At 71.9% G+C, this 55,079-nt stretch carries 55 protein-coding genes and 1 rRNA gene (1 of these 56 running past the window's edge); 24 read left to right on the forward strand and 32 right to left on the reverse strand.

Annotated features, from left to right (window positions below):
• Together PV682_RS26125 and PV682_RS26130 are read right to left on the reverse strand one after the other, a co-directional pair.
• A 16S ribosomal RNA gene (locus PV682_RS26125) occupies positions 1–97 on the reverse strand; the annotation flags it as partial.
• Positions 98–607: 510 nt separating this feature from the next.
• Positions 608–1,249: a DNA-3-methyladenine glycosylase gene (locus tag PV682_RS26130; RefSeq protein ID WP_319733964.1), complete on the reverse strand. Its 642-nt coding sequence runs from the start codon at positions 1,247–1,249 to the stop codon at positions 608–610.
• 150 nt (positions 1,250–1,399) lie between these two features.
• Here PV682_RS26130 and PV682_RS26135 point away from each other — a divergent pair, with 150 nt between their 5' ends.
• From PV682_RS26135 to PV682_RS26145, 3 genes are all read left to right on the forward strand, one after another.
• Positions 1,400–2,182 carry a sporulation protein gene (locus tag PV682_RS26135; RefSeq protein ID WP_319733966.1) on the forward strand — a complete coding sequence of 261 codons (783 nt, stop codon included), beginning with the start codon at positions 1,400–1,402 and terminating at the stop codon, positions 2,180–2,182.
• Positions 2,183–2,234: 52 nt separating this feature from the next.
• The gene (locus PV682_RS26140; protein WP_319733968.1) at positions 2,235–2,774 is read left to right on the forward strand and encodes a YbhB/YbcL family Raf kinase inhibitor-like protein; all 540 of its coding nucleotides are present in this window, start codon (positions 2,235–2,237) and stop codon (positions 2,772–2,774) included.
• A gap of 156 nt (positions 2,775–2,930) precedes the next feature.
• Positions 2,931–3,437: an HNH endonuclease gene (locus PV682_RS26145; RefSeq protein ID WP_319733970.1), complete on the forward strand. Its 507-nt coding sequence runs from the start codon at positions 2,931–2,933 to the stop codon at positions 3,435–3,437.
• Positions 3,438–3,506: 69 nt separating this feature from the next.
• On the opposite strand, the gene PV682_RS26150 is transcribed toward PV682_RS26145, so the two are convergent.
• The 3 genes from PV682_RS26150 to PV682_RS26160 form a co-directional block, all read right to left on the reverse strand.
• Positions 3,507–4,451, reverse strand: coding sequence for an SPFH domain-containing protein (locus tag PV682_RS26150; protein WP_319733972.1), 945 nt, complete (start codon positions 4,449–4,451; stop codon positions 3,507–3,509).
• A gap of 164 nt (positions 4,452–4,615) precedes the next feature.
• Positions 4,616–5,044: an NfeD family protein gene (locus tag PV682_RS26155; RefSeq protein ID WP_055719591.1), complete on the reverse strand. Its 429-nt coding sequence runs from the start codon at positions 5,042–5,044 to the stop codon at positions 4,616–4,618.
• Between the two features lie 49 nt (positions 5,045–5,093).
• Positions 5,094–5,891 (reverse strand): ABC transporter ATP-binding protein, encoded by a 798-nt coding sequence (locus PV682_RS26160; RefSeq protein WP_055719592.1) that lies wholly within the window; start codon positions 5,889–5,891, stop codon positions 5,094–5,096.
• A 155-nt stretch (positions 5,892–6,046) separates the two neighbouring features.
• Here PV682_RS26160 and PV682_RS26165 point away from each other — a divergent pair, with 155 nt between their 5' ends.
• Positions 6,047–6,829: a hypothetical protein gene (locus PV682_RS26165; RefSeq protein WP_319733975.1), complete on the forward strand. Its 783-nt coding sequence runs from the start codon at positions 6,047–6,049 to the stop codon at positions 6,827–6,829.
• 333 nt (positions 6,830–7,162) lie between these two features.
• On the opposite strand, the gene PV682_RS26170 is transcribed toward PV682_RS26165, so the two are convergent.
• The 4 genes from PV682_RS26170 to PV682_RS26185 form a co-directional block, all read right to left on the reverse strand.
• The gene (locus PV682_RS26170; RefSeq protein ID WP_055719594.1) at positions 7,163–7,402 is read right to left on the reverse strand and encodes a chaplin; all 240 of its coding nucleotides are present in this window, start codon (positions 7,400–7,402) and stop codon (positions 7,163–7,165) included.
• A 159-nt stretch (positions 7,403–7,561) separates the two neighbouring features.
• Positions 7,562–7,816: a chaplin gene (locus tag PV682_RS26175; protein WP_055719595.1), complete on the reverse strand. Its 255-nt coding sequence runs from the start codon at positions 7,814–7,816 to the stop codon at positions 7,562–7,564.
• A gap of 173 nt (positions 7,817–7,989) precedes the next feature.
• Positions 7,990–8,631: a response regulator gene (locus PV682_RS26180; RefSeq protein ID WP_055719596.1), complete on the reverse strand. Its 642-nt coding sequence runs from the start codon at positions 8,629–8,631 to the stop codon at positions 7,990–7,992.
• Positions 8,624–9,775, reverse strand: a complete 1,152-nt coding sequence (locus tag PV682_RS26185; RefSeq protein ID WP_055719599.1) for a GAF domain-containing sensor histidine kinase — start codon at positions 9,773–9,775, stop codon at positions 8,624–8,626. Before PV682_RS26185 ends, PV682_RS26180 begins: the two co-directional genes overlap by 8 nt.
• Before the next feature lie 414 nt (positions 9,776–10,189).
• Between PV682_RS26185 and PV682_RS26190 the strand changes: the two genes are divergently transcribed.
• Positions 10,190–10,897 carry a transglycosylase SLT domain-containing protein gene (locus PV682_RS26190; protein ID WP_319733979.1) on the forward strand — a complete coding sequence of 236 codons (708 nt, stop codon included), beginning with the start codon at positions 10,190–10,192 and terminating at the stop codon, positions 10,895–10,897.
• Between the two features lie 67 nt (positions 10,898–10,964).
• On the opposite strand, the gene PV682_RS26195 is transcribed toward PV682_RS26190, so the two are convergent.
• The gene (locus tag PV682_RS26195) at positions 10,965–13,439 is read right to left on the reverse strand and encodes an ABC transporter ATP-binding protein/permease (RefSeq protein WP_319733981.1); all 2,475 of its coding nucleotides are present in this window, start codon (positions 13,437–13,439) and stop codon (positions 10,965–10,967) included.
• A gap of 268 nt (positions 13,440–13,707) precedes the next feature.
• Between PV682_RS26195 and PV682_RS26200 the strand changes: the two genes are divergently transcribed.
• The gene (locus tag PV682_RS26200; protein WP_319733983.1) at positions 13,708–15,204 is read left to right on the forward strand and encodes a streptophobe family protein; all 1,497 of its coding nucleotides are present in this window, start codon (positions 13,708–13,710) and stop codon (positions 15,202–15,204) included.
• 506 nt (positions 15,205–15,710) lie between these two features.
• Positions 15,711–16,931 (forward strand): phosphoserine phosphatase SerB, encoded by a 1,221-nt coding sequence (serB, locus tag PV682_RS26205; protein ID WP_319733985.1) that lies wholly within the window; start codon positions 15,711–15,713, stop codon positions 16,929–16,931.
• 51 nt (positions 16,932–16,982) lie between these two features.
• On the opposite strand, the gene PV682_RS26210 is transcribed toward serB, so the two are convergent.
• The 4 genes from PV682_RS26210 to PV682_RS26225 all read right to left on the reverse strand — a co-directional run bounded on the left by PV682_RS26210 (position 16,983) and on the right by PV682_RS26225 (position 19,919).
• Positions 16,983–17,501: a SixA phosphatase family protein gene (locus PV682_RS26210; RefSeq protein WP_319733986.1), complete on the reverse strand. Its 519-nt coding sequence runs from the start codon at positions 17,499–17,501 to the stop codon at positions 16,983–16,985.
• 113 nt (positions 17,502–17,614) lie between these two features.
• Complete coding sequence (locus PV682_RS26215; protein WP_319733988.1) at positions 17,615–17,821, reverse strand: hypothetical protein; 207 nt, start codon at positions 17,819–17,821, stop codon at positions 17,615–17,617.
• Positions 17,822–17,994: 173 nt separating this feature from the next.
• On the reverse strand, positions 17,995–18,111 hold the full coding sequence (locus PV682_RS26220) for an SGM_5486 family transporter-associated protein (protein WP_109362969.1): 117 nt from the start codon (positions 18,109–18,111) through the stop codon (positions 17,995–17,997).
• Positions 18,112–18,248: 137 nt separating this feature from the next.
• A complete protein-coding gene (locus PV682_RS26225; protein ID WP_319733991.1) occupies positions 18,249–19,919 on the reverse strand; it encodes a CynX/NimT family MFS transporter in 1,671 nt (556 codons plus the stop codon).
• A 93-nt stretch (positions 19,920–20,012) separates the two neighbouring features.
• Between PV682_RS26225 and PV682_RS26230 the strand changes: the two genes are divergently transcribed.
• Complete coding sequence (locus PV682_RS26230; RefSeq protein ID WP_319733994.1) at positions 20,013–20,702, forward strand: FadR/GntR family transcriptional regulator; 690 nt, start codon at positions 20,013–20,015, stop codon at positions 20,700–20,702.
• Here the strand turns inward: PV682_RS26230 and PV682_RS26235 are convergent.
• From PV682_RS26235 to fabG, 3 genes are all read right to left on the reverse strand, one after another.
• Positions 20,683–21,027, reverse strand: coding sequence for a hypothetical protein (locus PV682_RS26235; protein ID WP_319733996.1), 345 nt, complete (start codon positions 21,025–21,027; stop codon positions 20,683–20,685). The genes PV682_RS26230 and PV682_RS26235 overlap by 20 nt on opposite strands.
• Before the next feature lie 212 nt (positions 21,028–21,239).
• Entirely contained in the window at positions 21,240–22,007 is a 768-nt protein-coding gene (fabI, locus tag PV682_RS26240; RefSeq protein WP_055722719.1) for an enoyl-ACP reductase FabI, read from the reverse strand.
• A gap of 5 nt (positions 22,008–22,012) precedes the next feature.
• Positions 22,013–22,732 (reverse strand): 3-oxoacyl-[acyl-carrier-protein] reductase, encoded by a 720-nt coding sequence (gene fabG, locus PV682_RS26245; RefSeq protein ID WP_319733999.1) that lies wholly within the window; start codon positions 22,730–22,732, stop codon positions 22,013–22,015.
• Positions 22,733–22,990: 258 nt separating this feature from the next.
• On the opposite strand from fabG, the gene PV682_RS26250 reads away from it, so the two are divergent.
• From PV682_RS26250 to tyrS, 3 genes are all read left to right on the forward strand, one after another.
• Positions 22,991–24,514, forward strand: a complete 1,524-nt coding sequence (locus PV682_RS26250; RefSeq protein WP_319734001.1) for a TldD/PmbA family protein — start codon at positions 22,991–22,993, stop codon at positions 24,512–24,514.
• Positions 24,511–25,905 (forward strand): metallopeptidase TldD-related protein, encoded by a 1,395-nt coding sequence (locus PV682_RS26255; protein WP_319734003.1) that lies wholly within the window; start codon positions 24,511–24,513, stop codon positions 25,903–25,905. Before PV682_RS26250 ends, PV682_RS26255 begins: the two co-directional genes overlap by 4 nt.
• Before the next feature lie 69 nt (positions 25,906–25,974).
• Positions 25,975–27,243: a tyrosine--tRNA ligase gene (tyrS, locus tag PV682_RS26260; RefSeq protein ID WP_319734005.1), complete on the forward strand. Its 1,269-nt coding sequence runs from the start codon at positions 25,975–25,977 to the stop codon at positions 27,241–27,243.
• Positions 27,244–27,373: 130 nt separating this feature from the next.
• Here tyrS and PV682_RS26265 read toward each other — a convergent pair whose 3' ends face one another.
• Positions 27,374–27,652 carry a GlsB/YeaQ/YmgE family stress response membrane protein gene (locus PV682_RS26265; protein ID WP_319734007.1) on the reverse strand — a complete coding sequence of 93 codons (279 nt, stop codon included), beginning with the start codon at positions 27,650–27,652 and terminating at the stop codon, positions 27,374–27,376.
• Positions 27,653–27,874: 222 nt separating this feature from the next.
• Here PV682_RS26265 and PV682_RS26270 point away from each other — a divergent pair, with 222 nt between their 5' ends.
• Positions 27,875–28,258 carry a DUF3099 domain-containing protein gene (locus tag PV682_RS26270; protein ID WP_319734009.1) on the forward strand — a complete coding sequence of 128 codons (384 nt, stop codon included), beginning with the start codon at positions 27,875–27,877 and terminating at the stop codon, positions 28,256–28,258.
• Positions 28,259–28,461: 203 nt separating this feature from the next.
• A complete protein-coding gene (locus tag PV682_RS26275; RefSeq protein WP_319734010.1) occupies positions 28,462–28,680 on the forward strand; it encodes a hypothetical protein in 219 nt (72 codons plus the stop codon).
• Between the two features lie 57 nt (positions 28,681–28,737).
• On the opposite strand, the gene moaA is transcribed toward PV682_RS26275, so the two are convergent.
• From moaA to PV682_RS26290, 3 genes are all read right to left on the reverse strand, one after another.
• Positions 28,738–29,727 carry a GTP 3',8-cyclase MoaA gene (gene moaA, locus PV682_RS26280; protein ID WP_319734012.1) on the reverse strand — a complete coding sequence of 330 codons (990 nt, stop codon included), beginning with the start codon at positions 29,725–29,727 and terminating at the stop codon, positions 28,738–28,740.
• A 162-nt stretch (positions 29,728–29,889) separates the two neighbouring features.
• Entirely contained in the window at positions 29,890–31,512 is a 1,623-nt protein-coding gene (locus PV682_RS26285; RefSeq protein WP_319734013.1) for a solute symporter family protein, read from the reverse strand.
• Complete coding sequence (locus PV682_RS26290; RefSeq protein ID WP_010355616.1) at positions 31,509–31,865, reverse strand: DUF485 domain-containing protein; 357 nt, start codon at positions 31,863–31,865, stop codon at positions 31,509–31,511. The genes PV682_RS26285 and PV682_RS26290 overlap by 4 nt, the downstream gene beginning before the upstream one ends.
• Before the next feature lie 321 nt (positions 31,866–32,186).
• Here PV682_RS26290 and PV682_RS26295 point away from each other — a divergent pair, with 321 nt between their 5' ends.
• From PV682_RS26295 to PV682_RS26325, 7 genes are all read left to right on the forward strand, one after another.
• On the forward strand, positions 32,187–33,716 hold the full coding sequence (locus PV682_RS26295) for a S8 family serine peptidase (RefSeq protein ID WP_319734016.1): 1,530 nt from the start codon (positions 32,187–32,189) through the stop codon (positions 33,714–33,716).
• An 81-nt stretch (positions 33,717–33,797) separates the two neighbouring features.
• The gene (locus PV682_RS26300; RefSeq protein WP_319734018.1) at positions 33,798–35,489 is read left to right on the forward strand and encodes a CoA transferase; all 1,692 of its coding nucleotides are present in this window, start codon (positions 33,798–33,800) and stop codon (positions 35,487–35,489) included.
• A 582-nt stretch (positions 35,490–36,071) separates the two neighbouring features.
• Positions 36,072–38,654 (forward strand): MXAN_6230/SCO0854 family RING domain-containing protein, encoded by a 2,583-nt coding sequence (locus PV682_RS26305; RefSeq protein ID WP_319734020.1) that lies wholly within the window; start codon positions 36,072–36,074, stop codon positions 38,652–38,654.
• A 41-nt stretch (positions 38,655–38,695) separates the two neighbouring features.
• On the forward strand, positions 38,696–39,688 hold the full coding sequence (locus tag PV682_RS26310) for a DEDDh family exonuclease (RefSeq protein WP_319734023.1): 993 nt from the start codon (positions 38,696–38,698) through the stop codon (positions 39,686–39,688).
• 57 nt (positions 39,689–39,745) lie between these two features.
• Complete coding sequence (locus tag PV682_RS26315; RefSeq protein WP_319734025.1) at positions 39,746–40,543, forward strand: SURF1 family cytochrome oxidase biogenesis protein; 798 nt, start codon at positions 39,746–39,748, stop codon at positions 40,541–40,543.
• 55 nt (positions 40,544–40,598) lie between these two features.
• A complete protein-coding gene (locus tag PV682_RS26320; protein WP_407705743.1) occupies positions 40,599–42,380 on the forward strand; it encodes a glycoside hydrolase family 15 protein in 1,782 nt (593 codons plus the stop codon).
• Between the two features lie 5 nt (positions 42,381–42,385).
• Positions 42,386–43,141 carry an SDR family oxidoreductase gene (locus PV682_RS26325; protein WP_319734027.1) on the forward strand — a complete coding sequence of 252 codons (756 nt, stop codon included), beginning with the start codon at positions 42,386–42,388 and terminating at the stop codon, positions 43,139–43,141.
• A 4-nt stretch (positions 43,142–43,145) separates the two neighbouring features.
• Here the strand turns inward: PV682_RS26325 and amaP are convergent, their stop codons facing one another.
• Genes amaP through PV682_RS26350 form a run of 5 tightly spaced genes read right to left on the reverse strand, consistent with a single transcriptional unit; the run spans position 43,146 to position 45,403 of the window.
• Positions 43,146–43,724 (reverse strand): alkaline shock response membrane anchor protein AmaP, encoded by a 579-nt coding sequence (gene amaP / locus PV682_RS26330; protein WP_319734029.1) that lies wholly within the window; start codon positions 43,722–43,724, stop codon positions 43,146–43,148.
• A gap of 6 nt (positions 43,725–43,730) precedes the next feature.
• The gene (locus tag PV682_RS26335) at positions 43,731–44,384 is read right to left on the reverse strand and encodes a DUF6286 domain-containing protein (RefSeq protein WP_319734031.1); all 654 of its coding nucleotides are present in this window, start codon (positions 44,382–44,384) and stop codon (positions 43,731–43,733) included.
• Positions 44,381–44,725, reverse strand: coding sequence for an Asp23/Gls24 family envelope stress response protein (locus PV682_RS26340; RefSeq protein WP_055722137.1), 345 nt, complete (start codon positions 44,723–44,725; stop codon positions 44,381–44,383). Before PV682_RS26340 ends, PV682_RS26335 begins: the two co-directional genes overlap by 4 nt.
• Positions 44,722–44,907 (reverse strand): hypothetical protein, encoded by a 186-nt coding sequence (locus tag PV682_RS26345; RefSeq protein ID WP_319734034.1) that lies wholly within the window; start codon positions 44,905–44,907, stop codon positions 44,722–44,724. The genes PV682_RS26340 and PV682_RS26345 overlap by 4 nt, the downstream gene beginning before the upstream one ends.
• Positions 44,908–44,938: 31 nt before the next feature.
• Entirely contained in the window at positions 44,939–45,403 is a 465-nt protein-coding gene (locus PV682_RS26350) for an Asp23/Gls24 family envelope stress response protein (RefSeq protein WP_055722139.1), read from the reverse strand.
• A gap of 94 nt (positions 45,404–45,497) precedes the next feature.
• Between PV682_RS26350 and PV682_RS26355 the strand changes: the two genes are divergently transcribed.
• The gene (locus PV682_RS26355) at positions 45,498–46,166 is read left to right on the forward strand and encodes a nucleopolyhedrovirus P10 family protein (RefSeq protein WP_319734038.1); all 669 of its coding nucleotides are present in this window, start codon (positions 45,498–45,500) and stop codon (positions 46,164–46,166) included.
• Positions 46,167–46,323: 157 nt separating this feature from the next.
• Here the strand turns inward: PV682_RS26355 and PV682_RS26360 are convergent, their stop codons facing one another.
• The 3 genes from PV682_RS26360 to PV682_RS26370 form a co-directional block, all read right to left on the reverse strand.
• Complete coding sequence (locus PV682_RS26360) at positions 46,324–47,115, reverse strand: enoyl-CoA hydratase/isomerase family protein (RefSeq protein ID WP_319734040.1); 792 nt, start codon at positions 47,113–47,115, stop codon at positions 46,324–46,326.
• Between the two features lie 118 nt (positions 47,116–47,233).
• A complete protein-coding gene (locus PV682_RS26365) occupies positions 47,234–47,455 on the reverse strand; it encodes a helix-turn-helix domain-containing protein (protein WP_010355597.1) in 222 nt (73 codons plus the stop codon).
• 345 nt (positions 47,456–47,800) lie between these two features.
• Positions 47,801–49,399 (reverse strand): ABC-F family ATP-binding cassette domain-containing protein, encoded by a 1,599-nt coding sequence (locus tag PV682_RS26370; RefSeq protein ID WP_319734047.1) that lies wholly within the window; start codon positions 49,397–49,399, stop codon positions 47,801–47,803.
• 190 nt (positions 49,400–49,589) lie between these two features.
• On the opposite strand from PV682_RS26370, the gene ypfJ reads away from it, so the two are divergent.
• Together ypfJ and PV682_RS26380 are read left to right on the forward strand one after the other, a co-directional pair.
• On the forward strand, positions 49,590–50,480 hold the full coding sequence (gene ypfJ, locus PV682_RS26375; protein WP_319734049.1) for a KPN_02809 family neutral zinc metallopeptidase: 891 nt from the start codon (positions 49,590–49,592) through the stop codon (positions 50,478–50,480).
• Positions 50,481–50,562: 82 nt separating this feature from the next.
• On the forward strand, positions 50,563–50,976 hold the full coding sequence (locus PV682_RS26380; protein WP_319734051.1) for a VOC family protein: 414 nt from the start codon (positions 50,563–50,565) through the stop codon (positions 50,974–50,976).
• 72 nt (positions 50,977–51,048) lie between these two features.
• Here PV682_RS26380 and PV682_RS26385 read toward each other — a convergent pair whose 3' ends face one another.
• The 3 genes from PV682_RS26385 to PV682_RS26395 form a co-directional block, all read right to left on the reverse strand.
• A complete protein-coding gene (locus tag PV682_RS26385) occupies positions 51,049–52,572 on the reverse strand; it encodes a hypothetical protein (protein WP_407705744.1) in 1,524 nt (507 codons plus the stop codon).
• A gap of 331 nt (positions 52,573–52,903) precedes the next feature.
• Positions 52,904–54,031 (reverse strand): alpha/beta hydrolase, encoded by a 1,128-nt coding sequence (locus PV682_RS26390; RefSeq protein ID WP_319734054.1) that lies wholly within the window; start codon positions 54,029–54,031, stop codon positions 52,904–52,906.
• 52 nt (positions 54,032–54,083) lie between these two features.
• Positions 54,084–54,752, reverse strand: coding sequence for a class II aldolase/adducin family protein (locus PV682_RS26395; protein ID WP_107104098.1), 669 nt, complete (start codon positions 54,750–54,752; stop codon positions 54,084–54,086).
• Between the two features lie 129 nt (positions 54,753–54,881).
• Here PV682_RS26395 and PV682_RS26400 point away from each other — a divergent pair, with 129 nt between their 5' ends.
• Positions 54,882–55,079, forward strand: the 5' end (the start) of a protein-coding gene (locus tag PV682_RS26400) for an inorganic phosphate transporter (RefSeq protein ID WP_319734058.1). Its footprint extends 1,002 nt past the window's final position; the window shows 198 of its 1,200 coding nt (coding positions 1–198); it begins with the start codon at positions 54,882–54,884; the stop codon falls past the right edge of the window.

Below are 55,079 nucleotides of genomic sequence, written 5' to 3' on the forward strand. Positions count from 1 at the left end.
CGCCACTAATCCACCCCGAAGGGCTTCATCGTTCGACTTGCATGTGTTAAGCACGCCGCCAGCGTTCGTCCTGAGCCAGGATCAAACTCTCCGTGAATGCTTCTCACGGGAGCGGAACAGTCGGAGGAATGATCCGACCGTTCACAGCGTCCTCGCTGTTGTTGTTTCAAAGGAACCTCATCCTCGGCATTCACAGCCGGGGACGGGGTATCAACTAAATCTGGCGTTGATTTTTGGCACGCTGTTGAGTTCTCAAGGAACGGACACTTCCTTCGTACTCACCCTCTCGGGCTTTCCTCCGGGCTTTTCCCTTCGGTCTTGCGTTTCCGACTCTATCAGATCCTTTTCTTGATCCGATTCCCTGTCGGCGGGACGTCTTGGGCTTTCTCGCTTTCGCTCGTCGGCCTTTCGACATTCACTACGTTAGCCGATCCTCTCGGTAACTCATAATCGAGTCTCCGTGAGTTCGAATTCAGGCATGCGGACATGACGAATTCGATCCCGCTGAGGGATGTTGCTAGGTAGTGGGTTGGCCGCTCCCGGCTCTCGGCGAGTGCCGTACCGGGTCAAGCGGCTCGGGCTACGTTACGCACCTTCCAGGGGAGCGTCAACTTGAGCGGCGGCGGGGAACGTGGGCCCGATAGGGGCTCACCGTCGGGTCGCCGGAGATCCAGAACCGCCACGGGTGGACGGCGCCGTCGCCCGATACCCCGGTGCGGGGACCGCTGTTGACCTGGTCGGAGGGGACGGGCGTACCGGTGAGGGCGCGCAGCGGGGTGTCCTCGGGGGTGCACGCGTCGGTGCCGTCGAGGGACCGGTCGACGTCGAGGGCCGTCGCCAACCGGGCCGGGCCTTTGGCGAGTTCTTTGTCGTTCCGGGCCGATAGTCGACGTTTGCGGGCCAGTTCGGCGCCTTCCAGGAGCTCGCCGGCGCGCAGCAGGACGGCGCTCGCCTCGCCGTCGGGGCCGCAGACGAGGTTCATGCAGTGCCACATGCCGTAGGTGAAGTAGACGTACACATGACCGGGCGGGCCGAACATCACGCCGTTGCGGGCGGTGCGTCCGCGGAAGGCGTGGGAGCCGGGGTCGTTCTGGCCGTCGTACGCCTCCACCTCTGTGATGCGCAGGACGATCGGGCCGTCCGGGGTCGTGCGGACCAGGTGGCGGCCCAGGAGGTCGGGGGCGACCTCCAGGACGGGGCGGTCGAAGAAGGTCCTGGGGAGGGGCGTACGGTCGGGGCTCGCGATCATGGCCGTCGAGCGTAGTGCAGTCGGGGTGTGCGCCGGGGTGGTGTCCGGAAGCCCCGGTTGCCAGGGTGGGGTACGGAACCGGACGTGGCCTGAACGCGTTGGAAGAGATCAAAGGCCCGGTCAACCGGTCGTCATCAACGAGGGAGAGTCATGGCGTTCAAGAAGCTGCTCGCGAGCCTGGGTGCGGGCGGGGCGTCGGTGGAGACGGTGCTGACCGAGGTCAACGTCGTACCGGGCGGGGTCGTGCAGGGGGAGGTGCGGATCCAGGGCGGGTCCGTGAACCAGAACATCGAGGGGCTGTCGATCGGCTTGCAGGCCCAGGTCGAGGTCGAGGGGCAGGACTCGGAGTACAAGCAGAACATCGAGTTCACGAAGGTCAGCCTCGGCGGCGCCTTCGAGCTCCAGGCCGGTGCGGTGCACGCGGTGCCGTTCGGTCTCGAGATCCCGTGGGAGACGCCGGTGACGACGATCGGCGGGCAGCCGCTGCGCGGGATGCACATCGGGGTGACGACGGAGCTGGCGATCGCGCGGGCCGTCGACTCCAGCGACCTCGACCCGATCAACGTCCACCCGCTCCCGGCGCAGCAGGCGATCCTCGACGCGTTCACGCAGCTCGGTTTCCGGTTCAAGAGCGCCGACATGGAGCGCGGGCACATTCGCGGGACGCGCCAGAAGCTGCCGTTCTACCAGGAGATCGAGTTCTTCCCGCCGTCGCAGTACCACGGCCTGAACCAGGTCGAGCTGAGTTTCGTCGCCGACGAGAACGCGATGGACGTCATCCTCGAAATGGACAAGAAGCCGGGCCTGTTCAGCGAGGGCAGCGACACGTTCCGCTCGTTCCAGGTGGGGCTGCGCGACTTCCAGGGGACGGACTGGGCGGCGTACCTGAACCAGTGGCTGGCCGAGGTCGGCAGCAAGCGGAACTGGTTCTAGGCTCGGAGTTCCAGGGAACCACGTACTCAGACGTACTTCAGGAGGTACCGAGGTGTCCGAGCTCAAGCGGCGGCCTCTCCCCCACGACTTCCACCCGCCTGTCCCGGCGTTCACGGTGACGAGTGAGGACGTCGCGGAGGGTGCCACGCTCAAGGCCGACCAGGTCTACGCCGAGGGGAACGTCTCGCCGCAGCTGCGGTGGGAGGGGTTCCCGGCGGGGACGAAGAGCTTCGCGGTGACGTGCTACGACCCGGACGCGCCGACGGGCAGCGGGTTCTGGCACTGGGTGCTGTTCGACATCCCGGCGTCGGTGACGGAGCTGCCGGCCGGTGCGGGCACGGGCGAGTTCAAGGGACTGCCCGAGGGCGCCGTGCACGTCCGCAACGACTACGGGACGCGGGACTTCGGCGGTGCCGCGCCGCCCGCGGGGGACGGGCCGCACCGGTACGTCTTCACGGTGTACGCGGTGGACCAGGAGAAGCTCGGTGTCGACGGGGACGTCTCGCCCGCGTACGTCGGGTTCAATCTGCGGTTCCACGCGATCGCGCGGGCGCAGCTGATCGGTGAGTACGAGGTGCCGGCCGCGAGCTGAGGTTCACCCGACAGTTCACCCGACGTTTGTCCGCCTCTGGTCTTGGAAGTGATCAGGGGCGGGCATTTTTTATTGCGTTGTCCATCTCGGCGTGCCCGTCCAGAGTTGATCCACGCCCGCCGGGGAGCGGGCCGATGCGCACGGGAGGTGGGCTGGATGCGGGACACGCTGGTGCTGAACGCGAGCTTCGAGCCGCTGTCTACGGTGACGTTGAACCGGGCCGTCGTTCTGGTGCTCCAGGACAAGGCCGTCGTCGAGCAGGCCCACCCCGAGCTGCGTATGCGGGGCGCCGAGGTCGACATACCCGCGCCGCGGGTGATCAGGCTGTGCCGGTATGTGCGGGTGCCGTTCCGCAGACGGGCGCCCTGGTCCCGTAGGGGGGTGCTGGTGCGGGACAGGCACAGGTGCGCGTACTGCGGGCGCAGGGCGACGACCGTGGACCACGTGGTGCCGCGGGCGCAGGGTGGCCGGGACTCGTGGCTGAACACGGTGGCGTCCTGCGCGGAGGACAACCACCGCAAGGCGGACCGGACGCCGGAGCAGGCGGGGATGCCGTTGCTGCGGGAGCCGTTCGAGCCGACTCCGGCCGACGCGATGCTGCTGTCGCTGGGGGCCGAGGATTTCCGGGCGCTGCCGGAGTGGTTGAGTCTGGACGCCGCGTAGGGCTTCCGGTACGTCGATGGGGGTCCCCGACTCAGGTTGGGGACCCCCATCGACGTACCGGGGAACAGCTCAGTCGATCGGCGGCTTCTCGCGCTTCTCCAGGTTGCTGCCGCCGTTGTCCGAACCGCTTCCGCCGCCCAGGCCGCCGAGGCCGCCCACCGCGCCGGAGAGGCCCTTGAGGGCGTCGCCGATCTCGCTGGGGACGATCCAGAGCTTGTTGGCGTCGCCCGCGGCGATCTTGGGGAGCATCTGGAGGTACTGGTAGGAGAGGAGCTTCTGGTCGGCGTCGCCGGCGTGGATGGCCTCGAAGACCGTGCGGACGGCCTGGGCCTCGCCCTCGGCCTTGAGGGCGGCGGCCTTGGCCTCACCCTCGGCGCGCAGGATCTGGGACTGCTTCTCGCCCTCGGCGGTGAGGATCGCGGCCTGGCGGGTACCTTCGGCGGTGAGGATCGCGGCGCGCTTGTCGCGGTCGGCGCGCATCTGCTTCTCCATCGAGTCCTGGATGGAGGTGGGCGGCTCGATCGCCTTCAGTTCGACGCGGTTGACGCGGATGCCCCACTTGCCGGTCGCCTCGTCGAGGACGCCGCGCAGGGCCGCGTTGATCTCCTCGCGGGAGGTCAGGGTCCGCTCCAGGTCCATGCCGCCGATGATGTTGCGCAGCGTGGTGACGGTGAGCTGTTCGATGGCCTGGATGTAGGAGGCGACCTCGTACGTCGCCGCGCGTGCGTCGGTGACCTGGTAGTAGATGACCGTGTCGATGTTGACGACCAGGTTGTCCTGGGTGATCACCGGCTGCGGCGGGAACGGGACGACCTGTTCGCGCAGGTCGATGCGGTTGCGGATGGTGTCGATGAACGGGACGACGATGTTGAGGCCCGCGTTCAGTGTGCGTGTGTAGCGGCCGAAGCGCTCGACGATCGCCGCGCTCGCCTGTGGGATGACCTGGATCGTCTTGATCAGGGCGATGAAGACCAACACCACCAGGATGATCAGAACGATGATGACCGGTTCCATCGTGCTCCCCGTACCCTTCTCCGCCTCGGCGCTTTCCGACGATCTTATGGGTGCCGACTGGCTGTCGACGATCATATGGGTGCAGAAGATCTTGCCGGTCGAGTGTGGCAGACCTTCACATAACTCGCGGGTCGTTCAGTTCAGTTGGGCCCGGGCGCCGGGGTTCACAGGACGATCGCCGTAGCGCCTTCGATGTCCACGACGTCCACCTCCTGGCCGGGTTCGTAGGCGCGGTCGGTGTCCAGGGAGCGGGCGGACCAGACCTCGCCGGCGAGTTTGATGCGGCCTCCCGCGCCGTCCACGCGCTCCAGGACGACGGCCTGCCTGCCCTTGAGCGCGTCGATGCCGGTGGGCAGGTGGGGGCGGCTTCTGCTGTGCCGGTTCGCGATGGGGCGTACGACGGCGACGAGCGCCACCGAGACGATCACGAAGACCAGGACCTGGCTGACGGCGCCGAAGCCGAGCCCGGCCACGACGGAGGCGGCGATCGCGCCGACCGCGAACATGCCGAACTCGGGCATGGTCGTGATCACCAGCGGGATTCCGAGCGCCGCCGCGCCGACGAGCCACCACACCCACGCGTCGATGTTCACAAGGTCAATGGTAGGTCCGCGGGGTCGGCGCGGACAGGGTGCGTGCCGGTCAGGAGAGCGGCAGTCCCTGGGCCGTCCAGCGGTCGCCGACCTGCTCGACGACGAGGGGGAGGCCGAAGCAGAGGGAGAGGTTGCGGGAGGTGAGTTCGAGTTCGACGGGGCCCGCGGCGAGGACCTTGCCCTGGCGGATCATCAGGACGTGGGTGAAGCCGGGGGCGATCTCCTCGACGTGGTGCGTGACCATGATCATCGAGGGGGCGATGGGGTCGCGGGCGAGGCGGCCGAGGCGGCGTACGAGGTCCTCGCGGCCCCCGAGGTCGAGTCCTGCGGCCGGTTCGTCGAGGAGGAGGAGCTCGGGGTCGGTCATCAGGGCGCGGGCGATGAGGGTGCGCTTGCGTTCGCCCTCGGAGAGGGTGCCGAAGCGGCGGTCCAGGTAGTCGCTCATGCCGAGGCGGTCGAGGAAGGCGCGGGCGCGGAGTTCGTCGACGTCCTCGTACTCCTCCTGCCAGCCGGCCGTCATGCCGTAGGCGGCGGTCAGGACGGTCTGGAGGACCGTCTGGCGCTTGGGGAGCTTCTCCGCGAGCGCGATGCCGGCCATGCCGACGCGGGGGCGGAGTTCGAAGACGTCCGTGCCGGGCTTGCCGAGGGTCTCGCCGAGGACGGCGACCGTGCCGGCGCTCGGGAAGAGGTACGTGGAGGCGAGGTTGAGGAGGGTCGTCTTGCCGGCGCCGTTCGGGCCGAGGACGACCCAGCGCTCGCCCTCCTTGACCGACCAGGAGACCTGGTCCACCAGCGACCGGCCCTCGCGGACCACCGATACGTCCTGAAGCTCCAGAACATCGCTCATGAGCGCGTTGTCTCCCCTTGCAGTGTGGCCGGTCTCGGTTGTCGCGTGCGCCAAGTGGTTCGGCGGCCGTGCGCGGGTGGGCGCGGCCCCTTCGGGAAAATCTACGCCACTGGTCCGGCGGCCTGTTCCATCGGTCCGGTCCTTAGGCTGGGGGCATGCTCACGGAACCGCGCGCTGGTCGCCTCGCCGCTTGGGGAAATGCCCTGTTGGCCGGACTTGTCTCTCCGGACGACGCTGTCGTCGCCGTCGTCGGGGAGGACGCGGTGCATCGGGTGGAGGGGCTGCCCGGGGAGGCGGCGCCCGTCGGACTCACGCTGGCGCTGGGGCGGTTGAGGGCGCTCGGGGTGCGGGGGCTGCGGGTCGCGCTGCCCGCGCCGGGGCATCCGCTGGGGCTCAGCGGACCGCCGGAGTTCAACGCGCGGGCGCTGGAGGCGGAGGAGGCGGTGGTCTGCCACGGCGCCGCTCTCGGGCTGGTCCCGGAGATCTTCGAGGCGGGGCCCGCCGGGGACGTCCACGTCGAGGTGACCTGGCACTGCCTGCCGGTCCGCGAGGCGCCGCCGGCCGATGTGCCGTCACTGGGCGAGGCGGAACGGGAGTTGGCCGAGGCCCTTCGGGAAGCTACGGCCGTGCTGTCCCGGCTCGACGTCGCCGGTTCCGGTCCTGTCGCCGAGGCCGCGATCGACGCGTACCGCGCGCGTGCGGAGCGGGGGCGTGAGCTGCTGGCGCCGGGTTACCCGCCCCGTGCCGTACGGGTCCTCAAACTCGCCCAGCGGGTGGGCCTGTTGGTCTCCCTCGCCACGGAGAACGGGCACGGGGGCGCGGTGAGCGCGTCCGAGATGGCAGCGCGAGGGGCGGCCCTGCGGCCGGTGGAACGGACGGCCCGGCGGGCGCTGGTGGCGGCGTACAACGCGTATGTGGAGGAGCGGGAACGGGGCTGAGGACAGCGGGCTCTGCGGGGAGGGGGCGCCGGGATTGCTGCGGTGCTCCCCGAAGAGCGGACGGGGCCGAGGGCGGCGCCTGGGCTTCCCAGGGGAGTGGGCCGGCGACAGCCCGGGGTTCGGCAGGGAGCGGGGCCGGAGACGATCTGGGGAGCTTCCTCGGCGCGAGCGCGGTCCGGGAGTTCCGCCGGGGGTGGGAGCGGGGCTGGACGTGGCTTCGGGGGTCCGCCAGGGGCGGGAAGTGGCTCCGAGGCTTCGCCAAGTGCGGGGCGGAGACGGCTGCGGGGCCCCATCCGGGAGGTGGGGCCCCGTGCTGTGTGAAAAGAGGTGACGTCAGTCGTTGACGCCCGTGTTGCCGAACGCGGGGTTCAGCAGGCCGATGACGTTGACCGAGTCGCCGACGACGTTGACGGGGACGTGGACCGGGATCTGGCCGACGTTGCCGGAGCCGACGCCCGGGGACTTCACGGCAGCGCCCTCGGCAGACGAGTCGGCGACGGCGGCACCCGCGGAAGCACCGGCGGCGATACCGGCGACGGTGAGGGCCACGGCGGCCTTCTTGGCGATGTTCATGAGAAGCGTTCCTCCTGCGTTTGCGTATCCGACCCGGCCGCGGGTCGTGCGCTGTCCAACGCGGGAGCGGTCATGAACGGCACGGGATCCGGTCGTAAGTGCGCCCGTTCGGATCATTGGAGCGACGGGACGATCAACTGACGGACCGTTGGTAGGACTTCAGCGGTTGATGCCGAGGTTGCCGAACGCCGGGTTCAGCAGGCCGATGACGTTGACGCTGTTGCCGACGGCGTTGACCGGGACGTGCACCGGCACCTGGATGACGTTGCCGGAGACGACGCCCGGGGAGCTGTGGGCCTCGCCGAAGGCAGCCGCCCCGGAGCCGCCGTCGGTCGCGGACGCGAGACCGGCACCGGCGGCGACCAGCCCACCGGCCACCATCGTCACTGCGGCGGCCTTCTTCAGGTTCTTCACTTCGCAAGCCCTCCTGGCGATTGACCACGACGGTCGCCGTGGCACGCAGGGAGAACGGCGCACCCCCGGAAGAGGGTGCGCCATGTGGGTGACATTCCCACGACAGTATGAATCTCGGACTGGAACTGATCCCTCCGCCTACGGCTCCCGTACGCCCCCCGACCAGCCCCTTCTCACCCCGTCACGCCGTGCCGCACGGCCCACAGCGCGGCCTGCGTGCGGTCCGCCAGGTCGAGCTTCATGAGGATGTTCGAGACGTGCGTCTTGACGGTCTTCTCGGACAGCACCAGCGCCCGCGCGATCTCCCGGTTGGACCGCCCGTCGGCGATGAGGCCGAGGACCTCCCGCTCGCGCTCGGTGAGCGTCCCGCCCCTCCCCTGCCCGCCCGGCGACTCGTCCTGGGAGAGCAGCGCCCCGGCGACCTCGGGCTGGAGCAGGACGTGTCCGGCGTGCACGGAGCGGATGGCGCCGGCGAGGGCGTCGGGGTCGACGTCCTTGTAGACGTATCCGGCGGCGCCCGCGCGCAGGGCGGGGACGACCGTCCGCTGCTCGGTGAAGCTCGTGACGATCAGCACGCGCGCGGGGTTGTCGAGGTCGCGGAGCTTGCGCAGGGCCTCGACGCCGTCCATGCCGGGCATCTTGACGTCCATGAGGACGACGTCGGGGCGCAGTTCCTCGGCGCGGGCGACGCCCTCCTCGCCGTCCCCGGCCTCGCCGACGACCTCTATGTCGTCCTGCACCTCCAGGAACGTGCGCAGTCCGCGGCGGACGACCTGGTGGTCGTCGACGAGCAGCACCCTGATCGGCTCAGCCACCGGGGACCTCCATCTCGATGACGGTGCCCTGGCCGGGCGTGGATGTGACGGTGAGGCGACCGCCGACGCCGCTGGCGCGGTCGCGCATGGAGACCAGGCCCAGGTGGCGGCCGGCGCGGCGGACGACGGCGGGGTCGAAGCCCTTGCCGTCGTCCCGGATGCGCAGGACGGTGCCGCCGTGCCGTTCGTGCTTGTCCAGGCTGACGTCCACGCAGGCCGCCCCGGAGTGGCGCAGGGCGTTGTGGAGGGCTTCCTGGGCGACGCGCAGGAAGGCTTCCTCCTGGGCCGCGGGCAGGGCGCGCACGCCCCGGGCGGCGAGGGTGACGCGCGCGGTGTGGGCGCGGTCGAGGACCTGTATCTGGGTGCGCAGGGTGGCGACGAGGCCGTCCTCGTCGAGGGCGGCGGGGCGCAGCTCGACGACGGCCGCGCGCAGTTCGTCGGCGGCCTCGGCGGCGAGGGCGGCGACCTGGTGCAGCTCGCCCTTCGCGCGCGCGGGGTCGCGGTCGACGAGGGCGGCGGCGGCCTGGGCGGTGAGGCGCAGGGAGAACAGTTTCTGGCTGACCGCGTCGTGCAGCTCGTGCGCGAGGCGGGAGCGTTCCTCGGCGATGGTCAGCTCGCGGCTGCGCTCGTACAGGCGCGCGTTGGTGAGGGCTATCGCGGCGTGCTGGGCGAGGATCGCGAGGAGGTCCATGTCCTCGTCGGTGAATCCGCACTCGCCGCGGGTCCTGGGGCAGTTCTTGTTGGCGAGGAAGAGGATGCCGACGACGTCGTCGCCGTTGTGGATGGGCAGGCCCAGGAAGTCCGACATCTCGGGGTGCGCTTCGGGCCAGCCCTCGAAGCGGGGGTCCTCGCGCACGTCCGCGAGGCGCTCGGGCCTGGCCTCCTTGAGCATCGCGGCGAGGATGCCGTGCTGGCGGGGCAGGGGGCCGATGGCCTTCCACTCCTCGTCGCTCACGCCGTCGACCACGAACTGGGCGAATCCGCCGTGGTCGTCCGGGACGCCGAGGGCCGCGTACTGGGCGTCGAGCAGTTCGCGCGCGGAGGCGACGATCGTCTTGAGGACGTCTCGCACCTCCAGGTGCCTGCTCATCGCCAGCAGCGCGGCGCTCACCGCCGCCAGCCCTGACCTGGGACCTTGACTCATGTCCTCACGGTACCGGCGGGGTGTGACAGCGCGGATCGGGCCGGTGACGGGCCCTGGGGTCGGGCGGTGGTCCTAGGGCTGAGGTCGGGGGCGGTGGCGCCTGGGCGCGAAGGAGCGTCACCGTTCGCGTTGCTTCAGCAACTCCTGGTGAGACTGTTACGCGCCCGATGTGAGCCCGCGCATAGGACCCATATCACCTACGAGGGTGAATAGGAGATAAACGGGGACCGCCTGAACGGGAACGACTGGGCGCTATGGGGTGATTTGCCCACCCCGAGTCCACTACCCGGCATCGTAGGTCACACCTTTGCCCAGCCATTTTGCTGCCGCTAAGAATGGCTCCCGTCGCTCAGCCCCGCGTCCCCCGACGGACATTCCGAGCGACCTCCCCGCACATCGAAGAGGTCACCCGCCATGCCCAAGAACACGCACAAGATCGCGATAGCCGGCGCCGCCACCCTCGGCGCCGCGGCCCTCGCCTTCGCCGTCGTGCCGGCCGACGCGCAGACCACCACGAGCGAGGCCGCCCTCCCCGCGAACGTCGCCTACCGCACGGACGCGAAGACGGGCGTGACGGACCAGTTCTCCTCGGCCGGCTCGAAGATCGAGGCCATCGCCGCCCAGAAGAAGGCGCAGGAGAAGGCCCAGGCCGACGCGGTCGCCAAGGCCGCCGCGGCCAAGAAGGCCGCCGCCGAGAAGGCCGCAGCCGCGAAGAAGGCCGCCGCCGACCGCGCCGCGAAGAAGGCCGCGAGCCGCTCCGCGCAGCGCGCCGAGCTCAAGCAGACCGCCGTCAAGACGTACACGAACAACCTCGACGGCTGGATCCGCAACGCCCTCGACATCATGGACCGCAAGGGCATCCCGGGCTCCTACAACGGCCTGTACCGCAACATCATCCGGGAGTCCTCCGGCAACCCCTGGGCGATCAACAACTGGGACAGCAACGCCGCGATGGGCATCCCGTCCAAGGGCCTGCTCCAGGTGATCCAGCCGACGTTCAACGCGTACCACGTCTCCGGCACCTCGACGAACATCTACGATCCCGTAGCCAACATCACCGCCGCCGCCAACTACGCGGCGCACCGGTACGGCTCGATCGACAACGTCAACAGCGCGTACTGAGCACGCCGCGCACAGCGCGAGGGCGCCCCCTGCACACCGGGGGCGCCCTCGTCGTCGTACCCGGGAGCTACTTGCGCATGACCTCCGGCTCGTGCCTGCGCAGGAAGCGGGCGACGAAGAAGCCGCAGATCACGCCGAGGGCGATCAGGGCGGCCATGTCCATGCTCCAGGCGCCGACCGTGTGCTCCCAGAGCGGGTCGGTGCTCTCGCCCTCCTTGGGCGGGCTGATCCGGTTGAAGTCGAGGGTCGCGCCGGCGGCGGCGACGGCCCAGCGGGACGGCATCAGGTACGAGAACTCGTTGACGCCGATCGAACCGTTCAGCGTGAAGAGGCAGCCCGTGAAGACGACCTGGATGATCGCGAACATCACGAGCAGCGGCATCGTCTTCTCGGCGGTCTTCACCAGCGAGGAGATCACCAGGCCGAACATCATCGAGGTGAACCCGAGCGCCATGATCGGCACGGACAGCTCGACCAGCGTCGCGGTGCCGAGGACCAGGCCCTTCGCGGGGATCTCGCGGCTGGAGAAGCCGATCACGCCGACCAGCAGGCCCTGGAAGACGGTGATCATGCCGAGCACGAACACCTTCGACATCAGGTACGCCGAGCGGGACAGGCCCGTCGCGCGCTCCCGCTCGTAGATGACCCGCTCCTTGATCAGCTCGCGGACCGAGTTCGCCGCGCCCGCGAAGCAGGCGCCGACCGCGAGGATGAGCAGGACGGTGGTCGCGGTGCCGTTGGGAACGATGCGTCCGCTCTGCGCGTTGACCCCATTGGGAAGGAGGCCCTTGTCCGCGTCGATCAGCAGGCTGACCGCGCCGAGCACGGCGGGGAGGATCACCATGAGAGCGAGGAAGCCCTTGTCGGACATGATGACCGAGGAATAGCGGCGCACCAGCGTGCCGAACTGACTCAGCCACCCCTGTGGCTTCGGCGGTTTCATCGCCTGCATCGCCGGGACCTGTACGGCCTGCGGGGCGACGGCGTCGAGGTCCGCGGCGTACATCTGGTAGTGCTGCGAGCCCTTCCAGCGCCCGGCCCAGTCGTAGTCGCGGTAGTTCTCGAAGGCGGAGAAGACGTCGGCCCAGGTGTCGTAGCCGAAGAAGTTGAGCGCTTCCTCGGGCGGGCCGAAGTAGGCGACCGAGCCGCCCGGCGCCATCACGAGCAGCTTGTCGCAGATCGCGAGCTCGGCCACCGAGTGGGTGACGACGAGGACGGTGCGGCCGTCGTCGGCGAGGCCGCGCAGCAGTTGCATGACGTCGCGGTCCATGCCCGGGTCGAGGCCGGAGGTCGGCTCGTCCAGGAAGATCAGCGACGGCTTGGTCAGCAGCTCCAGGGCGACGGAGACGCGCTTGCGCTGGCCACCGGAGAGGGAGGTGACCTTCTTCTCCTTGTGGATGTCCAGCTTCAGCTCGCGCAGCACCTCGTCGATGCGGGACTCGCGCTCGGCGGCCGTGGTGTCGGCCGGGAAGCGGAGCTTGGCCGCGTACTTGAGGGCCTTCTTGACCGTGAGTTCCTTGTGCAGGATGTCGTCCTGCGGGACCAGGCCGATGCGCTGGCGCAGCTCCGCGAACTGCTTGTACAGGTTGCGGTTGTCGTACAGCACCTCGCCCTGGTCGGCGGGCCGGTAGCCGGTCAGCGCCTTGAGCAGCGTCGACTTGCCGGAGCCCGAGGGGCCGATGACCGCGATCAGCGACTTCTCCGGGACGCCGAAGGAGACGTCCTTCAGGATCTGCTTGCCGCCGTCGACCGTCACCGTCAGGTGCCGCGCCGAGAACGAGACCTCACCGGTGTCGACGAACTCTTCGAGGCGGTCGCCGACGATCCGGAACGTCGAGTGGCCGACGCCGACGATGTCCGCCGGGCCCAGCAGGGCCGTGCCGCCCTTCGGGATCGGCTGGCCGTTGACGTACGTGCCGTTGTGCGAGCCGAGGTCGCGGATCTCCATGCGGCCGTCGGGCGTCGAGTGGAACTCGGCGTGGTGACGGGAGACCTGGAGGTCGGAGACGACGAGTTCGTTCTCCAGGGCGCGGCCGATGCGCATGACGCGGCCGAGCGCGAGCTGGTGGAACGTGGTCGGGCTGCGGTCGCCGTAGACCGGCGGCGCCCCCGCGCCGACGCCGGGGCCCTGCTGCGGGATGTGTGCGGCGGGCTGCTGGTTCCAGCCGGCGCCCTGGGCGGCGTACGGCTGTTGCGGCTGGACCTGTTGGGCCTGGGGTGCTTGATGCGCTTGATGCGCCACCGGCACCTGGGCCGCTGTCAGGTTCAGGCGGGGGCCGTCCGTCGCGTTGCCCAGGTTGATCACGCTTCCCGGGCCCAGCTCCAGGCGCTGGATCCGCTGGCCCTGCGTGTACATGCCGTTCGTGCTGCCGTGGTCCTCGATGACCCAGCTCCGGCCGTCGAAACCGACCGTGGCGTGCCGCCAGGAGACCCTGGCGTCGTCGAACACGACGTCCCCCTGAGGGTCGCGTCCGAGTGTGTATGCCCTGGACGGATCGAGCGTCCAGGTACGTCCGTTTGCTTCTAGTACGAGTTCAGGCACTCCATGCCCCACTGAGTTGTCCCCCGATATGCCCCTCATCCAGAGGGAGTCTAGGGATGTCGAACATCGGGGGGAACTATTTCAGTAGCGGCCCCCTGACCGAAAGTCGGGCCTTGCCAGGGGTGGTCGGAGGTTGTTCGGGAGTTGTTCGAGGCTTGTGAAGGCGGCGTCCACGCGGCTTCGTCGACGCCGTTGACGGGGTGGAAACCCGCCCCGAGAGTGGTAAACGCACGCGAGGGGGACAGACGCGGCGGATCGGGGGGTCTGCATGGGTGCGGGGACGGGTGCGGGGAGCGTAGGACGAACGCCGTACAGGAGGGGTACGCCGTGGGGAGACGCCCTGTTGACCGCGGTCGCCGCGGTGAGCTGGGCGTTGATCGGGATGGCGGGGGTCGCGGCGCTCGGGCTGCATCTCCTCCAGGCCGATTCCGCCGGATCGCTCGGGCCGATGACCGCGGCCGTGGTGGCGCTCGGGGCGGGTGGGTCGGTGTCGCCCTCGGGGGACATGTCCGCGTTCGGGATGACGGGGGCGGAGGCCGCCGGGGCCATCGAAATCACGCCACTCGGGGTGGGGCTGGTCGGTGCGCTCCTTCTGTCCTGGTTCTTCCTGCGGTCCCTGCGGACGGCCGGAGTCGTCGTCCCGCTGCCCGAACTCCTCGTGCGGGCCGGGGCGGTGGCCGCGTTGTTCGTCGCCATGCTCGGGGGGCTCGCCTGGGCGGGACACGATGTGATCACGATCGACGGGGGGTCGCTCGGCGGGGGGTCCGGCACGCTGGAGCTGCCCGGGGTGGGGGATCTCGGAGGGCTGCTGCCCGATCGGGTCGGGGATCTCGTGGAGGCGAAGGCCGCGGTCGGGTTCACCGTCGACACGGGGGCCACGCTGCTCGGCGGGTTCCTCTGGTGCGCGGGCGTTCTGCTGCTGTCCCTCCTCTCCTCCCGGCGTACGCCCCTTCCGCTGCGCTGGGGGTTCGTCCACCGCGTCGTACGGCCCGCCGTGTCCGCCGTCGTGTCCGTGCTGCTCGTCGCCGTCGCGGCGGGGTGGGCCGCCGCCGTGTTCGCGTCCCTCCGGGACGATCATCCGGGGCGGATCTACGGCTCGGCGCTCCTCGGTGCGCCCAACGGGGTGTGGGTCGGGGTCGACGTCGGGTTGTTCGTGCCGCATGACGGGCGGGCGAGCGGGATCCTCACGTACGTCCTGCCGGACCCGCTGGACCGGTTGCTCGCGGCCGGGGATCCGCAGTCCGTCACACTTCCCCGGCTCGCCGAACTCGACGGGCGCGTCTGGCTGTTGGGGGTCGCCGCCGTCCTGATGATGCTGCTGGCGGGCGTGTTCGCGGCTGTCCGTACGCCCGTGGAGGGCGGGGGGCGGCGGTTCGTCGCGGGGTGCGCCGTGCGGTTGGGGGTCGTCACGGGGGTGGCGTTGGCGTTGCTCGCCCGGGTGACGGTGGTTTCCGTGGACGCGGGGTTGTCCGTGCTGGGGTTCGACGCGGTGGGGGCGGGGCTGGTGCTGCGGGGGGACGTGGTGGTCGCCGGGTTGGCGGGCGCGGGATGGGGGTTCGCGGCCGGGGCTGCGGGGGCGGCACTGGCCTGGGTGAGCGGGGCCGCGGGGAAGGGGGCTTCGCGGTCTGCGGTGGGGGGTGGGGGGTCTGGTGAAGGCGGCGGGGCTGGTGAAGGCGGCGGGGGCAGCGGGCCTTATACGCCTCGGCCGTCGTACCGGGCGCCCAACGCCGAGACGAATCCTTATCTGCGGAAGCCGGAAGGGTGAGGGGCGGGTCGGTGCGGCTGCGGTGGTGGTTCGGGTGCGGGTGGGGGGTGGCTGAGGTGGGGGCGTTGTCGCTCGCCCGCGCTTGCGGGGTGCCGCTGCGCCCACCCGTGCCGCCCCTAGCGGCACGACTGCCCGCAGCTACGGCAGGGGGGGTGGAGCGAGTGCGGGACGGTGGGGGGCACGGCTGGGCGCAGCTACGGCGAAGGGGGCGGAGCAGTGCGGGGCGGTGGGAGTGCGGCGCGACTACCCGCAGTTGGGCAAAGGGGGGGTGAAGCTAGTGCGGGGCGGCCGGGCGCAGGTGGGGCGAAGAGCGTGAAGCGGGGGCGGGGCGACTGGGCGCGGCTGGGCGAAGGGAGTGGATCGGGGGCGGGTCGGGGTGGCTGCGGTGCAGGTGGGTGATGTGTTGTTGTCTTGGGTTCGTCATGTTTCCGTTGGCCAGTGTTTTCCGTCCGGCTGTTGGACCTGGGCGGCGCGGGGGGCGAGGGGGCGGTTACGGTGTAGGGACCATGAGCGATACGCAGACGCAGGCTCCGGCCTCGGACGTTCCTACTCTTCTTGTCAAGATCTTCGGCAAGGACCGGCCCGGGATCACGGCCGGGTTGTTCGACACGCTGGCCGCTTACGCCGTCGATGTCGTTGACATCGAGCAGGTGGTGACCCGGGGGCGGATGGTGCTGTGTGCGCTGGTGACCGAGCCGCCTCGGGGGCTTGAGGGGGAGCTGCGGTCGACCGTGCACAGCTGGGCCGAGTCGATGAAGATGCAGGCGGAGATCATCTCCGGCCTCGGTGACAACCGGCCGCGTGGACTCGGGCGCTCGCTCGTGACCGTGCTCGGGCATCCGTTGACCGCCGAGGCGACGGCCGCTGTCGCCGCGCGGATCACGAAGGCCGGCGGCAACATCGACCGTATCTTCCGGCTCGCCAAGTACCCGGTGACGGCGGTGGAGTTCGCGGTGTCCGGCGTCGAGACGGAACCGCTGCGGACCGCGCTGGTGACGGACGCGGCGGCGCTCGGCGTCGACATCGCGGTCGTCGCGGCGGGCCTGCACCGGCGGGCCCAGCGGCTGATCGTCATGGACGTCGACTCGACGCTGATCCAGGACGAGGTGATCGAGCTCTTCGCGGCGCACGCCGGGTGCGAGGAGCAGGTCGCGGAGGTCACGGCCGCGGCGATGCGGGGCGAGCTGGACTTCGAGCAGTCGCTGCACGCGCGCGTGGAGCTGCTCGCGGGGCTCGACGCGTCGGTGGTGGACAAGGTCCGCGAGGAGGTGCGGCTCACGCCGGGCGCGCGGACCCTCATTCGTACGCTGAAGCGGCTCGGGTATCAGGTCGGGGTCGTATCCGGCGGGTTCACGCAGGTCACCGACGACCTCAAGGAGCGGCTCGGGCTGGACTTCGCGCAGGCGAACACGCTGGAGATCGTCGACGGGAAGCTGACCGGGCGGGTCACCGGGGAGATCGTCGACCGGGCCGGGAAGGCGCGGCTGCTGCGGCGGTTCGCGGCGGAGGCGGGCGTACCGCTCGCGCAGACCGTCGCCATCGGGGACGGCGCGAACGACCTCGACATGCTGAACGCGGCGGGTCTCGGCGTCGCGTTCAACGCGAAGCCGGTCGTCCGGGAGGCCGCGCACACCGCCGTCAACGTGCCGTTCCTCGACACGGTGCTGTATCTGCTGGGGGTTACGCGGGAAGAGGTCGAGGCGGCCGACACGCACGACGAGGACTGAGCTTCGTACGAGGGCCCGGCGCCGCCATGAGCGGTGCCGGGCCCTGTGGTGTCACGCGTGCGGGGACCAGAAGTCGGCAAGCCTGCCCACGCCGTGTTCCACGGACTTCCAGGAGCCGTCGAAGGTGAGCAGGGCGTAGGCGCCGGTCGGATAGCCGGTGCGGTTCATCCGCGCGAGCAGGTCGCCCTCGCTGTCTCCGGCGAGCGCGTCCGCGAGGGCGTGGATGCCCGGGTTGTGGCCGATGAGGATGAGGGTGCGCACCTCGTCCGAGACCTCGTTGAGCAGGGCGATCAGTTCGCCGAGGGACGCCTCGTACACCCGCTCCTCGTACACCGTCCTCGGGCGCTCGGGGAGTTCCTGGACCGCCAGTTTCCAGGTCTCGCGGGTGCGGGTCGCGGTGGAGCACAGAGCCAGGTCGAAGCTGAGTCCCGTCTGCGCCAGTTTCCGGCCGACGAGAGGGGCGTCCTTGCGGCCTCGCTCGGCGAGCGGCCTCTCGTGGTCGTCTCCGTCGTTCCAGTCGGCTTTCGCGTGGCGGAGGAGGACGATCGTGCGGGGTTCTTCAACGCTCATGCCGTCCAGCTTCGCACGAAACAGGCCACCGGGCTCGGCTAGTTGACAGGCGGGACCGGTGGGGGTGAGGGGGTTCGGGAAGTGTTCGGCCGCCGGGTGGGCGGCGGTGCGTCCTAGCTCGTCATCAGCCGCTGGAGGTGTTCCAGCAGCTGCGTCAAGGTGGGGTGCGTGGCCGCCGCCTGCGCGTCCGACGGGTTGAGGACCAGGCTGAACAGGACGAGGAACGCGAGGATCGGCAGGGCCAGGGCCCACCAGGGGATACGGATGTCCGCGCCGCCCGTGGTCGCCGGGTGGGGGCGGGTGTGGGGACGGGCCGGCATGGTTCCTCCGCAGCGCTTCGAGTGGTCCCGCGGCCGTCTCCCACGGCCACGACTCGAAGGTACGCGGCGCGCAAGGGGCGGCCCATCCGGACTTCCACCCACTTCACCCTGACCCTCACCCCCTAGGGGACGGGGGGTTAACCCCACCCCCCGGCGCCGCTGGGGCGGATGGTTCAGGGCGAGGCGATCGTGGCGATGACGGCGATCACGATGAAGATGGCGAGGAACGAGCCGAAGACGATGAGCATCTTCCGCTGGCCGTTCTGCGGATTCGGGTCGAGCAGAGGCATACGGCCAGTTTCGCACCCGGTACGAGGGGGGTGGGGGGCGGGGTGGTGAAGGGGCCGGAGCGGAGGCGGGGCGGGGATCGAAGGTGGAGCGGCGAGGAAGGCCGTGCCGGTCCTGCCGGTCTCGCCGGTCCCGCTCGTCAGGCGGTCAGTTCCTCCTCCACCGTCCGTCCGCGGCCCGCCAGGACGCCCACCGCGGTCTGGGGGACCAGGAGGAGGGCCATGAGGGTCAGGGGGACGTCCCAGTCGCCGGTGGCCTGGTAGAGGACGCCGATGAGGAGGGGGCCGGGGATGGAGATCAGGTAGCCGACGCCCTGGGCGAACCCGGAGAGCTGGGCCACGCCCGCGCCCGTGCGGGCCCGCATGCCGACCATCGTGAGGGCGAGGGGGAAGGCGCAGTTGGCGACCCCGAGGAGCAGGGCCCAGGCCCAGGCGCCGGCGGCGGGAGCGACGTACAGGCCGGTGTACCCCGCGAGGCCGCAGGCACCGAGCGCGACGACGATCGGCCCTTGGTGAGGGAGCCGGGTGGCCAGCCGGGGAATGACGAAGGCCAGGGGCACGCCGAGCACCATGGTGACGGCGAGGAGCAGCCCCGCGGTGCCCGCGGAGACCCCGGCGTCCCGGAAGATCTGCGGCATCCAGCCCATCGTCACGTACGCGCCGGTGGCCTGGAGCCCGAAGAACACGGCGAGGGCCCAGGCGGTACGGCTCCGGGTGATCCGCAGGGAGGCGGGCCGGGACGGGCGCGCGCTCGCGGGGAGTCGCGGCGGGGCCACGCGCTGCGCGCGTGCCGGCGCGTTGTCCGCGGGGCGGGCCTCGGCGTGCGCCCCGGCGCGGGTCCCGGCGTGGCTCGCCTCGGCCTCTCGGGCCGAGCCCGGCGTGTTCTCCCCCGCGCGGGCTGCGGCATCACACGCGCCCGCCTGCCGGTGCTCTGCCGTCGGGTCGGCTCCCGAGGCTGCTGCGGCCTCGTGTGTCCCTGCGGCAGCGCCGTCCCCGGGGCGGGTCCCGGCGTGGCTCGCCTCGGCTGTCGGGGCGGCTCCCGAAGCTGCTGCGGCCTTGCGTGTCCCTCCGGTCGGCCCGCCCCCTCGGCCCCGCCTCCGCCCGCTCGCCCGCGCCGGTTCGCCTGTCCCCGCGTCCGTACCGGCCCGTGCCCTCCGTGTCCCCCTCCCGAACAGCGCCCACGGCACCACCGCCACCCCCGCGAGCCCGGCCCACACCGCGAGGCCGGTTCGCCAGCCCTCCCCCAGTGTGTCCGTCAGTGGCACGGTGGCCGCGGCTGCCGCGGCTGTGCCGAGGGCCAGGCCCATGGAGTACAGGCCCGTCATGGGGCCCACGCGGTCCGGGAAGTGGCGTTTGACGATGACCGGCATGAGGACGTTGCCGACGGCGATGCCCGTGAGGGCGAGGGCGCTGGCGGTGAGGAAGCCGGGGACTCCGCCCAGGTAGGGGCGGAGGGCGAGGCCGGTGGTGAGGGCGATCAGGCCCGCGCCGACGACCCGGGTGGCGCCGAAGCGGCCCGCCAGGCGCGGGGCGGCGATGCCGAGGACCGCGAAGCAGAGAGGCGGCAGGGACGTGAGGAGTCCGGCGACGCCGCCGCTCATGCCCAGGCCGGCGCGGACGTCTTCGAGGAGCGCGCCGAGGCTGGTGATGGCGGGGCGGAGGTTGACGGCGGTGAGGACGATCGCGAGGACGAGGAGCCGTTTCGCCCGGGCGGGCGTGCGCGGGCCGGGTTCCGGTGCGGCCGGTGCGGCCGGTGCCGGGGGCGTGGGGGGTGCCGGGGCCGTCGTACGCCGTGTCGTCTTGCTCGCCATGCACCCATCATAGAATCATAGGATGATTCGCTGTCCAGCCGTGGCCGGTCGGGCCACCTCGTCCACCCCGCCCCTCCCGTGCGAAGGTGTCCCATGGCCCTGACGCACCCCCACCGCTCCGCCCTCTCCGAACAGGTCATCGCGGCGCTGCGCCAGCAGATCACCTCCGGCGAGTGGGCCGTCGGCTCCCGTATCCCCACCGAACCCGAGCTGGTCGAGCAGCTGGGCGTGGCCCGCAACACCGTCCGCGAGGCGGTCCGCGCGCTCGCGCACAACGGCCTGCTCGACATCCGGCAGGGTTCGGGGACGTACGTCGCCGCGACGAGCGAACTCGCCGGCGTCATGCAGCGCCGCTTCGCCGGCGCCGACCCCCGGCACATCGCCGAGCTGCGCGCGGCCCTGGAGTCCAGCGCGGCGCGGCTGGCCGCGGAGCGCCGTACGGACAAGGACCTGCGTCAGCTGGACGCGCTGCTGGCGCGGCGGGAGGAGGCATGGGCGTCCGGGGAGCGGGAGGCGTTCGTGGCGGCGGACGCGACGCTGCACCTGGCGGTGGTGGCGGCGTCCCACAACGACGCGATGACCGCGCTGTACGCCGATCTCGGCGAGGTGCTGCGGGACTTCCTGCGCGACGACGTGGGCCCGGAGCTGTCGCCGGGGTCGTACGTGGAACACGCGCGGCTGATCGAGGCGATCCGCGCGGGGGACGCGCAGGGGGCGGCGGCGGAGGCGGCGGGGCACGCGTTCGGGTGCCGGTTCGGGACGGTCACCCCCGCTGGTGGCTGACCCACACCGTACGGATCTCCTTCCAGCACCGGCCGGTCAGCCGTACGGTCCTGGCCGGGCCCGCGTCGACGGCGGCCGTGTCCGTGTCGATGTCCCACCAGCGCGCGCACTCCACGTGCAGGCGGACGCGGTCCGTGTCGGGGTAGGGGTTGTGGCACCAGGCGACGGCGCGGGAACCCTCCACGCCGGTACGGCACTCGGCGCCGAACGGCTGCGCGGACGGCTCCCGTTCAGGCTCGCGCGCGCGGGGCAGCGCTTCGTACGGCAGGCAGAGCAGCAGGGCGACGGCGGCTATCGCAGGGGTGACGCTGCGGGACAGGCGCACAAGGGAACCTCCTGGGAGAGACGTACTCCTACAGGCGTGCCTCCAGCCTGTCCCTCGACCGCCGCGGGGGCCCGGTCTGGAGGGCCGAACGGGTGAGGGCCCGCACCCGGGAGACAGCTCCCGGAGACGGACCCTCGGTGAAACCGGAGCCGAGCGGGCACCGGCCAGGGGCGAAGCCCGGCCTCAGTCCACGCCCGGCCTCAGCGGCAGCGTCACGCACCGATCGCGTGCAGCCCGCCGTCCACGTGGATGATCTCGCCCGTCGTCTTCGGGAACCAGTCGCTGAGCAGCGCGACGATGCCCTTGCCGGCCGGCTCGGGGTCCTTGAGGTCCCACTCCAGCGGGGAGCGGTGGTCCCAGACGGCGGCCAGGTCGCTGAAGCCGGGGATCGACTTCGCGGCCATGGAGCCGATCGGGCCGGCGGAGATGAGGTTGCAGCGGATGTTCTGCTTGCCGAGGTCGCGGGCGATGTAGCGGCTGGTCGCTTCGAGGGCGGCCTTGGCGGGGCCCATCCAGTCGTACTGCGGCCAGGCGTACTGCGCGTCGAAGGTGAGGCCGACGACGGAGCCGCCGCTCTGCATCAGCGGCAGGCAGGCCATGGTGAGCGACTTGAGGGAGTACGCCGAGACGTGCATGGCGGTGGCCACGGACTCGAACGGCGTGTTGAGGAAGTTTCCGCCGAGCGCGTCCTGCGGCGCGAAGCCGATGGAGTGGACGACGCCGTCGAGGCCGCCGAGCTCCTCGCCGACGACGTCGGCCAGCCGGCCCAGGTGCTCGTCGTTGGTGACGTCCAGCTCGATGACCTTGGTGGGCTTGGGCAGCTTCTTCGCGATGCGCTCGGTGAGCGTCGGGCGCGGGAACGCCGTGAGGATGATCTCGGCGCCCTGCTCCTGGGCCAGCTTCGCGGCGTGGAAGGCGATGGAGGACTCCATCAGCACGCCGGTGATCAGGACGCGCTTGCCGTCGAGGATTCCGCTCATGGTGATCAGTGACCCATTCCCAGTCCGCCGTCAACGGGGATGACGGCTCCAGTGATGTACGAGGCTTCGTCGGAGGCGAGGAACCGCACCGTCGCGGCGATCTCCTCCGGCTGCGCGTACCGGCCGAGCGGCACCTGGGACACGATGGCGGCGCGCTGCTCGTCGGTGAGGACCTTGGTCATGTCGGTGTCGACGAAACCGGGGGCCACGACGTTGAAGGTGAGGTTGCGGGAGCCCAGCTCGCGGGCGAGGGAGCGGGCGAAGCCGACGAGGCCGGCCTTGGAGGCGGCGTAGTTGGCCTGGCCGGGGCCGCCGTACATGCCGACGACCGAGGAGATCAGGACGACGCGGCCCTTCTTGGCGCGCAGCATGCCGCGGTTGGCGCGCTTGACGACCCGGAAGGTGCCCGTGAGGTTCGTGTCGACGACCGACGTGAAGTCGTCCTCGGACATGCGCATCAGGAGCTGGTCCTTGGTGATGCCGGCGTTGGCGACGAGCACCTCGACGTTGCCGTGCTGCTCCTCGATCTCCTTGTACGCCTGCTCGACCTGCTCGGGGTCGGTGATGTCGCACTTGACCGCGAGGCAGCCCAGTTTGGTGAGGGCCTCCGGAGGCTCACCCGAGCGGTACGTGATCGCGACCTTGTCGCCGGCGTCGGCGAATGCGCGGGCGATGGCGAGGCCGATGCCCCGGTTGCCTCCGGTGACGAGAACCGAGCGGCTCAACGGATCACCCTTTCGATAGGGGTCTGACACATCCGCCCGGCCGTTGGACCGACAGGCGGCTTCCCCGAAAACCTATCCGCCCACCCCCTTTCGCGGACATTCGGGCACCGACAGTGGGTCATGAACCTGGCTGTGGGGTTCCTACAGTCGGCGCCGGGGTCCGGACAGGGGCGGGATTTCGGGGGAACGGGCGTGGTGGGACATGATTCACTGCCTGCGACGGTCATCACAGGCGAGCGCCCCGAAGGGATCCCACCCGTGCCCCATGAGATCGATCCATCGTTTCTGGCCCTCCCGCTACGGGCCCTCGCGGATGCCGCGCTCGCGCGGGCGCGGGCGTTGGGGGCCGAGCACGCCGACTTCCGGTTCGAGCGGGTGCGCAGTGCGGCGTGGCGGCTGAGGGACGGGCGGCCGGCGGGGTCGTCGGACTCCACGGATCTCGGGTATGCCGTGCGGGTCGTGCACGGCGGGACGTGGGGGTTCGCCTCCGGCGTGGATCTGAGCATGGACGCCGCCGCGAAGGTCGCCTCGCAGGCCGTCGCCATGGCCAAGCTGTCCGCGCAGGTCATCCGGGCCGCCGGGTCCGATGAGCGGGTGGAGCTGGCGGCCGAGCCCGTGCACGCCGAGAAGACGTGGGTGTCGGCGTACGAGACCGACCCGTTCTCCGTGCCGGACGAGGAGAAGACGGGGCTGCTCGGGGAGTGGAGCGGACGGCTGCTCGCGGCGGACGGGGTCGACCACGTCGACGCCTCGCTGCTGACCGTCCACGAGAACAAGTTCTACGCGGACACGGCGGGCACGGTGACGACGCAGCAGCGCGTCCGGCTGCACCCGCAGCTCACGGCCGTCTCCGTCGACGAGTCCAGCGGCGAGTTCGACTCGATGCGCACCCTCGCCCCGCCGGCCGGCCGGGGCTGGGAGTACCTCACCGGCACCGGCTGGGACTGGGACGCCGAACTCGCCGAGATGCCCTCGCTCCTCGCGGAGAAGATGCGCGCGCCGAGCGTCGAGGCGGGCCTGTACGACCTCGTCGTCGACCCCTCCAACCTGTGGCTGACGATCCACGAGTCCATCGGCCACGCCACCGAACTCGACCGCGCGCTCGGCTACGAGGCCGCGTACGCCGGGACCTCCTTCGCGACCTTCGACCAGCTCGGCAAGTTGCGGTACGGCTCCGAGCTGATGAACGTCACCGGCGACCGCACGGCCGAGCACGGGCTCGCGACGATCGGGTACGACGACGAGGGTGTCGCGGGCCAGTCCTGGGACCTGGTCCGCAAGGGCACGCTCGTCGGGTACCAGCTCGACCGGCGCATCGCGAAGCTGACGGGGCTCGGGCGGTCCAACGGGTGCGCGTACGCGGACTCGCCGGGCCATGTCCCCGTCCAGCGCATGGCGAACGTGTCGCTGGCCCCCGACCCGGCCGGCATGTCCACGGAGGACCTCATCGGGGGCGTCGAGCGCGGCATCTACGTCGTCGGCGACCGCTCCTGGTCCATCGACATGCAGCGCTACAACTTCCAGTTCACCGGCCAGCGCTTCTTCCGCATCGAGAACGGCCGCCTCGCCGGCCAGCTGCGGGACGTCGCGTACCAGGCGACGACCACGGACTTCTGGGGGTCGATGACGGCGGTCGGCGGGCCCCAGACGTACGTGCTCGGCGGCGCCTTCAACTGCGGCAAGGCCCAGCCCGGGCAGGTCGCGGCGGTGTCGCACGGCTGTCCGTCCGCGCTCTTCAAGGGCGTCAACATTTTGAACACCACTCAGGAGGCCGGGCGATGAGTGCCGCCGTCAGCAAGCCGCACGAGATCGTCGAGCGGGCCCTGGAGCTGTCCCGTGCGGACGGGTGTGTCGTCGTCGCGGACGAGCAGTCGTCGGCGAACCTGCGCTGGGCGGGCAACGCCCTGACGACGAACGGCGTCACGCGCGGGCGGACGCTGACCGTCATCGCGACCGTGGACGGCGCGGAGGGCACCGCGTCGGGCGTGGTGACGCGGGCCGCCGTCACGAGCGACGAGCTGGAGTCCCTCGTCCGGGCCGCCGAGGACGCGGCGCGCGCCGCCGGGCCCGCCGAGGACGCGCAGCCGCTGGTGTCGGGCACGCCGCTCTCGCCGGAGTTCACGGAGGCGCCCGCCGAGACGTCGTCCGCCGTGTTCGCGGACTTCGCGCCCGCGCTGGGCGAGGCGTTCGCCCGCGCGCGGGCGGGCGGGCGCGAACTGTACGGGTTCGCCCACCACGAGCTGGTCTCCACCTACCTCGGCACCTCGACGGGGCTCAGGCTCCGGCACGACCAGCCCAACGGCACGCTGGAGCTGAACGCCAAGTCGCCCGACCGTACGCGCTCCGCGTGGGCCGGGCGCTCCACGCGGGACTTCAAGGACGTCGACCCGGCCGCGCTCGACGCGGAGCTGGCCGTACGCCTGGGCTGGGCCCAGCGGCGTATCGAGCTGCCCGCCGGGCGGTACGAGACGCTGCTGCCGCCGACCGCCGTCGCCGACCTGCTGATCTACCAGATGTGGTCGCAGTCGGGGCGGGACGCGACCGAGGGGCGGACGGTGTTCTCGAAGCCGGGCGGCGGTACGCGGCTCGGTGAGCGGCTGACCGAGCTGCCGCTGTCGCTGCGCAGCGACCCGCACGAGCCGGGGCTCGAATCCGCGCCGTTCGTCATCGCGCACTCCTCCGGCGGCGACACGTCCGTCTTCGACAACGGGCTGCCCGTGCGGGCGACCGAGTGGGTCGGGAACGGCGAGCTGAAGAACCTGGTCACCACCCGGCACAGCGCCGCGCTCACCGGGCTGCCGGTCGCTCCCGGCGGGGACAACCTCATCCTCGACGGCGGTGGCTCGCAGACCCTGGACGAGATGGTCGCGGCGACCGGGCGGGGGCTGCTGCTGACGTGCCTCTGGTACATCCGCGAGGTCGACCCGGCGACGCTGCTGCTCACCGGGCTCACCCGGGACGGCGTGTACCTCGTCGAGGACGGCGAGGTCGTCGGGGAGGTCAACAACTTCCGGTTCAACGAGTCGCCGGTCGACCTGCTGGGGCGGGCCGTCGAGGCGGGGCGTACGGAGAAGACGCTGCCGCGGGAGTGGAGCGACTGGTTCACGCGGGCGGCGATGCCGGCGCTGCGGGTGCCGGATTTCAATATGAGCTCTGTCAGTCAGGGCGTATAACCTCGTAGGCGGTGGCCGGTCGGCCGCCTGCGTGATCTTCATCTGTGTGATCTAGGAGACAAGAGAACCGTGACGGACATCGTCGACGAGCTGAAGTGGCGCGGGCTGGTCGCCCTCTCCACTGACGAGGACGCATTGCGCAAGGCGTTCGCGGACGGTCCCGTCACGTTCTATTGCGGCTTCGACCCGACCGCGCCCAGCCTGCACCTCGGCAACCTCGTGCAGATCCTGACGATGCGGCGGATCCAGCAGGCGGGCAACCGTCCGCTCGGCCTGGTCGGCGGGGCGACGGGCCTGATCGGCGACCCGAAGCCGACGGCGGAGCGCACGCTGAACGCGCCGGAGGTCGTGGCCGGCTGGGTGGAGCGGCTGCGCGGGCAGATCGAGCGGTTCCTCGACTTCGAGGGGCCCCACGCCGCGCGGATGGTCAACAACCTGGACTGGACCCAGGGCATGTCGGCCATCGAGTTCCTGCGGGACGTCGGCAAGTACTTCCGGGTCAACAAGATGATCGCCAAGGAGGCCGTCTCCCGGCGGCTCAACTCCGACGCGGGCATCAGCTACACGGAGTTCAGCTACCAGATCCTCCAGGGCATGGACTTCCTGGAGCTGTACCGCCGCTACGGCTGCACGCTCCAGACCGGCGGCAGCGACCAGTGGGGCAACCTCACGTCGGGCACGGACCTGATCCACCGGGTCGAGCCGCAGGCCGAGGTGCACGCGCTGGGGACGCCGCTGATCACCAAGGCGGACGGCACGAAGTTCGGCAAGACCGAGTCCGGGACGGTCTGGCTCGACGCGGAGATGACGACGCCGTACGCGTTCTACCAGTTCTGGCTGAACGCGGACGACCGGGACGTCTCCAAGTTCCTGCGCATCTTCAGCTTCCGTTCCCGTGAGGAGATCGAGGAGCTGGAGCGGCAGACCGAGGAGCGTCCGCAGGCGCGGGCCGCTCAGCGGGCGCTCGCCGAGGAGCTGACGACGCTGGTGCACGGCGCGGACCAGATGGAGGCCGCGGTCGCCGCGTCCAAGGCGTTGTTCGGGCAGGGCGAGCTGACGGAGCTGGACGACAAGACCCTGGCCGCGTCGCTCTCCGAGCTGCCGCACGTCAAGGTCGCCGAACTCGGGCTCGTCGTGGACCTGTTCGCGGAGGTCGGGCTGGTCGCCAGCAAGTCCGCTGCGCGGCGGGCCGTCAAGGAAGGCGGGGCCTACGTGAACAACGTGAAGGTCACTTCCGAAGACGCGGTGCCGGCCAAGGAGGATCTGCTGCATGGGCGGTGGCTCGTGCTGCGGCGAGGGAAGAAGAGTCTTGCCGCTGTGGAAGTGACGAGCGCCTAGACGCCGTTCGGGGCGCGGAGAGCTTTGCGGCTGCCGGTTCGTTGTGGCTGGTTGCGCCCACGCGGCGGTAGCCGCAAATCGACACAGCCCCGCGCCCCTTGGGGCGTCAGCGGCCCCCTGCGTTCTCAGTTCACGTGCGCTGCTTGTTCCTGCCCAGCGTCGCCGAGTACGCCATGTCGCCCAGGAAGACGATCACGACCGCCGCGATCAGCTGGAACGCGTGGCGGCCCCAGTCGATGCCGCGGGTCGCGTCGATGCCGACGGCCCGGGCGAGGGCGTTGCCGACGATCGCGCCGAGGATGCCGAAGATGGTGGTCAGCCAGAGAGGGCTGTGCTGCTTGCCCGGGATGATCGCCTTCGCGAGCAGGCCCAGCACGAACCCTACGATGATCGCCCACAACCAGCCCATGGCTGCCTCCTTGTACGGATCGACGTGAGCAGTGCCCCCAGTGTCGGTCCGGTCGCGCTACGCCGCATGTCGAGGCGGGCGTACACGGCTGGGCGCAGGAGGATCGCCCGGCCGGGAGGCGCCCCGGGCTCGAAGGCTGCGCAGGCGCGGCGTAACGTGGGCAGGGCCCGGGGCCGGTTCCGTGCCCGGGGGGAGTCGCAGTCGGGCGGACGGTGGAATGTGATGCGGAAGCAGGGTGCCGCGGGGAACGGCCAGGTGTTCCGGATCACCGGGGCACGGCAGGGCCTGGCGGACGACGTGCGGCAGAGGCAGCGGCGGTACATCATCTCGATGTCCGTGCGGACGGTGTCGGTGGTGCTCGCGGCGCTGTTGTGGAACGTGGAGCGGCATGTCGCGATGGTCGCGCTGGCCCTCGGGATCCTGCTGCCGTACATCGCGGTCGTGATCGCGAACGCGGGGCGGGAGAACGCGCCGGGGCTGCCGTCGACGTTCGTGCCCTCGCCGGGGCGGGCGCGGCTGGCGGGGCCGCGCGTTGCGGAGCGTGCACCGGAATCGCCGGCGCCGTCTTCCGCGGGTGACGCGAGGCCGGGCACTACCGGTCGGTAACAGTGAACGCACTGTCCGTCGGGTGTGGACAAGGCTCAAGAAAAGCTCAGATCAATCATGTTGTTCCGGTCCCGTGCGAGCGCCTTGCCGTGACATACTTCCTAGGCGCTCCGCATCCCCCGTCGGAGCGACGGACCGACGCCGGGCAGCTCCCCCCGTGGCTGCTCGGCGTCGCCTTTTGTACGGGTCTGTGAGACGGCGCTGTGACTGACGAAACCCCCATCTGCTCCGCCAAGGGCTGCCGCGACGCCGCTGTGTGGGTGCTGGCCTGGAACAACCCGAAGATCCATACGCCGGAGCGGCGCAAGACGTGGCTCGCGTGCGAGGAGCACCGCGAGCATCTGTCGCAGTTCCTGGGGGTGCGGGGGTTCCTGAAGGACATCGTCAAGTTCGAGGACTGGGAAGCTCCCGACGGAGCCTGACCAGCCCTGGCGTCGGCTCTGGCGTCCCTGGCGTTGGCTTTGGCGTCGACCTTGGGGTCAGCCGCCGATCGCCGACATCGGCCGCTCCGGCTGCACGAACGAGGGGTCGTCCAGCCCCGCGCCCGCCTTCTTCCCGTACATCGCGACGCGCCAGATCCTCGCCAGTTCCTCGTCGGACGCGCCCTCGCGCAGGGCCGCGCGCAGGTCGGTCTCCTCGCGGGCGAACAGGCAGGTGCGGATCTGGCCGTCGGCGGTGAGGCGGGTGCGGTCGCAGGCGGCGCAGAAGGGGCGGGTGACCGAGGCGATGACGCCGACCTTGTAGGGGCCGCCGTCCACCAGCCAGCGTTCGGCGGGGGCCGAGCCCCGTTCGCCCTGGGTCTCGGGGGTGAGGTCGAAGCGGGTGCGCAGGGACGTGAGGATGTCGCCCGCGGTGACCATGCCGTCGCGCTTCCAGCCGTGCTGCGCGTCCAGCGGCATCTGCTCGATGAAGCGGAGTTCGTAGGCGTGCTCGATGGCCCAGGCGAGGAGGTCGGGGGCCTCGTCCTCGTTGAAGCCCGGCATCAGGACGGCGTTGACCTTGACGGGGGTGAGGCCCGCCTCGCTCGCGGCGGTCAGGCCGGCCAGGACGTCCTGGTGGCGGTCGCGGCGGGTGAGGGTCTTGAAGACGTCGGGGCGGAGGGTGTCCAGCGAGACGTTGACCCGGTCGAGGCCGGCCGCCTTGAGGGCGGTGGCGGTGCGCCGCAGCCCGATGCCGTTGGTCGTGAGGGACATCTGGGGGCGCGGGGCGAGGGCGGCGACGCGCTCGACGATGCCGACGAGGCCGGGGCGCAGGAGGGGTTCGCCGCCGGTGAAGCGGACCTCCTCGATGCCGAGGAGGCGCACGGCGACGCCGACGAGGCGGACGATCTCGTCGTCCGTGAGGAGGTCGGGTTTCGCGAGCCATTGCAGGCCCTCTTCGGGCATGCAGTACGTGCACCGCAGGTTGCAGCGGTCCGTCAGGGAGATCCTGAGGTCGGTCGCCTTGCGGCCGTAGGTGTCGATGAGCATCCTGGTCCCCTCCCCCGCCGTCTGTCCCGGAATTGCCTTTCCGTTACCCGCGAGCCTACGTGACACCACTGACAATGATCGAGTGCCCGCGGCCCCGGACGTACGAAGGGCCGCGCCGCCGGAGGGGGTGCGGCACGGCCCTTCGGGTCACGGGCGGTGGCGTCAGTGCGCGCCGGTGCCCGTGAGGGAGCGGACCTCCAGCTCGGCGTACTTCTTCGCGTCGGGCTCCTCCTTCGAGAGGTAGGTGCCGACGATGCCGAGGAGGAAGCCGACCGGGATCGAGATGATGCCGGGGTTCTCCAGCGGGAACCAGTGGAAGTCGACGTCCGGGAACATCGACGTGGCCTTGCCGGAGACGACCGGCGAGAACAGCACCAGGCCGACGGCGCTGACGAGGCCGCCGTAGATCGACCAGAGGGCGCCCGTGGTCGTGAAGCGCTTCCAGAAGAGGCTGTAGAGGATGGTCGGCAGGTTGGCGGAGGCGGCGACCGCGAAGGCGAGGGCGACGAGGCCCGCGACGTTCAGGTCACGGGCGAGGGCGCCCAGCAGGATCGATACCGCGCCGATACCGACGGTGGCCCAGCGGGCGGCGCGGATCTCGTCCTTCTCGCTGGCCTTGCCCTTCTTGATGACGTTGGCGTAGATGTCGTGCGCGAAGGACGACGAGGACGCCAGGGTGAGGCCGGCGACCACCGCGAGGATCGTCGCGAAGGCGACGGCGGAGATCGACGCGAGCAAAATGGCGCCCCAGTTGGAGTCGACGCCGCCCAGATGGAGGGCGAGGAGTGGCGCGGCCGTGTTGCCCGCCTTGTTGGACGCGGTGATCTCGGCGTTGCTGATCAGGGCCGCGGCGCCGAAGCCGAGGGCGAGGGTCATCAGATAGAAGGCGCCGATGAGGCCGATGGCCCACAGGACGGACTTCCGGGCGGCCTGCGCGGTGGGCACCGTGTAGAAGCGGATCAGGATGTGCGGGAGCCCGGCGGTGCCGAGCACCAGGGCGATGCCCAGCGAGATGAAGTCGAGCTTGGTGGTGCCGGTGAGGCCGTACTTGAGGCCCGGCTCCAGGAAGGCGGCGCCCTTGCCGCTGTTGTCGGCGGCGGTGCCGAGCAGGTCGGAGATGTTGAAGTCGAACTTGAGCATCACGAGGAAGGTCAGCAGCAGGGCGCCCGCCATGAGGAGGACGGCCTTGACCATCTGGACCCAGGTGGTGCCCTTCATGCCGCCGATGGTGACGTAGACGATCATCAGGACGCCGACCAGCGCGACGATGGCGATCTTCCCGGCGTCGCTGGTGATGCCGAGGAGCAGCGAGACGAGGACGCCCGCACCGGCCATCTGCGCGAGCAGGTAGAAGATCGACACGACGATGGTGGAGGTACCGGCGGCCGTGCGGACCGGGCGCTGGCGCATCCGGTAGGCGAGGACGTCGCCCATCGTGTAGCGGCCGGAGTTGCGCAGGGGTTCGGCGACCAGCAGGAGGGCGACGAGCCAGGCGACCAGGAAGCCGATGGAGTAGAGGAAACCGTCGTATCCGAACAGGGCGATGGCGCCCGCGATGCCGAGGAAGGAGGCGGCGGACATGTAGTCGCCGGCGACGGCGAGGCCGTTCTGGAAGCCGGTGAACTGGCGTCCGCCCGCGTAGAAGTCGGAGGCGTTCTTGGTCTGCCGGCCCGCCCAGACGGTGATGACCAGGGTGGCGGCGACGAACACCGAGAACAGGCTGATGATCAGCGTGCGGTGCTCGCTCGCCGCGCCAGTGGCCGCAAGAGTGGTCAGGGCGCTCATTCGGCGTTCTCCATACGGGTCTTGATGGCCTCGGCCTTGGGGTCGAACTTGGCGGCGGCGGTGCGCGCGTACCACCAGGCGATGAGGAACGTGGTGAGGAACTGGGCGAGGCCGAGGACGAGGGCGACGTTGATGTTGCCGACGACGGTGGTGCCCATGAAATCGCCCGCGTAGTTGGAGAGCAGGACGTACAGCAGGTACCAGGCGATGAAGCCGACCGTCAGCGGGAAGGCGAACGAGCGGTAGGAGCGGCGCAGTTCACCGAATTCCGCGCTCTCCTGGACCGCTTCGAACTCCTCGGCCGAGGGGCGCTGGGCTGGGATCTTCGAAGGGGGCGGTGTCTCGGTGGCCACGGAGTCTCCTCGCGTTGCGAAGGTCGGATCTAACGGACGTACAGGCATATATGTACAGGCATACGACGGAAGCTCGATCGGCCTCGGGCTTCCTGCCCAAGGTCACGGCGCCGCGTTGAGGCCGGTTCAACTCGTTCGGGTTGTTTCGAAAGTTGACGTTCGGGGGATTCGGGGTGCCCGGAATCCGGAACGCGATCTCCGGAAGTCATTGCCGCGCACCGGTCGGGCGGATAGCTTCGGGACGTACCACTGGTCATGTACCTGCCCGGTCGCGAACCTCGCGCCCGGTGCCTCGCCGTACCCGGATGATGTGGAGACCCCATGGCTCATCTGCCTTCCAGACGCCGTCTCGCCCTCGCGGCCCCCCTCGTGCTGTCGCTCACCGCGTCCCTCGGCTTCCTGCCGACGGCGGCTTCCGCGGCGCCCGTCGCACCGGCCGGCGCTTCCGTCGCCGCCGAGGCCGGGACGCTGACGTACGTCGTCAACACGAAGGTGGACCACCGCACGATCGCGTCGGTGAAGAAGGCGGTCACGGCGGCGGGAGGGACCGTCGTGATCGCGTACGAGAAGATCGGCGTGATCGTCGCGCACTCCGCCAACCCGGTGTTCGCCGCCGAGATACGCGAGGCCCGGGGCGTGCAGTCCGCGGGCGCGACGCGTACGGCGCCGCTCACGCCGGCCGGCACGACCGACGAGGGCGCGGTCCAGAAGCTGACGCGGGCCCAGGCCGCACAGCTCGCCGCCGACGCCACCGCCGGTCAGGAGCCGATGGAGGCCGACCAGTGGGACCTGCGCGCGATCGGCGCGGACAAGGCCGCCGAGATCAACCCCGGCAGCAAGAAGGTCACCGTCGCCGTCATCGACACGGGCGTCGACGACACGCACCCCGACCTCGCCCCCAACTTCTCCCCCGCGCAGTCCGCGAGCTGCGTCGGCGGGGTCGCCGACACCACGCCGGGCGCCTGGCGGCCGGCCGACCCCAGCCACTACCACGGCACGCACGTCGCCGGTGAGATCGCCGCCGCCCGCAACGGCATCGGCGTCGCCGGGGTCGCGCCGGGCGTCAAGGTCTCCGGGATCCGCGTCTCGCAGGGCCCGGGCCAGTTCTTCTACCCCGAGGCCGTCGTCTGCGCGTTCGTCTTCGCCGCCGACCACGGCGTGGAGATCACGAACAACAGCTACTACGTCGACCCGTACCTCTACAACTGCCTCGACGACCCCGACCAGAAGGCCGTCGTCGACGCGGTGAACCGGGCCCAGTCGTACGCCCAGCGCAAGGGCACCCTGAGCATCGCCTCCGCCGGGAACTCCAACCACGACCTCGACTCCGACGCGATCGAGGACACCACCAGCCCGAACGACACGACGCCGGTGACCCGCACGATCGACCCGCACCGGTGCTTCGACGTCCCGGCGCAGCTCCCGGGCCTGGTCACGGTCAGCGCGACCGGCGTCAAGTCCACCAAGTCGTACTACTCGACGTACGGCTACGGCCAGGTCGACGTCGCGGCGCCCGGCGGCGACCGGTACCAGATCCCGGACACCCCGTCCCAGAACGGCCGCATCCTCTCGACGCTGCCGGGCAACACGTACGGCTACCTCCAGGGCACGTCGATGGCCGCGCCGCACGCCGCGGGCGTCGCCGCGCTCCTGAAGTCCACCCACCCGTGGGCGTCCCCGGCCCAGCTCACGGCCCTGTTGAAGATCCAGGCCGACAAGCAGTCCTGCCCGACCGAGCCGTACGACGGCAACGGCGACGGCATCGTCGACGCGACCTGCGTCGGCGGCAAGTACTACAACGGCTTCTACGGCTCCGGCGTCGTCAACGCCCTGAAGGCCGTCAAGAAGTAGCCCCGCCCGGGGCCGCCCTTTTGGTCTGTGGCACGCCCGCCCCGCGCGGGCGTGCCGGTGGCGGGGCGCATCATGGTTGACATGATCGATACGGCGGTGGCGTGGGACGCGCTGGGCGGTGATCCGGCGCTGGCGGCCGGAGTTTCGGTGACCGCGCGGGACGGGGTGCTGCCGTCCCGGCTGCCCGTACGGGAACTCGCCCGGGCCTGTGTCGCGGTGTGCTCGCTGGCCGCCGCCGAGCTCAGCGCCCGGCGGGCCGGGGCGACCGAGGTGCCCGGGGTGCGGGTGGACGACGGGGCCGTGGCAGCCGCGTTCGTGAGCGAACGCCATCTGCTGGTCGGGGGGCGTGCTCCGGTGACGTTCGCGCCGTTGTCGCGGTTCTGGCGGACCGGGGACGGGTGGGTGCGCACCCACGCGAACTATCCCCATCACCGGGAGCGGTTGCTCCGAGGGCTCGGGGTGCCCTCGGGTGAGCCCGACACCGTCGCCGCCGCCCTCGCCGAGCGGTCGGCCGTCGAGGTGGAGGAGGCGGTGTACGGGGCGGGGGGACTCGCGGTGGCGTTGCGCACGCGCGCGGAGTGGGAGAGACACCCGCAGGCGGTGGCGGTGGGGAGGCGGCCGTTGGTGGAGTGGGAGCGGTTGGGGGAGGCGGGGGTGTATGCGCGCGGGGAGAAGTGGGCCGGGGGTGGGAGTGGCGCGCACGCGCGCGAGGCGGTGGGTGGGCAGGCGAAGGCGCACGCGCGACGTCGTCCGGTGGTGCTTCCCGCCGCCGGTCTGCGTGTCCTGGACCTCACCCGGGTCATCGCCGGTCCCGTCGCCACGCGGACGCTCGCCCTGCTCGGGGCGGACGTGCTGCGGGTGGACGCGCCGCAGCTCGCGGAGTTGCCGGACCAGCATGCGGACACGGGGTTCGGGAAGCGGTCGGCGCTGGTGGATCTGGCCGCCGACCGGGAGGTGTTCGAGGGGTTGCTGGCGTCGGCGGACGTCGTCGTCACGGGGTACCGGCCCGGCGCGCTGGACCGTTTCGGCCTCTCCCCCGAGGCGCTCGCCGAGCGGCGTCCCGGGGTGATCGTCGCGCAGCTGTCGGCGTGGGGTGCGTACGGGCCGTGGAGCGGGCGGCGGGGGTTCGACAGCCTGGTGCAGGCCGCGTCGGGGATCGCGGACACCGAGGGTGACGGAGAGCGGCCCGGCGCACTGCCGGCGCAGGCGCTGGACCACGGGACGGGGTACCTGCTGGCCGCCGGGGTCCTGCGGGCGGTGACCGAACGGGACTACGGGGACGGGTACGGGAGGGTACTGCGGCTGGCGCTGGCGCGGACGGCACGGTGGCTGACGGAGGGGGGCGATGGGGCGGGGGGCGGCTCCGGGGGTGGTCCTGGTCCCGGGGTGGGGCAGGGCATCGGGGACGGCCCTGCTCACGAGGCGGGCCGCGGCACCGAGGACGACCCTGGTACGGGGGCGGAGCACAACTCCGGGGGCAGTCCTGGTCCTGGGGCAGGCCATGGCACCGGGGGCGGTACTGCTCCCAGAGCGGGGCACGGCACCGAGGACAGCCCTGGTCCCGGGGCGGGCCACAGCACCGGAGACGGCCCTGCTCCCGGGGACGGCCAAGGCTCTGGGGGCGGCCCTGGTGCGGAGCCCTGGCTCGCCGAACGGGACAGCCCGCTCGGGCGGTTGCGGTACGCGCGCTCGCCGGTGGAGTTCGAGGGCGGGCCGGTGGACTGGGAGAGGCCGCCGGGGCGGTGGGGCGCGGACGAGGCGCGGTGGGTCTGAACCCGGCGGGGCGTGCCGGAGCCAGCACCGGGTGACGAACCGCCGTCGCCGCTGTACGGGACACGGCACGAGGTAACGAGCCGCCGTCGGCGCTGCGCGGGACACGGCACGGCGTGACGAACCGCCAACGCCGGGCACGGGGTGACGAACCGCCGTCGGCACTGTTCGGGACACGGCACGAGGTAACGAGCCGCCGTCGCCGCTGTGCGGGACGCGGGCAGCGGTGCCGAGGAGGGGAGCGCGGGCCGTCTCATCGCCGTGGGCCCCCAACCCGATTGCCCCGCCGCTGAGTTGCCCTGTCCCCTCGTCCCTCTCTCCGAAGGGGCGCGGGAGCCGCGGGAGCGGGGTGTTCCCGTCGTCGGCGTCCGCCTGCCGCCGCGAGCAGCCCCCGGCTCCGGTCACGCCCCGCCGGGCCGCCCGGTCCTCGGCCGGAAAAACCGGTGGCCCCGCCTTTCCCCACCCCCTACCGTCATCCCCACGGGGGCGGCTCCCCGGTGTGCTTCCTTCTCAACTTCCTGAAAAGTTCCTAGCGCACCCCCTCTCCGCCCCCGCCTCTCACCTCACCTTCCCGGGGGACCCCTCTTGACCGAACTCGCCTCCGTCCTGCTGCGCCGCCTCCGTACCGTCTACGTCGACCAGCCGGGCCCGCGCCCGGGTGATCCTTCGACGGCGGGCGGCATGACAGCCCTGGAAGCCGAGTTGCTGGACAGGGGTTTCGCGCCGGACAGGGAGCTGAGGGAGGCGCTGGCCTGGCTGGGGCCGGCCGGACTGGCGAGTGCGGGGCGGGAGTTGATCGCGTACATAGATGAAGAACTCGGCGCGGACCGCACGCACATGCCGCTGTTCCGGAACTTCCCGGTGTCCGTGCCGGAGGACACGGAGGCGCTGTGGGTGGACCGGGTCTTCACGCTGCTCCTCCAGTGGCCGGAACAGCCCTGCGTCCTGTGCGGAACGGTGGCGAGTGTGCACCCGGTGTCTCCGTGCGCGCACCTGGTGTGCCGGGAGTGCTGGGACGGCGCCGACTACGCGGGCTGCCCGATCTGCCACCGCAGGATCGACGCGGCGGACCCTTTCCTGAGGCCGACGCGCCCGCGGCGCCGGAACGAGGCCGCCGTGGGCCCGCTCAAGGTGCTGGTGCTGGGCAGGGACGCGCGCGCGGACGCCGGCGCGGCGCTGCGGACGCTCCTGGCCCGCCGTACCCCGCTTCCGCCCCGCGACCGGGAGGATCTCGGCGTGCTGCTGGAGCACGCTCCGAAGGGCGTGGAGTGGTTTCCGCGGGATGTGCCGGTCCGGGAGACCAAGGCGCTGGTGCTGGGCCGTCTGCTGGCCGCACAGGGCCGCCGTGAGGACGTTCTCCCGCTGCTGGACGCGCATCTGACGACCGCTACGGACGTGCTGCGGCTGCTGTGCGTGTGGTCCGGCGGAGAGGCGGACCTGATCGAGCCGCCGAGGATGCGCTCGCTCCCGCGCGCGCTCCGCCGGCGCCTGCTCGCCGTCCTGGAGCGCTGCCCCCGCCTGGTGGAGGACGTCCTGCGCCACCCGACGGCGTGGAAGCGCGCGGCCGAGACCCTGCACCCCTTCGAACACCACACCCGGCACCCGAGGACGACCCTGGCGTTCGCGGTCCTGCGGGGCACGCCGATGACGGGCGACCTCGGCGAGGAGGTCCTGCGCACCGCAGCCGCCCACCCCCACGAGGTACGGATCGACGGCACCCGCGTGAGAGCGGCGACCTGGCACGCGCGCGTGGAGGAGGCCCTGGCCGGCAGAGACACCCGCACGGCCCTGGACCTCCTCGCCGAACGCCCCGGCGAGCTGCTGCGCCGCCTGGACCACGTCCTGCGTCTGGACGGCCTCCCCACGCTCCCGGACGACTTCGCCGACGTCCTGCGCGCCGCCCTCCCCCAGGCGGGCCCCGCGCCTCTCCTGGCCGCCCTGGGGCGCCTGAGGGTCCGTCATCTCCCGGCCGCGCGCCGGGTGTTCTTCCCGCGCGGTCAGGTCACGCACGCGTACACGGTCGACGACACGCGCCCGCCGCTCGCCGAGGCGGTGACCGGCGCGGTGTGCGCGCTGCTGGAGGCGGAGGCGGTCCGGCGCCTCGCGTCGGCCCCGCGCGTGGAGCTGGCGGTGGTGGACTCGGCGCTGGCCGGGCTCGCCGTACCGGTGACGGAGCGCGCGGACGCGAAGGCGCTGGTGTCGGTGCCGCGCGGGAGCACGCAGCCGCTGCCCCGGGGCGAGGTCCTGCGGCTGTTCCTGCACTGGACGGAGCCCGCGCGCACGCGCGTGGACCTCGATCTGTCGGTCGCCCTGTTCGACGAGGGCTGGGAGCAGGTCGGCCTGTGCGACTACACGAACCTGGTCCACGGCGAGCGCTGGGCGGTGCACTCCGGCGACCTGACGTCGGCTCCGGCGCCGGACGGCGCGACGGAGTACGTCGACCTGGACCTGAGCGCGCTGCGGGCGCACGGCGTGCGGTACGCGCTGCCGGTCGTCCTCAGCTTCAACAACATCCCCTTCGAGAAGCTCCTGGACGCGTTCGCCGGGTTCATGACCCTGCCCACGACGCCCACGACGGCGGGCGCGGCGTACGACCCCCGGACGGTACGCCAGCGGTACGACCTGGCCGGGGACTCGCGCATCCACGTCCCGATGCTGGTGGACCTCAAGGAGCGGACGTTCCTGTGGGTGGATCTGCATCTGTCGGGGTCCGAGGGGCTGCACAGCGTGGGCCGGCACTCGACGGCTCTCGCGCGGGCGGGCCGGGACCTGCACCAGTACTTCGCGTCGGGGCGCTCGACGCTGTGGGACCTGACGGTGTGGCACGCGTGTGCGCGTGCGCGGGAGGTGGCGGTGATCCGGCGGGCGCCGGTGCCGGGGGCGCTCGACGAGCTGTGGCACTACCGGCGCGCTGACGGGGAGTCGGCCACGGCGTTCGCCGCGCGCGTACGCGTGCTGGACGCGCCCGACCGCCAGGAGCCGGTCGGCGACGCGGACGCGGCGGCGTCCGAACTCGCCGCGAAGAAGCGGGTGTTGCTCGGTCTGGTGCACGGCGGGATGGCGCCGGAGGGGGCGAGCGGCGAGGTGTACCGGCTGCTGCCGGGGCCGGTGGACGGGGCGGGTCTCACGCCGCTGGCGGCCGGGGATCTGGTGGCCGCCCTGGGGTGAGGGGGCAGGGCTGTCGGTCCCGACCCGTATCCTCAGGAACCATGCTCGAAGACCGCATGCTCACCACCCCGTCGCCCGTCGACTGGCCCGGCACATACCCCGAGGGGTATGCCGTGGTCGACGTCGAGACCACCGGGCTCGCGAGGGACGACCGGATAGTGTCGGCGGCGGTCTACCGGCTGGACGCGCGCGGGGAGGTCGAGGACCACTGGTACACGCTGGTGAACCCGGAGCGCGATCCGGGGCCGGTGTGGATCCACGGGCTGACGAGTGACGTGCTCGAAGGGGCGCCGCTCTTCGCCGAGGTCGCCGAGGAGTTCTCGCGGCGCCTGGAGGGGCGCGTGCTCGTCGCGCACAACGCGGTGTTCGACTGGCAGATGATCGCCCGCGAGTACGCGCGCGCCGAGCGGCAGGCGCCCGTCAGGCAGCGGCTGTGCACGATCGTGCTGAGCAAGGAGCTGGGGCTCCCGCTGCCCAACCACAAGCTGGAGACGCTGGCCGCGCACTTCGGCGTCGTCCAGCAGCGCGCGCACCACGCGCTGGACGACGCGCGCGTGCTGGCGGAGGCGTTCCGGCCGAGCCTCAGGGCCGCCGCCGCGCGCGGGGTGCGGCTGCCGCTGCACGAGTGTCGGCCGCTGACGGAGTGGCAGGACCGCCCCGCGACGCCGTGGATCGGACGGCAGGGCGGCGGCTACCGGCAGCCGGCGACCTGGCGGCCGTCGCGCAAGCGGCCCCCCTGCCCCTACCCGAACCCCGGCCGCTTCGAGGACGGCAAGCCGCTCAAGCAGGGCATGAGGATCGCGTTCTCCGGCGACACGTCGACCGAGCGGGACCTCCTGGAGGACCGCGCGGTGGAAGCCGGTCTGCACGTCTCCACGAGCATCTCCCGGCTCACCAGCCTGCTGGTGACCAACGACCCCGACTCGGGCACCTCGAAGGTCCTCAAGGCCCGCCAGTTCGGCACCCCGGTCGTCGACGAGGCCGCCTTCGGCCAGCTCCTGCGGGACGTGGCGGCGGCCGACTCCGGCGAGTAGGCAGCCGCGTCCGACCCTGCCGGGGCCCGCGCGCGCAGCGGGTTGTACGGTCGTGGGGTGTACCGCTTCCTGTTGTCCCGGCAGTGGGTGATCCTCACGCTGGTCGCCCTCGTCCTCATCCCTACGATGATCCGGCTGGGCATCTGGCAGATGCACCGGTACGAGACGCGGCACGCGCGCAACGAGCTGGTGGCGAGCGCGCTGCGCGCCGACCCGGTGCCGGTCGAGAAGCTGACGTCCCCGGGGCACGAGGTCACCCGTTCCGAGCGCTACCACTCGGTCACGGCGGTCGGCCGGTTCGACACCGCGCGCGAGGTCGTCGTCCGCCGCAGGGTCAACGCGGACGACGAGGTCGGCTTCCACGTGCTGACGCCGCTGGTGCTGACGGACGGCAAGGTGGTGCTGGTCAACCGGGGCTGGATCCCCGCGGACGGGCCCAGCCAGACGGCGTTCCCGAAGATCCCGGCGCCCCCGGCGGGCCAGGTCACCGTCACCGGGCGGCTGATGCCGGACGAGACGACCGCGGCAAGCGGCATCAAGAACCTCAAGGGTCTCCCCGACCGGCAGATCATGCTGATCAGCAGCGGCGAGGAGGCGAACCGCCTGAAGGCGCCGGTCCTCGGCGGATACCTGGTGCTGACGGCGCCGGAGCCGAAGGGCGACACCCCGGAGCCGATCGGCAAGCCGGGCGACGAGAACGCGGCTCTGAACTACGCGTACGCCATCCAGTGGTGGCTGTTCGCCGCCGCCGTCCCGTTCGGCTGGTTCGTGCTGGTCCGCCGCGAACTGCGCGACCGCGCGGAGAAGGCGCAGCAGACGGACGAGCAGGAGCAGGCGGAACCGGCGACCGTGTAGCTCGCGCGGGCGCGTGTCTGATTGCCGGTGCCCTCCTGAGGGAAACCGGATCTCCATGCGCATCGAGGACTACGCCGTCGTCGGCGACGAACAGACCGCCGCGCTGGTCGGCCGGGACGGCTCCGTCGACTGGCTCTGTCTGCCCCGCTTCGACTCGGCCGCCTGCTTCGCGCGCCTGCTGGGCGACGAGGAGAACGGCCACTGGAGGATCGCGCCCAAGGGGGCGACCGGACCGTGCGCCCGCCGCTCGTACCGGGGCGACACGCTCGTCCTGGACACCGAGTGGGAGACCGGTGACGGCGCCATCAGGGTCACCGACCTGATGCCCCAGCGGGACAAGGCGCCCGACCTCGTGCGGATCGTGGAGGGGCTGCGCGGCACGGTCACCGTACGCAGCACGCTGCGCCTGCGGTTCGACTACGGGTCGATCGTGCCGTGGATGCGCCGCTCGGACGGCCACCGGGTGGCCGTCGCGGGCCCGGACTCGGTGTGGCTGCGCAGCGAGCCGCCGGTGCGGACGTGGGGCGAGGACTTCGGTACGCACGCGGAGTTCGAGGTCGCCGAGGGCGAGAAGGTCGCGTTCGTGCTGACCTGGCACCCGTCGCACGAACCGCATCCGGCCCGTGTGGACCCCTACGAGGCCCTGGAGGCGTCGTTGGCGGACTGGGGCGCCTGGTCGGCCCGCTGCCGCTACAAAGGGCCCCACGAGGCCGCTGTGCGGCGTTCCCTGATCACGCTGAAGGCGCTGACGTACGCGCCGACGGGCGGGATCGTCGCCGCGCCCACCACCTCGCTGCCGGAGGAGCTGGGCGGCGTACGGAACTGGGACTACCGGCACTGCTGGCTGCGCGACTCGACGCTCACCCTGGGCGCGCTGCTGTCGGCCGGCTACCACGAGGAGGCCCGTTCCTGGCACCGCTGGCTCCTGCGCGCGGTCGCCGGCGACCCGGCCGACCTCCAGATCATGTACGGCGTGGCGGGCGAACGCCGCCTGCCCGAGCAGGAGTTGCCGTGGCTGTCGGGGTACGAGAACTCGCGCCCCGTACGCGTCGGCAACGGCGCCGTCGACCAGCTCCAGCTCGACGTGTACGGCGAGGTCATGGACTCCCTCGCGCTCGCGCGGGACTCGGGGCTGCCCGCGCGCCCGCACGTGTGGGCGCTCCAGCACGCGCTCATGGAGTGGCTGCGCGACAACTGGCGCCAGCCCGACGAGGGGCTGTGGGAGGTGCGGGGCGGGCGGCGTCAGTTCACGCACTCCAAGGTGATGGTGTGGGTCGCCGCCGACCGCGCCGTACGCGCGCTGGAGACGCACCCGCACCTGCGCGGCGACCTCGACGGCTGGCGCGAGCTGCGCGACACCGTGCACGCGGAGGTGTGCGAGCGCGGGTACGACACCGAGCGGGGCACCTTCACGCAGTCGTACGGGTCCGCCGAACTCGACGCCGCGCTGCTGCTGATCCCGCGCGTGGGGTTCCTGCCCGGCGACGACCCGCGCGTGATCGGCACCGTCGACGCGGTGCGCGCGGAGCTCGGCCACGACGGGCTGCTGCGGCGCTACAGCACCGACGGCACGACCGTCGACGGGCTGCCCGGCTCCGAGGGGACCTTCCTGGTCTGCTCGTTCTGGCTCGTGGACGCGCTGCACCTGACCGGCCGCCGCAAGGAGGCGCTCGCCCTCTTCGAGAGGCTCGCCGGGCTCGTCAACGACGTCGGGCTGCTCGCCGAGGAGTACGACCCTGTCAGCGGCCGTCAGCTGGGCAACTTCCCGCAGGCGTTCAGCCACATCGGGCTCGTCAACTCCGCCCTCGCCCTGTTCGGCGGCGGGGAGGCAGGATAGGGGCCATGGATCTTGGACTGAAGGACCGGGTGTACGTCGTCACCGGGGCCACCCGCGGGCTCGGCAACGCGGTCGCGCGCGAGCTGCTGGCGGACGGGGCGAAGGTGGTCGTCTCCGGGCGGGACGAGGAGCGGGTCGCGCAGGCGGTGCGCGAGCTGGGCGGGGACGCGGTCGGGGTCGCCGTCGACAACGCCGAGCCCGACGCGGCGGACCGGCTCATCGCCCGCGCGCGCGAGGCGTTCGGGCGGTTCGACGGGGTCCTCGTCAGCGTGGGCGGGCCGCCGCCCGGGTTCGTCGCCGACAACACGGACGAGCAGTGGGAGGCCGCGTTCCGGTCCGTCTTCCTCGGCGCCGTACGGCTCGCGCGCGCGGCTGCCGCCGAGCTGGACGAGGGGGGTGTCATCGGGTTCGTGCTGTCGGGGTCCGTGCACGAGCCGATCCCCGGGCTGACGATCTCCAACGGGCTGCGGCCCGGGCTCGCCGGGTTCGCGAAGTCCCTGGCGGACGAGCTGGGGCCGCGGGGCGTCCGGGTCGTGGGGCTGCTGCCGGCGCGGATCGACACGGACCGCGTGCGCGAGCTGGACGCCCTGTCCGCCGACCCCGAGGCGACGCGGGCCGCGAACGAGGCGCGGATCCCGCTGCGGCGGTACGGGCGGCCGGAGGAGTTCGGGCGCACCGGAGCGTTTCTGCTGTCGCCGGCCGCTTCTTATCTGACCGGGATCATGGTCCCCGTGGACGGCGGGATGCGGCACGGGTTCTGACCCGTCAGCTGACCCTCTCCGCCTTGTGCTTCATCGCCCTCATCCGCACCTCCGTCGGCAGCGCCTTCAGGGCCGCCGAGTCGCGCGCCCGCGCGAGGGAGTGCGTGATGAAGTTCCGTAGCGCCTCCCCCGGGGCCGCGTGCGGTTCCACCCTCAGGTGGACCTGCGTCTCCGGGGCGTCGCGGCGGCCGGTGAGGTGTACGCGCGCGTGGGAGACGCCGTCCAGGTGGGCCGTCTCGGTGGCGAGGACGTTCTCCAGGGCGCTGCCCCGCAGGACCGCCGACTCGCCGTCGCCGGTGTTGATGAGGACCTCGCCGAGGCGGCGGCGCCGCAGGTTCGCCGTGAGCCACCACAGGGCCAGCAGGACGATCAGGGCGAGGCCCCCGATGACCGTCGGCCACCACCAGCCCTCCTCGCGCCAGCGGGTGCGCTGGGAGGCCGTCAGGAGGGCGTCGTGGCGGTCGCCGTGGAGCCACCAGGAGGGCGGTTCTGCGCCCAGCCCGATCGCGAGCACGGAGCCGCCCAGGGCGAGCAGGGCCAGCCCGGCGAGGCCGAGCAGGACACGGTTGACGGTACGGAGCATCGCGGGTCACCCCTTCTTCGCGGGCCGGCGGACATGGATCGACAGCGCCGGAGGGTGGGCCAGTCCGAGGCCGTCCAGCGCCGCCGCGAGCGTGGCCGCCAGATCCGCGCGCACCTCGTCGAGGTCGCGGAAGTGGGACACCGTACGGACGTCGATACGGCGCCGTCCCATCCGTACGGCGACGGACTGGACGCCGGAGACCTCCATCGCCCGGTCCCGCAGGACGAGCGCGGCGGCGTCGCGGTGCAGGCCCGCGCGCACGTCGGGGTGGGTCGGCCGCATCGGCAGGACGTCGCGGTGCCCCGGGGTCATGGCGAGCAGCAGGGCCAGCAGCCCGAGGGCGACGGCGACGCCCGCGCCGGTGCGGACCCACGTGTCGTCCAGGGGGCGCGCGGCGAGCTGGTGGGCGAGTTCGCGGCGCCAGCGCATCGCCGGGTGCCCGGCGCGGACGGCGGCGACGTCGTACAGGAAGAGTCCGGCGACGGCGAGGACCAGGAGGGCCGTGAGGGCGGCCGGTGCCCGGCGGGGGGACCAGAAGCGGCGTACGCCCGCCGGTGGGGGCGCCGCTTCGGGCTCCGGGGCCCTGTCCGGCTCCGGGCTCTTCTCCAGGATCACCGGCAGCCGCTGGGTCGTGCCTTCGCTGCCCTGGGGTTCGCTCATCGCGTCCTCCCCTGTGCCTCGCCGGAGGCGGCCGTCGGGTGGAGCCGTTCGATGGTGACGGCGACGTCCGGCACGTCCATTCCCACCAACGCGCGTACCCGCTCGACCACGTTTCGACGCACCGCGCGGCAGCGGGCCGCGATGTCGGTGGGGTAGTCGAGTTCGAGGTGCACGCGTACGCGCGCGGTGTCGTGCGCGACGACCACCAGGGCGTGCGGGGGCGCCGCGTCGGGCGGCAGGGGGCCGAGGGCCTCGCGGGCCGCCTGGGAGGCGATCTTCGCGACCACCCGGTCGGCGATCCGCGTCGCCCCGCGCTCGCCCGCCGCGACGGTGGACGTCATCGGCGCCGGTCGTCGCGCGAGCGCAGGAAGTCGCCGAGGTCCAGGTCCCCTTCGAGGAACCGGCCGACGACGAACCCGATGGCGCCGAGGGCGGCCACCAGGAGGAAGGCGCCGAACCCGCCGAAGTACCCGGCGAAGCCCAGCGCCATGCCGACGATCATGCCGATCACGGCTCTGCTCATGTGTCGTCCCTTCGCGTCGCCGGCCACCGGGTCACTGGATCCGGGGCTCGGGCTCGTCGTCCTCTTCGTCCGGCAGCTTCACGTCGCTGACGGCGATGTTGACCTCGACGACTTCGAGGCCCGTCATCCGCTCGACGGCGGCGATCACGTTCTCGCGGACCGCCCGCGCGACGTCGGCGATGGAGACGCCGTAGTCGACGACGATCTCCAGGTCCAGCGCGGTCTGCACCTCGCCGACCTCGGCCTTCACGCCGCGCGAGACGGACTTGGAGCTGCCGGGGACGCGGTCGCGCACGGCGCCGAAGGTGCGGCTGAGCCCGCTGCCCATGGCGTGCACGCCGACGACGTCCCGCGCGGCGAGCCCCGCGATCTTCTCCACGACACCGTCGGCGATCGTCGTCCGTCCCCTGGTCGCGGGGTCCCCGCCGCCCCGCTTCACGGCCTTGCGCACCGTCTGCTCGGTCTCGCCGACGGCGTTCTGCGTGGTGTCGGTCATGATCCGTACGTCCTTCCGGGCCGTCCGCCTTCGGTCAAACCAACCGTAAGCGCGGTTGCCCCACAGCGCCCCGGGGATGCGGCAGGCTGGTGGAATGACTGCGGAGCAGCACTGGCGTCAGACGGTCCGGCACCATCTCGGACTCGGCAGGTTCCTTCCCCTCGGCGGCCCGCGCGACGGCTGCTGGATCGCGGAGAGCGTCGCGGAGACGGTCCTCGGGCGGGCGGTGGCGGGCAACGTCGAGGGCGCCCGCCTGGGCCCCCTGCGGCTGACGCTCACCGATCCGGAGAACGCGCACGACCCGGTCGTACCGCCGCCCCCGACGGCCCTCCCGCCGGGCCCTCTGAAGATGACCGCGGAGTTCTCCGCCCGCCCGACGGAGCCGTTGCCGAACTCGGCCGCCCGGCTGCGCGCGGCCCTCGCGGCGGCGTCGGCGCAGCGCCTCGGACTCGTCGTCACGGAGATCGACCTGCGGGTGACGGGCCTGGTCCTCCCGGAGGACCCGCCGGACGAGCCGGAGCCGCTCCGCCCGTGGCAGGGGCCCCTGCCCGAGGCCCTGGCCGGGGTGCCGGGGGTGCTGGGCGGCACCGTACGCCTGGAGGAGCGGGCCGGGACGAACGCGCTGCCGCGCACGCACGCGCGCGTGGAGATCGCCGTACGCGCGGACCTGCGGACGCTGGACGTGGCACGCGAGGCCCGCACGGCGGCGCAGCGGCTGCCGGGGAGCCCGACGGCGGCGGTGCTGGTGGTCGCCGTGGGGTGAGCGGGCGGAGGTGACACGGGGGCGGGTGCACCTCCGGCAGCCTCACCGGCTCCGGCACCGGGCAGGGCGTGACGCGCGGGCAGGGCGCACCGGCACGATCTACCGCCGCCGCCCCGCTTCCGGCACCGGAGCGTCGTACGGCCCCCGGCCCCCGCCCTTACTCCCCCAGCCCCGCCAGGTCCCTGAGCCTGCGGGCCTGCGCCGTGCGTTCCGCCGCGCGCTGGTCGTCGTACGAGCGGCCCGCCGCGCCCTGGAGGAGGGCCTTCGTCTCCACGACGGCGTCCCGGGGGGCCGTGAGGAGGGTGGCCGTGAGGTCCTGTACGGCCTTGTCGAGGCCGGCGGCGGGGACGACCGCGTTGGCGAGGCCGATGCGGAGGGCCTCGTCGGCGTGGACGTAGCGGCCGGTCAGGCAGATCTCCGCGGCGCGGCCGTAGCCGACCAGGGAGACCAGCGGGTGGGTGCCCGTGAGGTCGGGGACGAGGCCCAGGCTGGTCTCGCGCATGGCGAACTGCACGTCGTCGGCGACGACGCGCAGGTCACAGGCGAGCGCGAGCTGGAAGCCCGCGCCGATGGCGTGGCCCTGGACGGCGGCGACGGACACGATGTCGCTGCGCCGCCACCAGGTGAAGCCCTCCTGGAACCCGGCGATGGCGGCGTCGAGTTCGGCGTCGCCACGGCGCGCGAGGTCCACGAAGGACGGTTCGCCCTCGATGCCCTCGGGCGTGAACATCTGCCGGTCGAGCCCGGCGGAGAAGGACTTGCCCTCGCCGCGCAGCACGACGACGCGCACGGAGCCCGGCAGTGACCGCCCGGCCTCGGCGAGCGCCCGCCACATCGCGGGGCTCTGCGCATTGCGCTTGGCCGGGTTGGTCAGCGTCACCGTGGCGAGCGTGTCGTCGACGGTGAGCCGTACGCCGTCCTTGTCCAGTGCCGGTGCGAGCGAAGCCATGGGGCGCCTCCGATGGGTGCGGTCACCTGAGTACAGCTAAGTGACTGCACAGTAACCACCCGGTCGATCTGTGCGCCGACCGGGTGGCCACCATCGAGGAACGATGGGCCGCCCGACGTCAGGACGTAGCGGCCTTCTTGCCCCTCGTCGCGCCGCCACGCCCACGGAGCGTGACGCCCGACTCGCTGAGCATCCGGTGGACGAAGCCATACGAGCGGCCGGTCTCTTCGGCCAGCGCCCGGATACTCGCCCCGGAGTCGTACTTTTTCTTCAGGTCTGCCGCGAGCTTGTCGCGCGCGGCGCCGGTCACCCGGCTGCCCTTCTTCAGAGTCTCGGCCACCCGTGCCTCCTCATGGGAAGTGCGCTCTGGTCCCCTCATGATCACCCCTCCCGGCGATCCTGGCCACCCATTCGGCAAGGTCCGTGGGTGAGGGTTTTGACGACAGGAGCACGTCTCCACAAACGGAAGACGATATTCCGAACGACCGCGTCCGCTCCGTCGAACGCCACTTTGCGTGAACACGCAGGTCAGAGAGGAACGAAGGCCGGCCCCCCGTCGACGGTTGTCGACAAAGGGACCGGCCGGGAAAAGCGGAACGGACACACCTCGATACGAGGAGATCTCACACAGATGATGGATCACCGGTAGGCCGAATGATCCATACTCAGTGGATCATCCATTCGATCAAGCCAGGGCGACCAGATCCGCGTAGTCCGCGCCCCACAGGTCCTCGACGCCGTCGGGCAGCAGGATGATCCGCTCGGGCTGGAGCGCCTCCACCGCGCCCTCGTCGTGGGTGACGAGGACGACGGCGCCCTTGTAGGTGCGCAGCGCGCCGAGGATCTCCTCGCGGGAGGCCGGGTCGAGGTTGTTGGTGGGCTCGTCGAGCAGCAGGACGTTGGCCGAGGAGACGACGAGGGTCGCGAGCGCGAGCCGGGTCTTCTCGCCGCCGGACAGGACGCCCGCGGGCTTGTCGACGTCGTCCCCGGAGAACAGGAACGAGCCGAGCGTCTTGCGGACCTCCACGAGGTCGAGGTCGGGCGCGGAGGAGCGCATGTTCTCCAGGACCGTGCGCTCCGGGTCGAGCGTCTCGTGCTCCTGCGCGTAGTAGCCGAGCTTGAGACCGTGACCGGGCCTGACCTCGCCCGTGTCGGGCTTCTCGACGCCGCCGAGGAGGCGCAGCAGGGTCGTCTTGCCCGCGCCGTTGAGGCCGAGGATGACGACGCGCGAGCCCTTGTCGATGGCGAGGTCGACGTCCGTGAAGATCTCCAGGGAGCCGTACGACTTCGACAGGCCCTCCGCCATCAGCGGGGTCTTGCCGCAGGGCGCGGGCTCGGGGAAGCGGAGCTTGGCGACCTTGTCGGAGGCGCGGACCGCCTCCAGGCCCGCCAGCAGCCGGTCGGCGCGCTTGGCCATGTTCTGCGCGGCGACCGTCTTGGTGGCCTTGGCGCGCATCTTGTCGGCCTGCGCGTTGAGCGCGGCGGCCTTCTTCTCGGCGTTCTGCCGCTCGCGCTTGCGGCGCTTCTCGTCGGCCTCGCGCTGCTGCTGGTAGAGCTTCCAGCCCATGTTGTAGACGTCGATCTGGGCGCGGTTGGCGTCCAGGTAGAACACCTTGTTGACGACCGTCTCGACGAGGTCCACGTCGTGGGAGATGACGATGAAGCCGCCCCGGTAGGTCTTCAGGTAGTCCCGCAGCCAGACGATCGAGTCGGCGTCGAGGTGGTTGGTCGGCTCGTCGAGCAGGAGCGTGTCCGCGTCGGAGAACAGGATGCGGGCCAGCTCCACGCGGCGGCGCTGACCGCCGGAGAGCGTGTGCAGGGGCTGGCCGAGCACGCGGTCGGGGAGGTTCAGCGCGGCGGCGATCGTCGCGGCCTCCGCCTCGGCGGCGTACCCGCCCTTGGTGAGGAACTCGGTCTCCTGGCGCTCGTACTGCCGCAGGGCCTTCTCGCGGGTGGCGCCGCTGCCGTTGGCGATGCGCTGCTCGTTGTCGCGCATCTTGCGGATCAGTACGTCGAGCCCGCGCGCGGAGAGGATGCGGTCGCGGGCGAGGACGTCGAGGTCGCCGGTGCGCGGGTCCTGGGGGAGGTAGCCGACCTCGCCGGAGCGGGCGACCTGGCCCGCGGCGGGCTGGCCCTCGCCGGCCAGGACCTTCGTCAGGGTCGTCTTGCCTGCGCCGTTGCGGCCGACGAGGCCGATGCGGTCGCCCTTGGCGACGCGGAAGGTGGCGCTCTCGATGAGGATGCGGGCGCCTGCGCGCAGTTCGATACCGGAGGCGGAGATCACGGACAGACTCCAGGGCGTGTTTGGGATGACTGGACGAGGGTGTGCGGACGATCCCGTCGTCTAATGCGCGAGGAGAATGGCCATGAGGCCAGTCTAACGGGGGCTCGCAAGCGCTTTTGCGGCCCCGGGCGCCGGCCCGTCCGGGTGAGCTGCGGGGGCGGGGGCGCCGATCGCGCGGCACGCTGGGCGCATGCAGTTCGACGACGACGCGCCGCTGGACACCTCCGAGGTGCAGGACGTGCGCGGGAGCCGGATCCCGGGCGGGCGGGCCACTGTCGGCGGCGGGATCGCCGGGGTGGTCGCGCTCCTGCTGGCGCTGTTCCTCGGCGTCGGCCCCGACCAGCTCGGGCTCTCCTCGGGGAGCGACGAGCCGGCCGCCACCGCCTCCTCCCTGGCGCAGGTGCAGCAGACCTGCCGGACCGGGCGGGACGCGAACACCAAGGACGACTGCCGGATCGTGGCCGTCGTCAACAGCGTGCAGGACTACTGGAGCGAGGAGTTCCGGCGGCGCGGCGGCACGTACACGCCGTCGCCGACGGTCCTGTTCAGCGGGCGCGTGAACACCGCGTGCGGGCAGGCGAGCGCCGCCGTCGGGCCGTTCTACTGCCCCGGCGACCGCAAGGTCTACCTCGACCTCGGCTTCTTCGAGGAGCTGCGCACGAAGTTCGGGGCGAGCGGCGGGTCCTTCGCGCAGGCGTACGTCGTCGCGCACGAGTACGGCCACCACGTCCAGGACCTCCTCGGCACGCTGAAGCGGTCGCAGGACGGGCGTACGGGCGCGGACAGCAACGCCGTGAAGGTCGAGCTCCAGGCGGACTGCTACGGCGGTGTCTGGGCGCGGCACGCCACCACCACGAAGGACTCCGCGACCGGGCGTCCCCTGCTGACGAACGTCGACGCCGCCGACATCCGCGACGGGCTCGACGCGGCTGCCGCCGTCGGGGACGACCGGATCCAGGAGCGGTTCCAGGGGCGGGTCACGCCGGAGTCCTGGACGCACGGGTCGGCGCGGCAGCGGCAGCAGTGGTTCGACACCGGGTACCGCGGCGGTGACATGGAGCGGTGCGACACGTTCCGCTGACGTTGTCAGTGGGGGGTGCCAGACTGGGCGACAGGTGATTTTCCGGCAGGAATCCACAGGGACCGGTCAGGGAGTGGTCGGCATGGCGGGAGCGGCGAGCGGGCGTCCGAGCATCTGTCCGACGGTGCTGTACGGCGACGCGAAGGCGGCGATCCGGCAGCTCACGGAAGCCTTCGGCTTCACGGAACTGACGGTGTACGAGGGCGAGGGCGGGGTGATCCTCCACGCCGAGCTGGTGTACGGGAACGGGGTCGTGATGCTCGGCTCCAAGGGCCGGGGCGGAGCCTTCGACACGGCGATGAAGGGCGCGGGTCCGACGGGGACGTACGTCGTGGTGGACGACGTGGACGCGCATCACCGGCGGGCGGTGGAGCAGGGCGCGGAGATCCTGATGCCGCCGACCGACCAGGACTACGGGGCGCGGGACTACATGGCGCGGGACCTGGAGGGGAACGTGTGGTCGTTCGGGACGTACGCGCCGGAGGTCAGGGGGTGAGATGAGGAGGCTGTGGGGGGTGCGGGAGGTGTGGGGGTTCTCGGGGGCGGTGGGGCGCCCCCTGCGGGGCGGTCAGCTGCCTCCGGTGTGGACCTGGAAGGCCGCTCTGCGGACGGCTTTCGCGAGGGCCGGGTCCGGGTGGGCGGCGGCGAGGGCGACCAGGACCTGGACGGTGCGGGGATGGCCGACCGCGCGGACCTCGTTCAGGAGCGCGGGTACGGTCGGCTGGAGCGCGGATTCGAGGTGGCGGACCAGCATGGGGGCCTCGCCGTGGTCGGCGACGGCGGCGGCCGTGTCCACCCAGAGCCAGGTCGCCTCCTCGCGTGTGAGGACCTCGTGCGCGTCCTCCGGGTCGACGCCGTCGTGCTCAGCGAGCCACAGCAGGGCGTACGGGCGCAGCGCGGGTTCGTCGACGACCGCGCGGACGTCCGGCTCGGCCGGGGCGCCGACGACGCGCAGCGCCTCGAAGGCCAGGCCCCGCAGGAGCGCGTCCTCGCCGCGCGCGGCGACCAGGAGTTCCGTGACCGCGCTGCCGACCGTGCGGGCGGCGAGCCAGGCGCGGTACTCGGAGCGGGCCGCGTTCGGGCGCAGCTGGGCGCAGCCGCGGAGCATGTCCTCGGCGGCCTGCTCGATGTTCCCGGCGGGGCTCTGCGCGGCCACGCAGATCTGCTCCAGCTTGACCCAGGTCGCCCAGCTGCCCAGGGGGGTGAGGGTGGCCTGTCCGGCGCCGCCCGTGAGCGCGCCGACGGTCGCCAGCGCGTGGAGGGCCCAGTCGAGGAGGGGGGCGAGCTCGACGGGGTCGGCGGGTTTCGCGGTGAGGGGGTCGGGGTCGTCGAGGGCGGGGACCGCGACGGGGCCGGTGGGCGCGGCGGGCCCCGCGGCTCCGGTGGCCGCCGTGAGTGCCGGGGCGGTGAACCCGCCGGTCTCCGCCGTGTCCGCGTCCCCGTCCGCCCCCGCGGCGTACGGGATCTCGCAGCGTTCCGTGCGGAGTTCGGTGACGCGCTGGGCGAGGAGGTCGAGGAGCTGTTCGACGGGCACGGGCCCGGCGGAGAGCTGGAGGAAGGAGAGGACCTGCGGCATCGCCGAGACGACCTCGGCGACCGTGGCGGGCTCCTCGCCCGCGGGTTCGGGGACCGCGAGGGACCAGGCGTCGAAGAGGGCCACCCAGCCGCGGAGCACCGCGCTGTCGTCGCGGTCCCAGGCGCGCAGCCGCCAGCCGGGGCGCGCGCTCGCGCCGTGCACCTCGATGAGGCCGGCGAGCCTCGCGGTGTCCCAGTCGGCGCGGACCTGGTCGACGCTCAGGCCGAGGTCGCTCGCCGCGCGCCGCGCGGTCGCCTCGGAGAGGGTCGCCCTGCCGTCGATGGTCGCGGCGTCCTTGCCGGGGCCGAGGGCGTTGTCCGCCCAGCGGGCCACGCGGGCGGCGGCGGCCAGGCCCGAGCGAGCCATTCTGGCCAGTTCCGCCGGGGCCGGTGTGCCTTCCGGTGGGCGGGGCGCGGCGCGGCGCGGGCGCCGCTGGTTCACAGCTGAGGGGGCGGCGGCCAGGGGTCGCGGGCGGACGAGTCGAAGCCTGGAGTCGCGCGGGATACGGGACGTCACGGGTGCAGTCTTCCGGTTGACGGTCCGAAAACCCAAACGGAATGTCACGGGCGGCTACGGGACTGGCCAACGCACGGGGTGCGGCGAGGGGTCGGAGCGGGTGCTCGGGGCAGGTACGGGGCCAAGCGGAATCTCCGCTACCGGGGCGGGCGGGTGTGCCGGGACTCACACCGACGGGGCATGCGGGGGTGTCGCGGGGACGTACGCCGGGGGAACGCGGACCGGTGTCGAGGGGAATCACGCCGGTGCGGCCCGCGCCGGTCTCGCCGGGCGGCGCCGACGAGGGTCGGCGTTCGGCCAACTCCCCCTCGGCGCCGCCGATCTCGGCCGCTCACATCAGTGGCGTCAGGAACCTCCGCAGGATCTCCTCGTAGGCCGCCGGGTCGGCGTTCCACATCGCGCCGTGCGGGGCGTCCCGGACCTCGTGGAGGGTCGTGAGCGCGGGCGCCCGCGCGGCGAGGCGGCGGGAGAGGTCCCAGGGGGCGACCGTGTCGCCGGGGCCGTGGACGATCAGCGTGGGGACGCCGGGGAGCGTGAGCGCGGTGTCGCCGTCCGGGGGTTCCTGCCCGTTGCCGAGGCGGCCCAGCGCCGCGCGGACCGCCAGCGGGAGCAGGGCGCCCGGGGTGCGGCGCGCGGCGGCCAGCGAGCGCAGGGTCCGCTGCCAGTCGAGGACCGGGGAGTCGAGGACCAGGCCGCTGACGCGGTCGGCGAGGCCGGAGCGGGTGGCCGCGCGCAGGGCCATCGCCGCGCCGGTCGACCAGCCGAGCAGGATCACGCGGTCGGCGCCGTGCGCGAGGGCGTACCGGATCGCCGCGTCGACGTCCCGCCACTCCGTCGTACCGAGGTGGTTGAGGCCGTCCGGCTGGCGCGGTGCGCCCGCGTCGCCCCGGTAGGCGGGGACGAGGACCGGGAAGCGGCGGCGGTGCAGGAACCCCAGGACGTTCAGGGCGTGTTCGCGGCCGGCGCCGAGGCCGTGCACGGCGATCACCCAGGTGCGGCGCGCGCCGGGCACGAACCAGGCGGGCAGCGTGCCGAGTTCGCCGGGGACGCGGACGTCCGTGTGCGTCAGGCCGAGGGCCGTCGTCGGGTCGCCGACGTGCAGGTCCGGGGTGAGGCGTACGGACGTGCCGGGGCCGAGCGTGCCGTAGGAGACGCGTTCCAGGCGGCGGACGACCGTGTCGGCGTCGTGCGGGGCGTTCGGCAGGACCGGGCCGACGACCGCGTGGACGTCCGTGCCGGTGACGCCGTACGTGCCCGGTCTGAGGGCGGCGAGGTCGCGGGTGAGCGTGAGCTGTCCGGCCGCGGTGGCGTGCACGGTGAGCCTGGGTTCCGTCGGCAGGGGCCGGCCCGGTGGCGCCTTCAGCGCCGTGTCGCTCGCCACCCGGCCCGCGGCGACGCTCGCCGCGCCGGCGGCCACTACTGCGGAGACGGCGACGGCCGTCGCTTTGACTGGGCGCACGGGTCCAGTGTCCGGGTGGTCGGCGGGCGCGGCCAGTGGACGTCCCGGGCTTTCAGGCCGTCCCCTGCCCGTACCCCCTCAGCTTGTCCCCCGCCTCCCGCACCTGGGCCGGGGTCAGGAGGCTCGGGGTGTGGCCCGGGACCGAGGCCGCCGTCAGCCAGAGCCGGCACATCCATTCGAGCTGGGCCGTGTCGGTGAAGGCGCGGTCGAGGGTGGGGGCGTACGCGAGGGTGCCGTGGTTCTGGAGGAGGCAGGCGGTGCGGTCCTGGAGGGCCGTGCGGATGTGGTCGGCGAGTTCCTGGGTGCCGTAGGTGGCGTACGGGGCGACGCGGACCGGGCCGCCGAGGGCTCCCGTCATGTAGTGGATCGCCGGGAGTTCGGGGACGAGGGTGGAGACGGCCGTCGCGTGGACGGCGTGGGTGTGGACGACGGCTCCGGCGCCGGTCGCGCGGTAGACCGTGAGGTGCATGGGGAGTTCGCTGGTCGGCTTGAGGGTGCCGAGGACCTGGGTGCCGTCGAGGGCGACGCCCGTGATGTCCTGGGGCCCCAGCCGGTCGTACGGAACGCCTGTCGGGGTGACGAGGACCACGTCGTCGAGTCGTACGGAGACGTTTCCCGATGTGCCCACCACGAGTCCGTCGGTGACCGTGCGGCGTGCCGTCGCGACCAAGGACTCCCATGCCGCGGCCTCTTCGGGACGCGGGCGCCTCTGCTCAGCCATACGGGTGATCCTGCCAGGTGGGGGAGTCATGCCCACAGTGACACCGCGATGCCCTGTCCAGTTCACCTTCCGTTCATTCAGGTTACCTACCTTCAACGAGCCGATTACTACGAACGATTGCCTGGGTAAATGGAAAACTTCTCGCTGATCCTCGCGATAGTGGTGGTAACCGCTCTCGCGTTCGATTTCACGAACGGTTTCCACGACACAGCCAACGCGATGGCGACGACCATCTCGACCGGCGCACTGAGGCCCAAGGTGGCGGTGGCCATGTCCGCCGCGCTGAACCTTGTGGGGGCGTTTCTCTCCGTGGAGGTCGCGAACACG

This window comes from Streptomyces niveiscabiei (assembly GCF_033794345.1).
Lineage (GTDB): Bacteria > Actinomycetota > Actinomycetes > Streptomycetales > Streptomycetaceae > Streptomyces > Streptomyces niveiscabiei.

Excerpts from the sequence above, each read along its gene's own strand:
- PV682_RS26130 (WP_319733964.1), bottom strand. The coding sequence starts at position 1,249 with ATGATCGCGAGCCCCGACCGTACGCCCCTCCCCAGGACCTTCTTCGAC.
- PV682_RS26135 (WP_319733966.1), top strand. The coding sequence starts at position 1,400 with ATGGCGTTCAAGAAGCTGCTCGCGAGCCTGGGTGCGGGCGGGGCGTCG.
- PV682_RS26145 (WP_319733970.1), top strand. The coding sequence starts at position 2,931 with ATGCGGGACACGCTGGTGCTGAACGCGAGCTTCGAGCCGCTGTCTACG.
- PV682_RS26150 (WP_319733972.1), bottom strand. The coding sequence starts at position 4,451 with ATGGAACCGGTCATCATCGTTCTGATCATCCTGGTGGTGTTGGTCTTC.
- PV682_RS26160 (WP_055719592.1), bottom strand. The coding sequence starts at position 5,891 with ATGAGCGATGTTCTGGAGCTTCAGGACGTATCGGTGGTCCGCGAGGGC.
- PV682_RS26165 (WP_319733975.1), top strand. The coding sequence starts at position 6,047 with ATGCTCACGGAACCGCGCGCTGGTCGCCTCGCCGCTTGGGGAAATGCC.
- PV682_RS26170 (WP_055719594.1), bottom strand. The coding sequence starts at position 7,402 with ATGAACATCGCCAAGAAGGCCGCCGTGGCCCTCACCGTCGCCGGTATC.
- PV682_RS26185 (WP_055719599.1), bottom strand. The coding sequence starts at position 9,775 with ATGAGTCAAGGTCCCAGGTCAGGGCTGGCGGCGGTGAGCGCCGCGCTG.
- PV682_RS26190 (WP_319733979.1), top strand. The coding sequence starts at position 10,190 with ATGCCCAAGAACACGCACAAGATCGCGATAGCCGGCGCCGCCACCCTC.
- PV682_RS26200 (WP_319733983.1), top strand. The coding sequence starts at position 13,708 with ATGGGTGCGGGGACGGGTGCGGGGAGCGTAGGACGAACGCCGTACAGG.
- serB (WP_319733985.1), top strand. The coding sequence starts at position 15,711 with ATGAGCGATACGCAGACGCAGGCTCCGGCCTCGGACGTTCCTACTCTT.
- PV682_RS26210 (WP_319733986.1), bottom strand. The coding sequence starts at position 17,501 with ATGAGCGTTGAAGAACCCCGCACGATCGTCCTCCTCCGCCACGCGAAA.
- PV682_RS26215 (WP_319733988.1), bottom strand. The coding sequence starts at position 17,821 with ATGCCGGCCCGTCCCCACACCCGCCCCCACCCGGCGACCACGGGCGGC.
- PV682_RS26220 (WP_109362969.1), bottom strand. The coding sequence starts at position 18,111 with ATGCCTCTGCTCGACCCGAATCCGCAGAACGGCCAGCGGAAGATGCTC.
- PV682_RS26225 (WP_319733991.1), bottom strand. The coding sequence starts at position 19,919 with ATGGCGAGCAAGACGACACGGCGTACGACGGCCCCGGCACCCCCCACG.
- PV682_RS26230 (WP_319733994.1), top strand. The coding sequence starts at position 20,013 with ATGGCCCTGACGCACCCCCACCGCTCCGCCCTCTCCGAACAGGTCATC.
- fabI (WP_055722719.1), bottom strand. The coding sequence starts at position 22,007 with ATGAGCGGAATCCTCGACGGCAAGCGCGTCCTGATCACCGGCGTGCTG.
- PV682_RS26255 (WP_319734003.1), top strand. The coding sequence starts at position 24,511 with ATGAGTGCCGCCGTCAGCAAGCCGCACGAGATCGTCGAGCGGGCCCTG.
- PV682_RS26265 (WP_319734007.1), bottom strand. The coding sequence starts at position 27,652 with ATGGGCTGGTTGTGGGCGATCATCGTAGGGTTCGTGCTGGGCCTGCTC.
- PV682_RS26270 (WP_319734009.1), top strand. The coding sequence starts at position 27,875 with ATGCGGAAGCAGGGTGCCGCGGGGAACGGCCAGGTGTTCCGGATCACC.
- moaA (WP_319734012.1), bottom strand. The coding sequence starts at position 29,727 with ATGCTCATCGACACCTACGGCCGCAAGGCGACCGACCTCAGGATCTCC.
- PV682_RS26285 (WP_319734013.1), bottom strand. The coding sequence starts at position 31,512 with ATGAGCGCCCTGACCACTCTTGCGGCCACTGGCGCGGCGAGCGAGCAC.
- PV682_RS26295 (WP_319734016.1), top strand. The coding sequence starts at position 32,187 with ATGGCTCATCTGCCTTCCAGACGCCGTCTCGCCCTCGCGGCCCCCCTC.
- PV682_RS26300 (WP_319734018.1), top strand. The coding sequence starts at position 33,798 with ATGATCGATACGGCGGTGGCGTGGGACGCGCTGGGCGGTGATCCGGCG.
- PV682_RS26310 (WP_319734023.1), top strand. The coding sequence starts at position 38,696 with ATGCTCGAAGACCGCATGCTCACCACCCCGTCGCCCGTCGACTGGCCC.
- PV682_RS26320 (WP_407705743.1), top strand. The coding sequence starts at position 40,599 with ATGCGCATCGAGGACTACGCCGTCGTCGGCGACGAACAGACCGCCGCG.
- PV682_RS26325 (WP_319734027.1), top strand. The coding sequence starts at position 42,386 with ATGGATCTTGGACTGAAGGACCGGGTGTACGTCGTCACCGGGGCCACC.
- amaP (WP_319734029.1), bottom strand. The coding sequence starts at position 43,724 with ATGCTCCGTACCGTCAACCGTGTCCTGCTCGGCCTCGCCGGGCTGGCC.
- PV682_RS26335 (WP_319734031.1), bottom strand. The coding sequence starts at position 44,384 with ATGAGCGAACCCCAGGGCAGCGAAGGCACGACCCAGCGGCTGCCGGTG.
- PV682_RS26340 (WP_055722137.1), bottom strand. The coding sequence starts at position 44,725 with ATGACGTCCACCGTCGCGGCGGGCGAGCGCGGGGCGACGCGGATCGCC.
- PV682_RS26345 (WP_319734034.1), bottom strand. The coding sequence starts at position 44,907 with ATGAGCAGAGCCGTGATCGGCATGATCGTCGGCATGGCGCTGGGCTTC.
- PV682_RS26350 (WP_055722139.1), bottom strand. The coding sequence starts at position 45,403 with ATGACCGACACCACGCAGAACGCCGTCGGCGAGACCGAGCAGACGGTG.
- PV682_RS26355 (WP_319734038.1), top strand. The coding sequence starts at position 45,498 with ATGACTGCGGAGCAGCACTGGCGTCAGACGGTCCGGCACCATCTCGGA.
- PV682_RS26360 (WP_319734040.1), bottom strand. The coding sequence starts at position 47,115 with ATGGCTTCGCTCGCACCGGCACTGGACAAGGACGGCGTACGGCTCACC.
- ypfJ (WP_319734049.1), top strand. The coding sequence starts at position 49,590 with ATGCAGTTCGACGACGACGCGCCGCTGGACACCTCCGAGGTGCAGGAC.
- PV682_RS26380 (WP_319734051.1), top strand. The coding sequence starts at position 50,563 with ATGGCGGGAGCGGCGAGCGGGCGTCCGAGCATCTGTCCGACGGTGCTG.
- PV682_RS26395 (WP_107104098.1), bottom strand. The coding sequence starts at position 54,752 with ATGGCTGAGCAGAGGCGCCCGCGTCCCGAAGAGGCCGCGGCATGGGAG.